The organism is Micromonospora sp. NPDC048905 (genome assembly GCF_040649655.1).
Classification (GTDB): Bacteria; Actinomycetota; Actinomycetes; order Mycobacteriales; family Micromonosporaceae; genus Micromonospora.
Genome location: NZ_JBEZFV010000004.1, coordinates 519,451 through 577,121 on the forward strand (window position 1 = coordinate 519,451; position 57,671 = coordinate 577,121).

The 57,671-nt window shown below is 69.0% G+C and carries 45 protein-coding genes and 1 pseudogene (2 of these 46 only partly in view); 22 read left to right on the plus strand and 24 right to left on the minus strand.

Annotated features, from left to right (window positions below):
- Together AB0C01_RS13795 and AB0C01_RS13800 are read left to right on the plus strand one after the other, a co-directional pair.
- Nucleotides 1-1,145, plus strand: partial view of an FtsX-like permease family protein gene (locus AB0C01_RS13795; protein ID WP_357571262.1) — the 3' end only. Its footprint begins 1,327 nt before the window's first position; only the last 1,145 of its 2,472 coding nucleotides appear in the window; the start codon falls outside the window, past its left edge; it ends in the stop codon at nt 1,143-1,145.
- Between the two features lie 275 nt (nt 1,146-1,420).
- Nucleotides 1,421-2,395, plus strand: a complete 975-nt coding sequence (locus AB0C01_RS13800) for an AEC family transporter (protein ID WP_357571263.1) — start codon at nt 1,421-1,423, stop codon at nt 2,393-2,395.
- 64 nt (nt 2,396-2,459) lie between these two features.
- On the opposite strand, the gene AB0C01_RS13805 is transcribed toward AB0C01_RS13800, so the two are convergent.
- Nucleotides 2,460-3,059: a GrpB family protein gene (locus AB0C01_RS13805; RefSeq protein WP_357252237.1), complete on the minus strand. Its 600-nt coding sequence runs from the start codon at nt 3,057-3,059 to the stop codon at nt 2,460-2,462.
- A gap of 54 nt (nt 3,060-3,113) precedes the next feature.
- On the minus strand, nt 3,114-3,722 hold the full coding sequence (locus AB0C01_RS13810; protein ID WP_357252240.1) for a TetR family transcriptional regulator C-terminal domain-containing protein: 609 nt from the start codon (nt 3,720-3,722) through the stop codon (nt 3,114-3,116).
- Between the two features lie 70 nt (nt 3,723-3,792).
- On the opposite strand from AB0C01_RS13810, the gene AB0C01_RS13815 reads away from it, so the two are divergent.
- The gene (locus AB0C01_RS13815; protein WP_357571264.1) at nt 3,793-4,779 is read left to right on the plus strand and encodes a hypothetical protein; all 987 of its coding nucleotides are present in this window, start codon (nt 3,793-3,795) and stop codon (nt 4,777-4,779) included.
- A gap of 65 nt (nt 4,780-4,844) precedes the next feature.
- Here AB0C01_RS13815 and AB0C01_RS13820 read toward each other — a convergent pair whose 3' ends face one another.
- Nucleotides 4,845-5,369, minus strand: coding sequence for a hypothetical protein (locus tag AB0C01_RS13820; RefSeq protein ID WP_357252245.1), 525 nt, complete (start codon nt 5,367-5,369; stop codon nt 4,845-4,847).
- Between the two features lie 106 nt (nt 5,370-5,475).
- On the minus strand, nt 5,476-6,075 hold the full coding sequence (locus tag AB0C01_RS13825; protein ID WP_357252248.1) for a TetR/AcrR family transcriptional regulator: 600 nt from the start codon (nt 6,073-6,075) through the stop codon (nt 5,476-5,478).
- Between the two features lie 93 nt (nt 6,076-6,168).
- On the opposite strand from AB0C01_RS13825, the gene AB0C01_RS13830 reads away from it, so the two are divergent.
- Nucleotides 6,169-7,614: a DHA2 family efflux MFS transporter permease subunit gene (locus AB0C01_RS13830; protein WP_357571265.1), complete on the plus strand. Its 1,446-nt coding sequence runs from the start codon at nt 6,169-6,171 to the stop codon at nt 7,612-7,614.
- A gap of 94 nt (nt 7,615-7,708) precedes the next feature.
- Here AB0C01_RS13830 and AB0C01_RS13835 read toward each other — a convergent pair whose 3' ends face one another.
- From AB0C01_RS13835 to AB0C01_RS13870, 8 genes are all read right to left on the minus strand, one after another.
- Nucleotides 7,709-8,956, minus strand: a complete 1,248-nt coding sequence (locus AB0C01_RS13835; RefSeq protein ID WP_357571266.1) for a hypothetical protein — start codon at nt 8,954-8,956, stop codon at nt 7,709-7,711.
- A 236-nt stretch (nt 8,957-9,192) separates the two neighbouring features.
- Nucleotides 9,193-9,486: an MMPL family transporter gene (locus tag AB0C01_RS13840; RefSeq protein ID WP_357252257.1), complete on the minus strand. Its 294-nt coding sequence runs from the start codon at nt 9,484-9,486 to the stop codon at nt 9,193-9,195.
- Nucleotides 9,441-9,833: an MMPL family transporter gene (locus AB0C01_RS13845; protein WP_357571267.1), complete on the minus strand. Its 393-nt coding sequence runs from the start codon at nt 9,831-9,833 to the stop codon at nt 9,441-9,443. The genes AB0C01_RS13840 and AB0C01_RS13845 overlap by 46 nt, the downstream gene beginning before the upstream one ends.
- Nucleotides 9,834-10,076: 243 nt before the next feature.
- Complete coding sequence (locus AB0C01_RS13850) at nt 10,077-10,598, minus strand: hypothetical protein (protein ID WP_357571268.1); 522 nt, start codon at nt 10,596-10,598, stop codon at nt 10,077-10,079.
- A complete protein-coding gene (locus tag AB0C01_RS13855) occupies nt 10,585-11,022 on the minus strand; it encodes a MarR family winged helix-turn-helix transcriptional regulator (RefSeq protein WP_357571269.1) in 438 nt (145 codons plus the stop codon). Before AB0C01_RS13855 ends, AB0C01_RS13850 begins: the two co-directional genes overlap by 14 nt.
- Before the next feature lie 41 nt (nt 11,023-11,063).
- The gene (locus tag AB0C01_RS13860) at nt 11,064-13,265 is read right to left on the minus strand and encodes a heavy metal translocating P-type ATPase (RefSeq protein WP_357571270.1); all 2,202 of its coding nucleotides are present in this window, start codon (nt 13,263-13,265) and stop codon (nt 11,064-11,066) included.
- 213 nt (nt 13,266-13,478) lie between these two features.
- Nucleotides 13,479-13,766: a hypothetical protein gene (locus AB0C01_RS13865; RefSeq protein WP_357252275.1), complete on the minus strand. Its 288-nt coding sequence runs from the start codon at nt 13,764-13,766 to the stop codon at nt 13,479-13,481.
- Nucleotides 13,767-14,028: 262 nt separating this feature from the next.
- Entirely contained in the window at nt 14,029-14,925 is an 897-nt protein-coding gene (locus tag AB0C01_RS13870; protein ID WP_357252278.1) for a LysR substrate-binding domain-containing protein, read from the minus strand.
- Nucleotides 14,926-14,995: 70 nt separating this feature from the next.
- Between AB0C01_RS13870 and AB0C01_RS13875 the strand changes: the two genes are divergently transcribed.
- The 3 genes from AB0C01_RS13875 (at nt 14,996) to AB0C01_RS13885 (ending at nt 19,754) form a co-directional block, all read left to right on the plus strand.
- Nucleotides 14,996-15,883 carry a dihydrodipicolinate synthase family protein gene (locus AB0C01_RS13875; protein ID WP_357571271.1) on the plus strand — a complete coding sequence of 296 codons (888 nt, stop codon included), beginning with the start codon at nt 14,996-14,998 and terminating at the stop codon, nt 15,881-15,883.
- 116 nt (nt 15,884-15,999) lie between these two features.
- Entirely contained in the window at nt 16,000-16,542 is a 543-nt protein-coding gene (locus AB0C01_RS13880; RefSeq protein WP_357571272.1) for a hypothetical protein, read from the plus strand.
- 233 nt (nt 16,543-16,775) lie between these two features.
- Nucleotides 16,776-19,754 carry an immunoglobulin-like domain-containing protein gene (locus AB0C01_RS13885; RefSeq protein WP_357571273.1) on the plus strand — a complete coding sequence of 993 codons (2,979 nt, stop codon included), beginning with the start codon at nt 16,776-16,778 and terminating at the stop codon, nt 19,752-19,754.
- Between the two features lie 65 nt (nt 19,755-19,819).
- Here AB0C01_RS13885 and AB0C01_RS13890 read toward each other — a convergent pair whose 3' ends face one another.
- The gene (locus AB0C01_RS13890) at nt 19,820-21,496 is read right to left on the minus strand and encodes a family 43 glycosylhydrolase (protein ID WP_357571274.1); all 1,677 of its coding nucleotides are present in this window, start codon (nt 21,494-21,496) and stop codon (nt 19,820-19,822) included.
- Nucleotides 21,497-22,084: 588 nt separating this feature from the next.
- Between AB0C01_RS13890 and AB0C01_RS13895 the strand changes: the two genes are divergently transcribed.
- The 8 genes from AB0C01_RS13895 to AB0C01_RS13930 all read left to right on the plus strand — a co-directional run bounded on the left by AB0C01_RS13895 (nt 22,085) and on the right by AB0C01_RS13930 (nt 37,259).
- Nucleotides 22,085-23,584: a protein kinase gene (locus AB0C01_RS13895; protein ID WP_357571275.1), complete on the plus strand. Its 1,500-nt coding sequence runs from the start codon at nt 22,085-22,087 to the stop codon at nt 23,582-23,584.
- A 397-nt stretch (nt 23,585-23,981) separates the two neighbouring features.
- A complete protein-coding gene (locus AB0C01_RS13900; protein ID WP_357571276.1) occupies nt 23,982-26,870 on the plus strand; it encodes a glycoside hydrolase N-terminal domain-containing protein in 2,889 nt (962 codons plus the stop codon).
- Nucleotides 26,871-27,240: 370 nt separating this feature from the next.
- Nucleotides 27,241-30,096, plus strand: coding sequence for a glycoside hydrolase N-terminal domain-containing protein (locus AB0C01_RS13905; RefSeq protein ID WP_357571277.1), 2,856 nt, complete (start codon nt 27,241-27,243; stop codon nt 30,094-30,096).
- Between the two features lie 227 nt (nt 30,097-30,323).
- Entirely contained in the window at nt 30,324-32,465 is a 2,142-nt protein-coding gene (locus tag AB0C01_RS13910; RefSeq protein WP_357252303.1) for a molybdopterin oxidoreductase family protein, read from the plus strand.
- Between the two features lie 15 nt (nt 32,466-32,480).
- On the plus strand, nt 32,481-32,828 hold the full coding sequence (locus tag AB0C01_RS13915; RefSeq protein ID WP_357571278.1) for a molybdopterin oxidoreductase: 348 nt from the start codon (nt 32,481-32,483) through the stop codon (nt 32,826-32,828).
- Nucleotides 32,828-35,485, plus strand: coding sequence for a nitrite reductase large subunit NirB (gene nirB / locus AB0C01_RS13920; protein ID WP_357571279.1), 2,658 nt, complete (start codon nt 32,828-32,830; stop codon nt 35,483-35,485). Before AB0C01_RS13915 ends, nirB begins: the two co-directional genes overlap by 1 nt.
- Nucleotides 35,485-35,814 carry a Rieske (2Fe-2S) protein gene (locus tag AB0C01_RS13925; RefSeq protein ID WP_357252315.1) on the plus strand — a complete coding sequence of 110 codons (330 nt, stop codon included), beginning with the start codon at nt 35,485-35,487 and terminating at the stop codon, nt 35,812-35,814. Before nirB ends, AB0C01_RS13925 begins: the two co-directional genes overlap by 1 nt.
- Before the next feature lie 53 nt (nt 35,815-35,867).
- The gene (locus AB0C01_RS13930) at nt 35,868-37,259 is read left to right on the plus strand and encodes a nitrate/nitrite transporter (protein WP_357252318.1); all 1,392 of its coding nucleotides are present in this window, start codon (nt 35,868-35,870) and stop codon (nt 37,257-37,259) included.
- 16 nt (nt 37,260-37,275) lie between these two features.
- On the opposite strand, the gene AB0C01_RS13935 is transcribed toward AB0C01_RS13930, so the two are convergent.
- Nucleotides 37,276-37,902, minus strand: a complete 627-nt coding sequence (locus tag AB0C01_RS13935) for a TetR/AcrR family transcriptional regulator (protein ID WP_357571280.1) — start codon at nt 37,900-37,902, stop codon at nt 37,276-37,278.
- A 211-nt stretch (nt 37,903-38,113) separates the two neighbouring features.
- Here AB0C01_RS13935 and AB0C01_RS13940 point away from each other — a divergent pair, with 211 nt between their 5' ends.
- The gene (locus AB0C01_RS13940) at nt 38,114-39,046 is read left to right on the plus strand and encodes an NADP-dependent oxidoreductase (protein WP_357252324.1); all 933 of its coding nucleotides are present in this window, start codon (nt 38,114-38,116) and stop codon (nt 39,044-39,046) included.
- Between the two features lie 102 nt (nt 39,047-39,148).
- Nucleotides 39,149-40,129, plus strand: coding sequence for an aldo/keto reductase (locus AB0C01_RS13945; protein ID WP_357571281.1), 981 nt, complete (start codon nt 39,149-39,151; stop codon nt 40,127-40,129).
- A gap of 57 nt (nt 40,130-40,186) precedes the next feature.
- On the opposite strand, the pseudogene AB0C01_RS13950 reads toward AB0C01_RS13945, so the two are convergent.
- The 3 genes and pseudogenes from AB0C01_RS13950 to AB0C01_RS13960 form a co-directional block, all read right to left on the minus strand.
- Nucleotides 40,187-40,240: pseudogene (locus AB0C01_RS13950) on the minus strand (hypothetical protein); the annotation flags it as partial.
- Nucleotides 40,241-40,377: 137 nt separating this feature from the next.
- The gene (locus tag AB0C01_RS13955) at nt 40,378-41,055 is read right to left on the minus strand and encodes a hypothetical protein (RefSeq protein WP_357571282.1); all 678 of its coding nucleotides are present in this window, start codon (nt 41,053-41,055) and stop codon (nt 40,378-40,380) included.
- Nucleotides 41,056-41,066: 11 nt separating this feature from the next.
- Nucleotides 41,067-41,399 carry a hypothetical protein gene (locus tag AB0C01_RS13960; protein WP_357571283.1) on the minus strand — a complete coding sequence of 111 codons (333 nt, stop codon included), beginning with the start codon at nt 41,397-41,399 and terminating at the stop codon, nt 41,067-41,069.
- A gap of 77 nt (nt 41,400-41,476) precedes the next feature.
- Between AB0C01_RS13960 and AB0C01_RS13965 the strand changes: the two genes are divergently transcribed.
- The gene (locus tag AB0C01_RS13965) at nt 41,477-42,655 is read left to right on the plus strand and encodes an epoxide hydrolase family protein (RefSeq protein ID WP_357252335.1); all 1,179 of its coding nucleotides are present in this window, start codon (nt 41,477-41,479) and stop codon (nt 42,653-42,655) included.
- 234 nt (nt 42,656-42,889) lie between these two features.
- Here the strand turns inward: AB0C01_RS13965 and AB0C01_RS13970 are convergent, their stop codons facing one another.
- Nucleotides 42,890-45,598, minus strand: a complete 2,709-nt coding sequence (locus tag AB0C01_RS13970) for an RICIN domain-containing protein (protein WP_357571284.1) — start codon at nt 45,596-45,598, stop codon at nt 42,890-42,892.
- 562 nt (nt 45,599-46,160) lie between these two features.
- Here AB0C01_RS13970 and AB0C01_RS13975 point away from each other — a divergent pair.
- On the plus strand, nt 46,161-47,291 hold the full coding sequence (locus AB0C01_RS13975) for a LacI family DNA-binding transcriptional regulator (RefSeq protein ID WP_357571285.1): 1,131 nt from the start codon (nt 46,161-46,163) through the stop codon (nt 47,289-47,291).
- A gap of 243 nt (nt 47,292-47,534) precedes the next feature.
- On the opposite strand, the gene AB0C01_RS13980 is transcribed toward AB0C01_RS13975, so the two are convergent.
- A complete protein-coding gene (locus AB0C01_RS13980; protein ID WP_357252344.1) occupies nt 47,535-47,948 on the minus strand; it encodes a DUF6220 domain-containing protein in 414 nt (137 codons plus the stop codon).
- Nucleotides 47,949-48,024: 76 nt separating this feature from the next.
- Here AB0C01_RS13980 and AB0C01_RS13985 point away from each other — a divergent pair, with 76 nt between their 5' ends.
- Together AB0C01_RS13985 and AB0C01_RS13990 are read left to right on the plus strand one after the other, a co-directional pair.
- Nucleotides 48,025-48,330 (plus strand): hypothetical protein, encoded by a 306-nt coding sequence (locus AB0C01_RS13985; protein WP_357571286.1) that lies wholly within the window; start codon nt 48,025-48,027, stop codon nt 48,328-48,330.
- 301 nt (nt 48,331-48,631) lie between these two features.
- A complete protein-coding gene (locus tag AB0C01_RS13990; protein WP_357571287.1) occupies nt 48,632-48,886 on the plus strand; it encodes a CGNR zinc finger domain-containing protein in 255 nt (84 codons plus the stop codon).
- Between the two features lie 99 nt (nt 48,887-48,985).
- On the opposite strand, the gene AB0C01_RS13995 is transcribed toward AB0C01_RS13990, so the two are convergent.
- From AB0C01_RS13995 to AB0C01_RS14010, 4 genes are all read right to left on the minus strand, one after another.
- Complete coding sequence (locus tag AB0C01_RS13995) at nt 48,986-50,212, minus strand: 3-deoxy-7-phosphoheptulonate synthase (protein WP_357571288.1); 1,227 nt, start codon at nt 50,210-50,212, stop codon at nt 48,986-48,988.
- A gap of 313 nt (nt 50,213-50,525) precedes the next feature.
- Nucleotides 50,526-51,164, minus strand: coding sequence for an isochorismatase family protein (locus AB0C01_RS14000; protein ID WP_357252353.1), 639 nt, complete (start codon nt 51,162-51,164; stop codon nt 50,526-50,528).
- 30 nt (nt 51,165-51,194) lie between these two features.
- On the minus strand, nt 51,195-51,980 hold the full coding sequence (locus AB0C01_RS14005) for a 2,3-dihydro-2,3-dihydroxybenzoate dehydrogenase (RefSeq protein WP_357571289.1): 786 nt from the start codon (nt 51,978-51,980) through the stop codon (nt 51,195-51,197).
- Complete coding sequence (locus AB0C01_RS14010; protein WP_357571290.1) at nt 51,980-53,254, minus strand: FAD-dependent monooxygenase; 1,275 nt, start codon at nt 53,252-53,254, stop codon at nt 51,980-51,982. The genes AB0C01_RS14005 and AB0C01_RS14010 overlap by 1 nt, the downstream gene beginning before the upstream one ends.
- Nucleotides 53,255-53,732: 478 nt before the next feature.
- On the opposite strand from AB0C01_RS14010, the gene AB0C01_RS14015 reads away from it, so the two are divergent.
- On the plus strand, nt 53,733-55,712 hold the full coding sequence (locus AB0C01_RS14015; protein WP_357252362.1) for an anthranilate synthase family protein: 1,980 nt from the start codon (nt 53,733-53,735) through the stop codon (nt 55,710-55,712).
- 153 nt (nt 55,713-55,865) lie between these two features.
- Here the strand turns inward: AB0C01_RS14015 and AB0C01_RS14020 are convergent, their stop codons facing one another.
- Nucleotides 55,866-57,671, minus strand: the 3' portion of a protein-coding gene (locus AB0C01_RS14020) for a multicopper oxidase domain-containing protein (protein ID WP_357571291.1). Its footprint extends 180 nt past the window's final position; only the last 1,806 of its 1,986 coding nucleotides appear in the window; its start codon lies beyond the right edge, outside the window; it ends in the stop codon at nt 55,866-55,868.

Below are 57,671 nucleotides of genomic sequence, written 5' to 3' on the forward strand. Positions count from 1 at the left end.
ACGCGGCACGCCTGCTCACCCCACTGTTGCCGCGGATGTGGCGGGTCAGCGGCTATCTGGCCGCAGCCAATCTGCGGGCCAACGCGCAGGGCATGGCGACCGTCCTGACCGCCCTCGTGCTGTCCGTGGGGTTCGGCGGCTCGGTCTGGTTCCTGCAGACCAACCTCGAACGGCAGACCACCACGCAGAGCAGCGCGGGAACGCTCGCCGAGCGGGTGCTTGTCGCTCCGGGTGGGCTGCCGGCGGACACGGCCCGGGAGATCCGCGAGTTGGCCGGGGTGCAGGCGGCCACCGGTGTACGCCGTACGCAGGTGCTGGTGCGGGCGCTCGGCGGAATCGAGCCGGTCAGCGCGCAGTCGGTCGACCCGGCGGACATCACGTCGACGATGGACCTCGCCGTGCGCGAGGGCAACCTCGCCGACCTGCGCGCTGGCACGGTCGCCCTGTCGGCGATGCAGGCGTCCTCGTCCGGCTGGGACGTCGGCGATCAGGCGGAACTCTGGCTGGGCGACGGGACCCCGGTCACGTTGGACGTCATCGCGATCTACGGCCGTGGCCTCGGTTTCGGCGACGTCACGCTGGCCGCCGAGACGGTCGCCGGGCACACGGCCGGGAATACCGACGACGAGGTCCTGGTCCGCGCCGGCCCGGAGGCCGACACCGCACTGGCCACGTGGTCGGCTGGGCGACCCGGCACCGAGGTTCTCGACGCCGCCACCCGTACGCACCTGCTCAGCAGTGATCTGGCGCTTGGCGCCTGGCTGAATCGGTTGCTGATCGCTGTGATGGTGGGGTACGCGGCGCTGGCGGCCGCCACCACGATGGTGCTGGCCGCACTGGCCCGTCGCCGCGAGTTGGCGTTGCTCCAACTGGTCGGGGTCACCCGCCGGCAGATTCGGGGGATGGTGCGGGCCGAACAGGCCGGGCTGCTCGGCACCGCGGTGCTGATCGGCGCGACGATCGCGGCGCTGACCCTGAGCGCGATCGTGAACGGACTGACCGGCAGCCCGATCCCGTACGTCCCGCCGCTCGGTTGGGTGGCGGTGCTCGGCGGCGCGACACTGCTGGCCTTGACGACCACTGTGTGGCCCGTCCGACGGCTGCTCGGGGCTCCTCCGATCGACAACATCGGTGTGCGGGAGTAGGCGTCGCGGCTCGAATATCGGCAACCGTGCCGCCTCCGCGTACATCGCTGAGGCGGCACGGTCGCCCCCGGCGTCCCAGCCCACCCGGAGCCTCGGCCACGGCTGGTGTTCACCGGGGAGCGGCACGACTACGACGAGGGCGTGGTTGTCGTCATGGCCGACCCCGAGGACCACGAGTTCCGCCTGGTTCAGTACCACCGCTGACAGTGGACGCGTTTTCGCTCGGTCCGGACGGGATGCGAGGCTGAACGCGTGGTCTCCGGATCGGCGTACACGTGGTCAACCCCGCTGCCCGGCTCGCCCGCCCGCCCGCCGGTGACGCCCGGATGAGCCTGGTGTCGGCGTTCGTACCGATCTGGATCCTCACCGCGGTCGGCTACGCGGCCTGTCGTTGGGGCCTGCTGGGCGAGGCGGCGGCGTCGGTGCTCGGCCGGTTCGTGTTCCATCTTGCGATGCCGTCCGCCCTGTTCCTGGCCCTGTCCCGAATGCCGCTGTCCGGGTTCGCCGGCCGCCCGCTGCTCGCCTTCGGGGTGAGCACGGCCGCGGTCGTCGGGTTCGGGTGGGTCGGCGCGAGCTGGCTGTTCGGTCGCCGGCCCGGCGAACGGCCGATCTGGGGCATGGCCGCCGGGTACGTGAACTCGGCGAACCTCGGCATCCCGATCGCCACGCAGGTGCTCGGCAACGTGTCGTTCCTGGCGGAGGTGGTGCTGCTACAGGTGCTGGTGGTGGCGCCCGTGATCCTGGTCGCCCTGGACCGGCACAGCGACCCGACCGGGCGGATACGGGTCGGACGTATCGCCTCCCTGCCGGTCCGCAACCCGGTGATCCTGGCGTCGCTGCTCGGTGTCGCGTGCTCGGCGACCGGCCTGCATCTGCCCTCGACGGTCGGCGCGTCACTCACCCTGCTGTCGGGTGCCGCGGTCCCGGCCGCCCTGGTCGCGCTCGGCGCGTCGATGCACCGCACGGCGCCGTCGCGGGCCGAGCCGGGCGAGCTGGGCGAGCTGGCCGTGATCACCGCGCTGAAGCTCGTCGCACAGCCGGTCATCGCGTACGCGGCCGGGCTGGCCCTGCACCTGTCGGCGCCGCAGTTGCTCGCCGTGGTGGTGTGCGCGGGCCTGCCGACCGCGCAGAACACGTTCATCTTCAGCCAGGAGTACGGCGTCGGCGAGGCGGTGGCCAACCGGGCGGTGGTGGTGACCACGACGCTGTCGCTGGCCACCCTGGCCGCGGCCGCCGCGCTACTCGGGTAGGTCCGTCAGCTACTCGCCGGCAATCCTGGTGAGTCACGCCGACCATGGCGCTGGCGGCCAGTCCTCAACGGTCGACGCCGCCCGGGGACCAACCGGTGGCGGCAGCCCATTCCTCCGCGACGGTCACGACGAGGTCGACCACCGGATCTTTGACGTCCGTGTAGACGTCCAGGTCCCCGACGGCGGCGGCCAGAGCGCCCTTGAACCGTGCGTACGCTGGCACTGCTGCCGGGTGCGCCCGGAACCAGTCCCGGAACAGCAGGGCGAGCCGCTCATTCGGTGAGCCTACGAGCCGACAGTGCAGGTTGACATCCCGCTCACCGGCGCTTTGCTTGTTCCAGTACCGCTTGGCCCACCTGTGTGGCGGATCGTCCCGACCGGCCGGTACGTGGTCTCGCTCGTATGGCCGTCGGCAGAATCCGAGGGCGGCCAGTGGTTCATCGAACGCGGCTACGGCGGCGTCGAGGTCAGCGACGCTGACCTGCAGGTCGATCACCGGCTTGGCCGCCATGCCGGGGATCGAGGTGCTGCCGATGTGATCCACCCGCCGCGCCACCGGTGCCAACACGGTCCGCAACTCGTGGACGAGCGCGGCTCCCTGTTGCGGCCAAGCTGGGTCGGGCGCGGCGATGAACATGGAGGCGTAAGAATCTGGGACGACCACGGGTGGCACGGTAGCGCAGCGGTCGGGGTCGAGCCGCTGCCCCCGTACGGCCGATCAGCGTTCAGCCGCGGCGGCTGGCGCGATCTGGTCGAGGTGTGCGCCGACGGTGGCACTGGCGGTTGCGTTCGAGGTCCGGCCGGGGCGCAGGAGGGCGTGCAGGATCACTCCGTCGACGAGGGCGTAGAGGCGTTCTGCCTCGACCTTCTGATCGAGCCCGGGGCGGAGTGCACCGGCGTCGGCCAGGCGCCGGATCATGGTGGTGAAGGCGTCGGTGAGGCGACTGTCGATCTCCTTGCGAAGGCCGGCCATTGTCGGTTCCACGACGGCGCGTGCCGTGAACGCGAGCCACACCTCGCACTCGCCACGCCGCGTCCGGTCCAGCGGCAGCATCTCGTCGATCATCGACCGGACCACCGCACGCTGGTCGCCCGTGGTGTCCACGGCTCGGATCCGCTCCTCGATCCGTTCTCCCACCAGCCGTAGGGCGAATCCGAGGAGTTCGGACTGGGTGGCGAAGTAGTGGCGCAACGAGCCCATGGACAGCCCGGCCTCGCGTGCCACATTTCGCACCGATGCCTGCTCCAGCCCGTCCCGCATCACGATTCGCCAGACCGCTTCGGCGAGCTCGGTCCGTCGGGTCTGCGCATCCACCAGCTTCGGCACCACTTTTTATAACACACTCGTGTTACCGTCTTGCTGCTAACACAACTGTGCTAGATAAGCGGGGGCTTCTGTGTCACATCGAGAGCGAGCCTGGCTCACGGCAGCGGTGGTCGGCTGGATCACACTCAACGGCGCGGTACTGCTCCTCGCGCCCGGCGACGCCCCCTTCGACTGGCCGGCTCAGCACGACCCGCCATCCGGGTCCGGCCAGGTGATCGCCGCTCAGGCCACCCTCGTCGAGTTGGTACTGCTCGCCGCCATCGCTTACGCGCTCACCCGAGGCCGAACCGCACCCGTGATCGCCGAGCGCGCACCGATGCTCCCGACCGCTCGCCGCGAAACAGGACTCGTCCTGACGTACGCCGTCCTCGCCCAACTCGGTGGCCTGCTCATCGGCCGAGGGCTCGGCTGGCACCCGATCGGCTTCCACCTGCCCGGTACGCTCGTCGGTGCCACCGATCCGGTCGGTCCCGCCGAGGCGATCGGGTGGGCCACGTACAACGTTGTGGTCTACGCGCTGGTGCCACTCCTGTGGTTCCGGCGGCGGTACACCGCCCACCAGATGTGTCTGCGCTCGGCGGATCGGCGTGGCGATGCCATCCTCATCCTCGCCGTGCTGGTCGTCGAATCGCTCGCGCAATGGGTGGTGCTCGGCCACGCGTTCGCCGGCCTGGCGCCGGGTCAGCTCGCCGTCGGAGTGCCACTGACCTTCCTGCTGTACTTCGCTGGCACGGTGCTGCCCACGGTCATCTTCGTGCAGGGCATCCTCGTCCCCCGCTACGCCCGTCTGACCGGCTCCACCACCGCGACCCTCGTTCTCGGCGGCCTGACGTACGCGGCCCTGCACGTGTTCGAGGGCTGGGGCAGGTTCGGGTCACCGCGCGAGGCCACGCTGACGATCCTGTTCGTACTCCTCATCTACACGCTGCCCGGCGCGTTCAAGACCTGGCTCACGGTACGGACCGGCAACGCCTGGGTGCACGCGTGGGCGTACCACGCCTTCGCGCCACACACGATGCACGACACCGGGCTGATAGTTCGGATCTTCCGCCTCTGACACGTACGGCTCTGCCACCGACCCGCTGCTGATGCCGGCCGACTGCATCTCGGCGCTTGTCACTGTTACGCGTTTTCGTGCTGGGGCGACGGCTCTGTTGCCGCGGCGTCGTTCAGGCCGAGCTCGGCGGGATAGCTGCCGAAGTGCTTCAGGTTGAACTTGCGGACCGCCGTGGCCCACGGATTGTGCGTGGCCAGGTGAACCAGGTGCTCGAAGTGGGACAGGTACGTCTCGCCGCGCTGGGCACGCTCGGCGAGGATGTAGGGCTCCAGGACACGCCAGGCCTGCCGGGAGCGGTAGCTGACCGTACCCACCAGGAGCCTCGGATCGACCGCCGCAAAAGCGAGCATCTGGCCCAGGCCGTTGTAGTAGAGGGACAGCCGGACCACATGGTGGCGTGCCTCGGCCGGCAGGTCACTGACACTGACACCGGGTGGCGGGTGGCGGAGGGTCAGCTCCTTGAGGACGAAGTCCTCAGCGTGGAGAAACTCGTCGCTGGATCGGTCTCGGGTCAGCAGTTCGATCGCGACGAGGGTCTGGTTGGCGGTCTGCGCCGAGCGCAGCTGGCGTACCGCGAATACGACGGTCACGACAACCGCGACCGCAGAGCCGCACGCCGCGACGACATCCGCCAGATCAGATATCACAGATCCCGAGGTTAGTAGATCGAGGCGAACGTCAATGGCTGCACCGCCATCACCGGCAGGCTCGCGTCGCCGCCTCCCCGTCGGGTGCGGATTCGCCGTCCGGATCGGGCTTGTAGATGGTGTCGGCGATCTCCGACATCCACGGTTCCGGCGCGACCGCGTCCGGCCCGATGACGCGGATCGACGCCATCACGGTGAGCAGCATCCCGGTGGCCAGGAACTCGCGAGTCTCCTCCGCGGTCGCCCCGGTCAGGTCTCGGACCAGCTGATAGATCCGGCCGAAGCGGACGCGTACGGCAGAGCCGATCGTCGGGTCGGAGCTGGCCGCGTACCCGTGCAGCAGGACGGCGAGCAGGTCATGCTCGGTCAGTAGCTCGTCGTAGGCGGTGGCCAAGGTCGGCAGGTCCTTCTGTCGTTCGGCCGCTCGATGGAACGCCTGCTCGATCCGGCCGGCGGCGTGTTCGACAGTGGCGATGAACAGGCGCTGCTTGGAGCCGAACAACCGGATCACGTACGGCTGCGAGACACCGGCCAGCCGCGCCACGTCATCGGTGCTGGTGCCGGCGTAACCGGCGGTGGCGAACGCCTTGACCGCCGCGGCCACCAGTTGTTCGCCGCGCTCGCTGGCGGTCAGCCGGGTCCTGGTCATCGGTACTCCTTCGAAGGGATGTTGACATGTTATCAGTCGATAGCTACTTTAACAGGAGCCTAGTTATCATTCGATAACAACAAGGAGCCCCTGATGCCCTGTGCAAACACCGTCACCGAGAGCGCCGCCGTGCTTCCTCCCGGCCCACCCGACCGGCCCGACGGCCCACCCCTGGCCGCCGTGCTCGCCGCCGTCGGCGTGCCGATGTTCATGGTCACCTTGGACAATCTCGTCGTGACGACGGCACTGCCGGTGATCAGGACGGAACTCGGCGCCTCCCTGACCGACCTGCAGTGGTTCGTCAACGCGTACACGCTTCCCTTCGCCGCGCTGCTGCTCACCGCCGCCGCGCTCGGCGACCGGATCGGCCGTCGCCGGCTCTTCCTCGCCGGCATCGGCCTGTTCACGCTGGCCTCCGCCGCCTGCGCCCTGGCCACCGAACCGTGGATGCTCACCGCCGCCCGGGCAGTCCAGGGAGCGGCCGGAGCGGCCGTGATGCCGCTGTCGCTCACCCTGCTCGCCGCGGCCGTCCCCGAGCGGCGTCGCAACGCCGCCATCGGAATCTGGGGCGGAATCAGCGGTCTCGGTATCGCTGTCGGCCCGCTGGTGGGCGGAGCGGTGGTCGAAGGGCTCGACTGGACGTGGATCTTCTGGCTCAACGTACCGATCGGACTGCTCGCCATCGGACTGGCCGCGACCACCCTGCGCGAATCACGTCGCCCGTCGTCCCGGCTGGACCCGGCCGGCCTGGCCCTCTCCACCGTCGGCGTGCTGGCCCTGGTCTGGGGAGTGGTGCACGGCGAGGAGCACGGGTGGATGTCGACCGGGGTGGTGGCGGCGCTGGTCGGAGGCGCCGCGCTGATCTGCGGCTTCCTCTGGTGGGAGCGGCGAACCTCGGCCCCGATGCTGCCGCTGCGGCTCTTCCGCTCCCGCACCTTCAGCCTCGTCACCGCAGTGGCGTTCACGTTCTCGGTCGGCGTCTTCGGCTCGGTGTTCCTGCTCGCCCAGTTCTTCCAGGTGGTGCAGAAACTGAGTCCCCTGGAGGCAGGGATACGCACGATGCCGTGGACCATGGCGCCGATGGTGGTTGCCCCGCTGGCCGGGCTCCTGGTGGGCAAGCTCGGCGTCCGCAACCTGATCATCGCCGGCCAGAGCACCCTCGCCATCGCGCTCGGCTGGCTCGCCCTGGTCGTTGCGGCCGACGTCGCCTACGGCGTGCTCGCCGCACCACTGGCGCTGGCCGGCATCGGGATGGGACTGACCTTCGCCCCGATCAGCACCGCGACCATGGCCAGTGTGCCGGAAGACGCCCGGGGCGCCGCCTCCGGCACCAACAACTCCGTCCGCGAACTCGGCGTAGCCGTCGGAGTCGCCGCGCTCGCCTCGGTCTTCGCCGCCAACGGCGGGTACGCCACCGGCACGACCTTCGTGGACGGCCTGACGCCGGCGGTCGCGACGGGCGCGGCCGTGGTCGCCCTCGGTGCCCTACTCGCCCTGGGGCTACCCCGAACCACCACCCCGGCGACAACAGAACACTGAACGGAGACCGCTGATGGACGACGCTGCGATCAACGTGCATGAGCGCCCCGGTGGGCCGTCCGGATTCCGACGGCCCACCGGGGGGTACGACGGGTCAGAGGCGGCCGGCCGGTTCCGGGCGCGCGTCTGGCTTGATCAACGCCGGGAGCTTGCGCTCGAATCGGTTGAAGAGATTCATCGACGGCAGGATGGGCTTGATGCCCGTGGCCTGCTGGGCGACCTGGGCGCCCCAGACCGAGGCCCGCAGGCGCTGGTTCGGGGTGCCGTGGTGACCGGGGTCGTCGAAGTAGCAGTCGCCGACCTCGTAGAACGTCTGTTGCGCCTGGTGGATCTGGACGCCGTTGAAGTTGAGCCCGCGCGGGTGGGTGACGAAGTAGGTGCCGAAGCCGTCGGCCATCAGTTCGGTACGGCGGGTCGCCTCGGCGCCGGTCAGCGGGCTGTCGAACAGGCCCTGTTCGAATTGAACGTGGTGGGCCATCTCGTGGGCGAGGATCGCGCGCGTGCCGGCTGTTCCCAGGCCGAGTGCGCCGATCGCGGTGAGCATGCCCTCGCCGAAGACGACCTTGTCCGGGACGTCCCGCAGCAGCGGGTCGGCCTCACCCTCGGCGGTGAAGGCGTAGGCGTTCAGGGTGAAGATCGGGTTGCGTCCTCCGTCGAGCGCGGGGACGGAGCCGATGATGGCCATGATCTCGGCGGCGGCGGCTGCCGCCTGCTCCTCGTCCAGTCCCCAGATGAAGGCGACCATCCGAGCTACCCGCGCGGGATCCTGCAGCATGTCGTTCTGCATGGCCATGAGCTTGACGTCGAACAGGTTGACGTCCCAGAACTGCTGTGCGTCCTTGAAGGTCCGCTTCAACGTGCTCTTGTGGCTGGCGGGCAGGCCGTAGTCCGCCTCGTTGTTGGGCTGGCCGTAGATGAGCGCGTCGTAGGCCGCGTAATCCAGGACGCCGAAGATGAGCAGGACCAGCAGGGTGTCCAGGTCGACGCCCTCGAGCAGGCCCTGTGTGTACGTGGTGAACTGGGTGTCCTGGCACTGGTAGAGCGACGGGTCGATCGCGCCCTCGACCAACTGCTGCGCGACGGACGGTCGCAGGCCCAGCCTCTCCCGCTTGTCGGCGAGCATGGCTTGCCAGTTGTCCGGTAGCAGCGCGGCGATGGCGGCGATGCGTGCCTGGGTCTCCGGGTCCGCGGCGGCGCGGGCGGTCGCGAAGTCGAACCGCGGCGGGGCGACGATGCCCCCGCCTGCGCTGGCGCTCGCGGGGGGCGCCGCGTGGACGGGCCCCGGGGTCAGTCCCAGGCCGAGGACGGTTGCCGCCAGCAGTGCGGGTATCCGTCGCCTCATGCACACTCCTCGTTGTCCGGCGAGCCTCAGGTGTTGAGGCCACGATCAACTATCGGTAGCGGCATTGAAACACATGGGTGTGCGGTTGCACACCCTCCGAGATCAGATCGCCCGGCGGGGCTGCCGAAGGCGACCGGGGCGGCCGAGGCGGCGACCTCGCCCACGGCGTGAGCGACGGTATCGGGGAAACGCGGTGGACGGGACGTTTCGCCCCGCCCACCGCGTGAGGCGATTGCTCAGTGCGCTGAGGTGGCCGCTGACTCCGAAGGGCTGGCCCCGGCCGGCGTTGCCGACGGGTCGGAGCGGGCGGCGTCGCCGTGCCCGGGCCACCAGGCGGCGTGGCCGCGGAGCGCGGTGATGCCGGGGACGAGGAGCAGGGACATGATGAACGCGGACAGCACGATTCCCACCGAGACCGCGAAGCCCATCTCGGTCAGGAACGACACCCCGGCGAACAGCATCGAGGTGAACGTGCCGGCGAGGATCAGACCGGCCGCGGCCACCGACGGTCCAGCGTGGTGGATCGCCAACGAGGCGGCGGTGCGGGGATCGTTGCCGGCTCGAACAGATAGAGGATGATCGGCAGGGAGAAGGACACTCCGGCCCGGTCGCCGATGCCCTGGAAGGCAAGGACGGTCGCCCCGAGCGTCGCCACGAAGCCGAGGCCGACTGCGATCATGAGGTAGACCGGGGCGACGATGCTGCGCAGGAGTAGCCCCAGGATCACGGCGATCAGCACCCCGGCCACCGGGAAGATCACCCACAGGTCGCGGTTGTTCGCGTCGCGGATGTCGGCGAAGACGGAGCTGACACCGCCGACCAGCGCGGTTGTTCCGGCGGGGGGCCTGGTCGTGGGCCACCTGCCGGAGGTCGTCACCGGCCAGGTCGAGGGCCGAAGTCGAGTACGGGCTGGTGTTCAGCAGCAGGTTGATCTGAGCGATCGCGCCGTCGGAGCTGACGGTGGCAGGGCTGCCGTCGGGACCGGGCATCGTCGACGCAGACGTCCGGAGCACTTACATCGCCAACGTCCACGTCACGAGGCGCATCGACGTGGACGCTTTCGAGCGCGTGGTCAGCGCGGCGTCTCGCTGACCGACAACCTCATCCAAGTAGACGGTGTTCAGCGGGTGGCGTGCTCACCATGGTCGCCAACTTGGGCGTCGAACCAGTGGTGCAGAGCGTTGCGGAGCTCGGTGTCACTGGTGGTGTAGGTGACGCGTCCCCCGCCGGGGGTGGTTTCGTAGTCGATGGTGATGCGTCCGTCGTGTGCACGGAGCGCTTGCAGGCCGGGCATCTCGTCGCCGTGGATCGCCGCCGGGTCGGTGAAGTCGCCGCGGCGGAAGCGGGAGGTCTCCTCGTGCAGGTGCTGCTGGATGAGGGCGACCTGACTGGCGTCCTGCGGGTCGTCGGCGGTCACGGTCTGGACGCCGCCACTACCGCTCTTGGTGAATTGGTGCGTGGTGCGTTCCAGGTCGAACGGCATGACTGATGCGCCCCGCTCGGCCACCTCGGCCTGCCGGCTGGACGTCACCGGTGTCGGCGTCGAGTCGTCGGCGCATCCGCTGCTCAGGGTGATGGCCGTGGCGGTGGCAGCGACCATGAGCAGCGTCCGGGTTCGAGAGTGGCGGTCAGGACGGTTCATCGGCGGCCTCCGCGAGGGTCTGCAGCGCGCGCACCACGGCGGCGTGTTGGTCGTCGGGTACGCGAGCGAGCAGAGCGGTGAGCCGGTGCCGGCGGGCGTCGGCCTGCCGAGCAGCAGCGGTGATTCCGGCCTCGGTGAGCAGCAGCACGACGCCGCGGCCGTCACTGTCGGCCGTCTCGCGGCGCACCCAACCCCGGTTGACCAGGTTGGTGACCAGGCGGCTGACTGTGCTTTTCTCCAGCCGCAGCCGGCGGGCCAGTTCCGTCTGACGGATGCCTGTCTCGCGGGCGATCTCCACCATGGCGTGCGCCTCGGAGACCGGCAGTGGCTGTCCGCATGGCGTTCGGTCGGGCTGATGGAGGCCGAAGTTGCGGATGAACCGCAACAGGGCGTCCTGCGCCGCATCTACCTCCTCACCCTGCATGGTTCGACGGTACAACCAAGTCGTTCGATGACACAACCACTTCAGCGATTGGATAGGGGACGCCCTCCGCGGTCCAGACCCGAATCGTCCGGGTGGCGTAACTGCACGCGGCGCAGGAGTTGGGCGTTGAGCGCGACCACGATCGTGGAGGCGGACATCAGCACCGCGGCGACCGCGGGACTCAGGCTCACACCGGCCCAGGCCAGAGCACCGGCGGCCAAGGGAAGGGCAACGACGTTGTAGCCGGCGGCCCAGGCCAGATTCTGGATCATCTTGCGGTACGAGGCGCGCGAGAGCCGGATGACTCCGGTGACCCCGCGCGGGTCGGAGGAGGCGAGCACGACACCTGCGGATTCGATCGCGACGTCGGTGCCGGCGCCGATGGCGATGCCGACGTCGGCGCGGGCGAGCGCAGGAGCGTCGTTCACGCCGTCACCGACCATCGCCACCCGCAGCCCCCGGCGTTGCAGCTCACCGACCGCCTCGTCCTTGTCGGCGGGCAGCACCTCGGCGAACACCTCGTCCTCACCGGGCCGGAACCCCAGGTCGGCAGCGACCGCCTCGGCCACCGGCCGCCCATCCCCGGTAATCATGACGATCTTGCGGATGCCCTGTTGGCGGAGGTCGGCGATGGCTTGGCGCGCCTCGGGGCGGATCTGGTCTTCCAGGGCGAGGGCGCCGATGACGGTTGCCCGTTCGCCATTGAGGCGCAGCAGGTGCAGGATCGCCGCTCCTCGTCGGGACCACTCGGCCCGGTGCTCATCGAGGTCAGCGGGTGCCGTGGCGTCGAGTTCGCGCAGCAGGGCGGGTCCCCCGACGGCGTAACCGACGCCGTCGACGTCGGCGCGTACCCCGCGACCGGTCAGCGACCGGAAATTGGTCGCGGTGCGTCGGGCGCCCTGTTGGGCGGCGGCGGTGACGATGGCCCGCGCGAGGGGGTGTTCACTGTCGGCCTCCACCGCCGCCGCGACGGCCAGCACGTCCGTCTCGCTGACGCCGCCAGTGGCGGCGACACCGGCGACGACGTGCGCGCCGCGGGTCAGGGTGCCGGTCTTGTCGAACAACACCGTGTCGATGGTGCGCATCCGTTCCAGGGCGAGGCGGTCCTTGACCAGGATGCCGCCCTTCGCCGCCACGGCGGTCGACAGGGCGACCACCAGCGGTATGGCCAGCCCCAGCGCGTGCGGGCAGGCGATCACCAACACCGTGACGGTACGCACGACGGCCTCGTCGAGGTTCCCGACCAGTGTCCAGATCAGCAGCGTCGCAGCGGCGGTGACGGTGGCGATGTAGAACAGCCAGGCCGCGAACCGGTCAGCGAGGACCTGCGCCCGGCCGCTGGACTGCTGGGCCTGCGCGACCAGGCGTTGGATGCCGGCCAGGGCGGTGTCCTCGCCGACGGCCTCGACGCGCACCCGGACGGCCGCGTCGGTGGCGACCGTGCCCGCCACCACCCGGTCGCCGCGTTCGCGGCCAACCGGCCGGGACTCACCGGTGATCATCGACTCGTCCAACTCCGCGCGACCGTCAGTGATGCGCCCGTCGGCCGGCACCCGCCCACCGGGGCGCACCAGGACAACGTCGCCGACGTCCAGGTCGCCGACCCGCACCCGTTCGGGCTGCCCGTCACCGCCGAGGCGTTCGGCGTCGTCGGGCAGCAGCGCGGCCAGGGCCGACAGGGCGCCCTGGGCCTGACCGATGGCCTTCATCTCCTGCCAGTGCCCGAGCAGCATGATCGTGACCAGCGCCGCCAGCTCCCACCAGAAGTCCAGATCGAACACGCCCAGCGCGGTCGCCCCCGAGGCCACGTAGGCGACGGTGATGGCCATTGCGATCAGCAGCATCATTCCCGGCGCCCGGTCACGGACCTCCCGCACCGCGCCCTGCAGGAACGGCCACCCGCCGTAGACGAACACCACGGTGCCCAGCCCCGGTCCCACCCAGTCGACGCCCGGCAAGTCCAGCCGGTAGCCGAACCAGTCCATCACCATGTGACTGGTGACCACGATCGGCACCGTCAGGACCAGGCTCAGCCAGAACTTGCGGCGGAACAGCTCGGGGTCGTGCCCGGCGTGCTTGTCATGCCCACCATGTCCGGCAGTACCGGCATGGTCGCCGTGGGCGCCGGGCTGAACAAGCTGCCCGCCCAGACCCTCTCGGCCGATTTGGTCATCACCCTGACCCCCGTGTCGTTCCACGGCCTCACCCGGGGTCCGCATCTGGTGGTGCTCATCGTGCGACATCCCGCATCGCCTCCTCACCCTCAAAATACCCCCGGGGGGTATGTCCGTCCAGGTGTGTCGATGTTCCGCACGTCACCCACCTGAACCCAACATTTGTCGGCGACGCGGGACGGGAGACCGCAGTTGGTCACTTCGCCACCAAAGGAGCACCGGCCGGCATCGCGTCGACACGGAAGCTGCCGCGACGGCGCGGCACGCCTCCGGTTCTCGCCCTCAGGGGCCGAGCCCGGCTACGGTGAGGAGCACCGATGACGCAGAGTCAACAGGGCCGCCCTGAGATCGTCGTCGGACTGGTGGCGACGCCGCCGGGCCCAAGAGCAGCGCGTAGTACAGCGCCCCAACGAGCAGCACCGCCGCCGCCGGGCGGCGGCAGGCATGCCGCAGCGGCTCCAGCAACCACCGGTATCGGCCACGGGCCACCCGACGGACCAGCACGCCAGAGGTCAGGTCCACGACCACCGCCGCCACCAACGCGGCTACCACGATCAACGCGGTACGCATCAGAGGCCGTTCACCGTAACCCCGATGCCAGATTCCCCCGGCTCACTGCCCAGTCCACGTGCCCAGCGTGCCACCCCGTCCAGTGGCAGGCGGCCAACATCGGCGAACAACCCCCGACCACAGCTGCGTCAGCCGCCCGACGGCCGCTCTCCGGTTGTCACCTTGACCGCAAGGCTCACTCCGGGGCCGCTGGAAGTCGACCGTGGACATCCGGCCGTAGAACGCGAGCCCCAGCCCATCCTCAGCGGTGACGATCCGCCGATTAAGCAGGCTCACCTGCGCCGAACAGTCCAGCGGAGGCGTGTAACGCGGCGACGACGGCCGCTACTGCCGGCATCTCGGCCGCGCCGCGGCGGTACCCGATCCGGGTGCGACGTCGAGTCGGTGCGGCGATCAGCCGTACTCCCGTCTCCGGCGCGAGCACCGCTAGTTCAGGTACCAGTGCGACCCCCTGCCCGGCCCGGACCAGGGCAAGCACAGCAGCGAAGTCGTCGATGTGGTGCCGTGCACGAGGCGTGAAGCCGGCGCCCCGGCACACCCGCAGAGCCACGTCGTGGCACAGCGTGCCCGGGCTGGCCAGGATCCACGAGGTGTCGTGGGCATCGGCGAGCGTGGTGACCCGCGCATCCGCCGCGACGGCGAGGTAGACGGCCTCGTGCAGCAGTGGCACCGATTCCAGCGACGGGTCCGTGCCGGCCGGCACGATGTCGTAGTCCTGCAGCAGGCCCACGTCGAGCCGGCGGTCACGGAGGGCGCCAGGCACCGCGACCGGGTCGAGTTCGCTGACCGACAGCTCCAGCCCTGGATGGTCGCGGCCGAGCGAGACCAGCGCCGCCGGCAGCACCGTGCGTACGGCGGAGGGATGGGCACCGATGCGGATCTGCCCGGCGGGTTCGGAGCGTACGGCGGCGACCGCGGCGCCGGCCTCCTCCAGCGCTGCGAGCACCGTCGCGGCATGACGCACGAGCACCCGGCCAGCGGCGGTGAACTCCACCCGGCGGCCGCTGCGCCTCAGCAGCGCGACACCCGCTTCGCGTTCCAGGACGGCCAACTGCTGGGACACCGCCGATGGTGTGTACGCGTGGACGGCGGCGACGGCGGCGATCGTGCCCAGCCGATCCAGGTCACTGAGAAGCCGCAACCGGCGTCCATCGAGCATCAGCTCACCTTACGCATCAGCCAAGGAATCGGAACTGGATCTTACGGGTGCCGTCGACCAGGCTGCATTCATGACGTTGAACGGCGTACACGTTCCCCTGATCACTCCCTTCGACGAGGCCGGGGCGGTGGACCTGGGCGTACTGGAAGAACTCGCGTACGAGGTGCTGTCCGCCGGCGCTGCCGGTCTGGTGGCCCTGGGCACCACCGCCGAAGCCATCACCTTGAACGCGAACGAACGTCACCAGGTGCTGGAGGTGTTGACCGGGGTGTGCGGGAGGCGAGCCGTCCCGCTACTGGTCGGTGCCAACACCGCCGAGGAACTGCAGGCGCTGGCCGCCCGCCGATCGGTGGTCGCCGCGCTGTGTCTGGTGCCGTCATTCGTGCGCCCCGGGGAGGACGGCGTCGTGGCACACTTCGACGCCCTCGCGGCGGCCAGCCCGGTGCCGCTCGTGGTCTACCACGTACCGCACCGCACCGGACAAGATTTGTCGACAGGTGCGGTACGGCGGTTGGCGGCGATCGACGCGGTGATCGGCATCAAGTACGCGCCAGGCGCCATCGACGGTGACGCGGTCGATCTGCTCACCGACCCACCCCAGGGGTTCAGTGTCCTGGCCGGCACGGACGAATTGCTGGCGCCGATGCTGGCACTCGGCGCACACGGTGCCATCCTCGCCTCGGCACACGTGGCCACCGCACAGTTCCTCGCGCTGGTCGCAGCCTTCCAGGCAGGGCAGGCGGATCAGGCACGGCCACTGGGACACCAGCTCAGGCGACTGTCCGCCGCCCTGTTCGCCGAGCCCAACCCCGCCGTGATCAAGGGAGTACTGCACGCGCAAGGCCGTATCCCGACCCCGGGAGTACGGCTGCCGCTGCTGCCAGCGGCCGCAGCCAGCATCGACACGGCGGTCCGACACCTGGGTGTCACGACTACGGGTCGGTACGCCATAGCCTGATTAGCGCGTGACGCCCAGGCAGTCCGCCCTGCTGACGGCTTCCGCTCATCGACACGAGCGGACGCCGGGTGCAGTGCAACACGGTGTTCGCGGTGCGGACCGGGTATTTTCCCGGCGTGACCGAGTACGCCGCTCTGCTGCACGCCTACGGCCCCGCCGTGGACACCCCAGGCCATCTGGCGGCGCTCGCTGGGGACGACCCGACGGCCCGCGCGACGGCGCTCAAGCATCTGTGGTCGGCGATCATTCATCAGGGAACGCCGTGGACCGCGACCCCGCCGGTCGCCCTGCACGTGGCCGCACTGCTCGCCGACCCGCGGGTGACCGATCCCGGCCTGCGTGCCGAATTGCTCAACTTCCTGGCCGCAGTGGCCGAGGCGGGCAGCAGCACGGACAGGGACCTGCCCGAGCCAGACTTCGACGTGGACGCCGCTCTGGCCCAGGCGCTTGCCGATGGCGACGAGGAGGGGATCTGGGAGGACGGGCGGCTGCAGGGTGCCCTGTACGTCCGGGCGGTGCTCGGCTGCCGGCAGATCGTGCCGGCGTTGCTGGCCACGGCCACCGCGGCGTTTTCCGATCCGTCCCCGCGGGTCCAGGCGGCGGCCGCGCGCACGATCGGTGCCTGCGGTGGGGTGGCGCCGCTCGCCCGGAGGAGCTGACCCGAGCGGCCGGGCCGGACGAGCGGGCGGCCCTGGCCCTCGGCGTCGCGCCTCGCCGCCATCCGCAGAGTCCTCACCCGGCGGGACGCGCCTGTGCGGGCCGACGGACGGACACGATTCTCGCGGGACCCGCTGAGGCGGCGACGCACTGCGTTGACCTGGCAGCACGCCGTAGTTAGCGTCAACAGTTCCGTCCACCTTAGAGAGATCCCACCCCGACCAAGGAGGATCAGTTGAGACTGCGACAGCGAAGGCCACGTCTCGGGCTGAGTCGCAAGGGTAGAGGTGTCGCGGTCCTGGCACTGGGTGCGCTTCTGTCGGTCTCGTTCGCGGCGACGCCCTCGCACGCCGCCGAGGAGCATCTCGACGAGGGTCTGGTACACCACTTCGCCCTCGACGAGACCAGTGGGACGACGTTGGTCAACTCGGGTAGCGCGGGCGCGGCGGCGAACGCCACGCTCGTGAATCCCGAGAAGGCGGCCCTGACCGGTGAAGGAGTCAGGTTCAACCCCGACTCCTACGAGGGCGCCCTCGACGGCGCATACGTGGCACTGCCGAACGACATCACCGCCGGCATGTCCAACCTCACCGTCGACTATGACGTGTGGGTCGACCCGGCAAACGTCGGCGAGCACCAGATGTGGGGTTTCGGCCGCAAGTCCGGCTCGTGCGACGTCGACACCGGCGCCGAGGGCTCCATCTTCGCGTCGAACACCCAGCGGTTCCGCGTCGCGGTGGGTCCGGCGAACCTCCAACAGAACCGGGTCCGCATGCTCGAGGGAGCGTGGACCCATGTCACCTACACCCAGTCACTGAACTCGAACGGAACGAGCTGGACCGGCCGGCTCTACCTCGATGGCGTGCTGCACGCGACGTCGACCGACCTGACCACGGCGCCGTCGGTGAACGCGGCGGGGACCAACTGCAACTTCCTGGGTCGCTCGCAGACGTCGGGCCACTACTCGTTCCGCGGAACGATCCGGGACTTCCGCGTGTACGACCGGGCGGTGCGTCTGGACGAGACACTCCTGCTGGCAGAGAAGACCGTCTCCGATGGGGTTCGCGCCGACGCCGCAGCCATCGACCTCGGCCTGACCAGTGCGGTCGTACGCGATGTCGTTCTGCCCAAGGTGGGCTCCGTGGCGGGCTCGACCATCACCTGGACCAGTTCGGACCCTTCGGTCGTCGAGGTCAACAGCCCGCCAGCCCTCGCCAGCGCACGCAAGGTTGCGGTGACCGGCAGGATCACCCGGCCCGCGCAGGGGCAGCCCGACGCGACAGCCACGCTCACGGCGACTGTCCGCAAGGGCGGCCAGGAGGTCACCACCCGGGAGATCCCCGTCGTGGTGAAGGCCGAGTTCGACGACGCGCAGGCGGTCGACCGGGACGCCTTCGACCTGACCCTGGCCGACACCGACGACGTACGCGGAAACCTCGACCTCGCCGCCAAGGGCGAGTTCGGATCCACGATCACCTGGAAATCGACCACCGGCCTCGTCACCCCGACGGGTGCGGTCAGCCGCCCGGCCTTCGGCCATGAGGATGTTGCCGCCACCCTGACGGCGACCATCACCAAGGGTTCGGCCTCGGAGAAGAAGTCGTTCCCGGTGACCATCACCGCCATGCCGCGAACCGAAGAGTACGAGCGGTACTTCATGGGGTACTTCAAGGGCGAGGGTATTGCCGACGGCGAGCAGATCATGTTCGCCACGTCCAACGGAAACACCGCCCTGGACTGGACAGGTCTGACCGGAGGTCGGCCGTCGCTGATCTCTCAACTGGGCGACCAGGGGCTACGTGACCCGCACATCGTCCGCTCACCCGACGGCGACACGTTCTACATGATCGCCACCGACCTGAACTGGTACGACCAGGGTGGATACGCCATCAACGACACCCAGTACATCGAGGTGTTCGAGTCGCACGATCTGGTGAACTGGACCCCTCAGCGGCACGTGAAGGTCGCGCCGGACAACGCGGGCAACGCCTTCGCACCAGAGTCGCTGTGGGTCGAGGAGATCGGCGCCTACGTCGTGTTCTGGGCGCAGTCGCTGTGGAGCGACCCGGTGAACCGCACCGGTCAGGGCAACGCGCAGATGTGGTACGCCACGACGCGGGACTTCCAGACGTTCTCCGCTCCCCAGGTCTGGCAGGATCCGGCCCCGCTGTCGCGGATCGACACGACCGCCATCCGGGTCGGTGACCACTACTACCGGGTGACCAAGAACGAGGCTGGCAACCAGGGCTCGGACATCTTCTCGGAGAAGCACACCGACTTCCTGGACAGCAACATCGACAACTGGACGTTGGTCGCGCCGGCTCTGGGACGCACGACGTGGGCCGCCAACCAGGGGTACGAGGGACCGGTCGTCTTCAAGGCGAACCCCGGTGACACCTCCTGCCCCGGCCAGTTCTACCTCTGGGGTGACCGGTACACGAACGGTGGGGGTTACCAGGCCGCGTGCCACGAGGACATCGAGGCTCCGACCTGGAACGCCAAGGCGATCACCATGACCAACGCGGGTGTCGTCCGTCCGCGTCACGGCACCGTGATCCCGCTGACCGTCCGCGAGTGGAACGATATCCGCGGAATCCCGAACAGCGACGTCACGACCACCACCGAGGTGGCAGTCGAGCCGTACGCGAGTGGCGCCCAGACGACCACGGCCACCGTGACGGTCACCGCAGCTGACGGATTCGAGACCGGCGGTCAGGTGCGGCTCAGCATCGGCTCGTGGTCGAAGCTCGCCCACCTGCATGGCGGCGCAGCCACGGTCACGCTGCCGACAGGTCTCCCGGCGGGTGCCCGGACGGTCAAGGCCGAGTACCTCGGCTTCGACTACCTGAAGGCGTCGGTGGGTACGGCATCGTTCGAGGTGCCCTCGGGCACGGCCGCCGTCAAGGTCCAGGCGAAGGCCAAGCCGGCGTCGGTTGTCCGCGGGGGCACGTTCAGATTGAACGTGACCGTTGGGCCGGCGGGCGGGCGCAGGCACCACGCTCCGACCCCGACCGGCGAGGTCACCGTCACCTTCGGCGGCACCGTGCACGTCGTGCCACTGGCGGATGGTAGGGCCGTCGTCGAACTGCCCACCGCCAAACTGCAGCCCGGGGCCTACCGGGTCCACGTTGCCTACTCCGGCAACCCGACCTACCGGCCCCACGCCGCCAATCACCAGACGTTGACGGTGCGGAAGCCACACCGGCACCCGTAGCACAGGGAGGAGCGGGCGAGATCCGTTGATCTCGCCCGCTCCTCCTGCACGGCCCAGCATTCGGACTATCGAGTGAGCATGCCCTTCTCGACGGCCAGGTTGTAGTTCTCCCCGAAGACGTTGAGTTCGTGGACGCCGACCTTGACGTTCTCGGTCGTACCCAGGACCTTCAGCCGGACTGCGTTCGTCAGCACCCGGTCGAAGGTGACGTAGTCAGCCGTGTACGCGGTGGAGTTCGTGCTTCTGTCGACCAGAGGCCGCCACGTGTTGGTGGGGATATCCTTGTACTCCAGCGTGTACCGCACCGCGTTGTCCTTGGTAAACGTGCGTCCGAGCTCCTTCCACTGGATCTGCGCGGCAGAGATGTGGAAGACGGTCCCGAAGCCCCTGATGTACGTGGGCGCGGCATCGCCGTCAGCCGGCTCCCACCACGTGGATAGGGAGCGGTCGCTTCCGTAGTACGGGTTGCGCCCGGGCGCATAGCTGCTCGCCCAGTACGCCTGGCTGTTGGTGGCCACATTGTAGAGTCCGGTGTCGTCCCTGCCCGAGATCTTCTTCCCCGGGGCCAGTTGCGGCGTGTTCGACAGCTCGCAATCGATCGCTCCCCGTTTCGGACCCGTGGGATTCACGTTGCAGATGTCCATCCCCAGTCGCCGCTCGAAGAACTCCTCGTACGCGATGACATAGGTGTAGAAGAACACCAGGTTGCCGGACTTGTCGAGTACGAAGCTGCCGTGCCCAGCGTTCGGATATACCGCACTCGGATGGTTGTTTCCGTAGCCGATCGGGTTCTGCTGGGTGACCTTGTACCCGGACAGTGGCTTCTTTGACGTCATCACACCGGTCGCGTACGTGGTGAACTCCGTGCCACCGGATGCGACCGAGAGGTAGTACGTGTCCCTCACCTTGAACAACTGCGAACCCTCCACGTACCCGTGCGTGTAGGTCGCCTTGTTGTCACCGATGTGCTGCCACTCCTGGCGCGGGTCAAAGGTCCAGAGCACGACCGGGTCGCTGATGAGCTGACGAGGATTGTTCGGGTCGAGTTCGACGCCCATGATCGGCGAGCCGATGTTGTACGTCAGGTACAGCCGACCGTCCGTGTCCGGGAAGAACTGCACGTCGCCAACGCTCAGGGTCTGGCCGCTCGGGCGCAGGAAACTCCCCATGCTGGTCCACGGCCCGGTGGGTGAGTCCGCTTGATAGACCGGCGTGTTGTTGCCGGCCATGTAGAACTTGTCGCCAAGCTGCACGACGGTTGGTGCGACCAGGCCCAGGTTCATCTGATGGGGCGTCCACGTAAGGTAGTCGGTGGTGGACCAGACGGTGCGGTTGTTGTTCGGTGCGTTCTGCATGGCACCAGATGCGTAGAGATAGATGGTCCCGTCGACGTTCAGCGCGGACCAGTCCGCCCCGGTCCGTGCGGAGTTCTCGGAAATCCTGGTGAACCCGGCGGTGGATCGGCTCGCGAGAGTCCGCCCGGACGCTGCCGTCCACGTCTCCAGGTTCAAGCTGGCCGGGATCTGCGAAGTGTCTGCGACATTCTCGTCCGTAGGCGGCATCGTTCCCACGATGTTGCGCACGGCCATCCCGGGCAAATTGATCGGGTTCACGTAGGTCTGAGCCATGTCGACGCCGGCCAGTGGCACCTTGGCGGACGGGGTTTGCGGTCCGACGCCGGGTGCCGCCGGCGGCACGGGTTTCTCCGCCGACGCCGGCACGATCGGCGTCAGTTGACCCACGCCCATTCCTACCGCAAGAGCAAGGCCAATAGCCGCCAACCCTCGACGTCGATTGCCGGCAGTCCTCTCGATAACCATTAGGTACCACCTTCCGTCTGGGCGTATTTAGCGCTAACAACGGGCGGTCCGATTTGCGAATAGCCGGCCTGACGTGGCTAATTGCTGGATGTGAGGCATCGCTCGACCGTGATCACGAAGGGTGGGAGAAGCTTTCCGACCAGTTGGGCTTCCAGCGCACACGCCCATCGATTCGGTCTCGTCCGGCGCGGATCAGCGGCCGGCGGCTGTTAGCGCTAACAACGTTTCGGTGATGTTAACGGTGCTATTTGGAGCGTGTCAAGTGCATCAATGCGCCGCGACTATGCTGATCATGGTGTCGGCTGTTGGTTGGTGCAGCCGGCGTGGTTGACGGATTCACCCGGAAGCGAGCGGCCACGGAGTCGGATCGCGTTGCTCCGGGAGGGCGGCACCTCCCGGCGCCCGGCGACATTCCTCAACGGATGGACCAAGCTTAGATCGTGACGGTTGGTGACCAGCGTCGGAGCGGGTCGCCATGCCACGACGAGTCCGCTCTGGCAAGCTGTCCCAGTGATCGCCGGTGATCTGTTGGACGACAGGTATCAGGTCGAGGGCCGTCTCGGCGCTGGTGGCATGTCAGTCGTCTGGCGGGCGTGGGATCGGGTCCTCGAACGCGCGGTGGCCGTCAAGGTTCTGGCCGGCGCGCAAGCTGCCGCCCACGGCGCACGACAACGCATCCATGCCGAGGCCAGGGCCGCAGCGGGCCTCTGGCACCCCCACGTGACGAGCGTGTACGACTTCGGCGAACACACCGATGCTGCCGGGCGTCAAGTGTCGTACGTGGTGATGGAACTGTTGCCCGGCCAGACCCTGTCTCAGCGACTTGCCGCCGGTCCCCTGCCGCCGGCCGCCGCGATGCGGACGTGCGCGCAGGTCGCCGAGGCGCTAGCCGCCGCGCATGACCGTAATCTGGTGCACCGGGACATCAAACCGTCCAACGTGATGCTGACGCCGGCCGGTGTGAAGGTGGTCGATTTCGGTCTGGCCGCCACCGTCGGTCGACCGGAGCTGGAGGCGGACGGGAAGCTGTTGGGCACCGCGGCCTACCTCGCGCCCGAACGACTCACCGGTGGCACCGTCCTGCCGGCCTCCGACGTGTACGCGCTCGGACTGTTGCTGTACCGAACGCTTACCAACGAGCTGCCCTGGTCAGCGGAGACCCCCACGCAGATGTTGGATGCGCACGTGTACGTCGATCCGGCACCACTGCCGGACATCGAGGGAGTGTCCCCCGAGGTTCATCGTCTCCTCGACCGTTGCCTCGCCAGGGATCCCGCTGATCGGCCGGACGCCAGGGAGGTGGCGACGGCCCTGCACGGTCTGAGCGACGACGCCGAGCGACACGTGGCACGATCAGCGCAGCAGGTACCCGTCCCGCTCGTACCGCTCGCGGCCACCGCCAGTTCCTCCACCGGCCGGCGTCGCCGCCTCCTCGGCTCGTTGTCGATCCCCGTTCTGCTGGTGACGGCAGGGACCATCTGGTTCTTCCTCCCCCAGTTTTCGGCTATCGATGGCAGGTCGGACAGGGCCTCCCCTCGACACGGTGTCACCCCGCCGGGCGCCGCCGATGCGCCTGCCACCGAGGCACCCACTCCCCGGCCGACGTCCGCGGAGCCCGCACCAACTTCACGACCAAGCCGAACGTTCAGCGCTCCGGCTGGGCCGGCTGCACCTGTCTTCGGAGCCGGCTCGTCGGCCAGTCCCGGCCCTACCGCGCCACCGAGCGGTGAGCAGATGACGGCGACGGCCACTGCCGCGCCGGCACCGGCGGCCGCGAAGCCAGGCAAACCCGTTCGGGCACTCGGTGGCGTGGTGACTGTGCTCTGCACCGGCGGCCAGGCTCGCGTTGCGAACGTCGCTCCCGCCGCCGGCTACCGCGTCACCGATTACGAATCGGGTCCGGCCAGGGAGATCCGCGTGGTGCTGCTGTCCACCGACAACAAGAGCGAGATCAAGGCGCGGTGCGACGCCGGTACGCCGTCGCCGAAGATCAAGGAGAGCCGCCAGTGAACGCACCCGATGGCGGGCCGACCGCAGCCGGTGCGTCGGCGGTAGTGCCGACGAGTCTTTCATCCTACCTTTGCTGCGGCTTTTGCCAGAATTGATGGAATTTCGAGCTTAGGCACAACATAGATGAGTTGAAATCCTTGACTCAGTGCCAGTGTTGCCGGTTAATCACATCTACATGTCGGCTGTGTTCACCCGCCCGGGTGGTCAACGACATCGGTCGGTCGTCGAATCGATTCGGTCACGGCCGGCACGCACGCCTTGACTCGAAGCCATGCCCATCTTCTTGCCGAATCGATTCGAACATGGAGAACCGTTGTCCGTAGCCCAGAACCGACGGGCTGCGGGCGCCGGACGACATGACGCCCAACCTTCAGCCTCGGCTCGAAAGGAACTCCTGATGACGGACCTGCCCGTGAGCCGTAGGCGCCTGCTCGCCACTGCCGCGCTGACCGCCGGCTCGGCGACCCTGATCCCGGCCGTGGGCGCCGGACGGGCCGCCGCCGCTGCACCCCAGGTCACCCTGCCCGAGCGTGGGATCTACGACGCGACCGCAGCGACAAACTGGACGGACGGGTTCCTCACCGGCAACGGTGAGTACGGCGCCGTCCTGTACGGAACGCCGACCCTCGAAAAGGTGATCTTCAATCATCATCGCTTCGTGCTGCCCAACGGCAGCCGGGGCGTGACCCCGCCAGTGATCTCCGGGCGACTGGCCGGCGTACGAGACAAGGCGCTGGCTGGTAACTACGCCGGAGCCAACACGGACTTCGCGGCCGGCTGGAGCCTGCGCTGGACCCAGACCTACCACCCCGGCTTCGAGTTGCAGATCAGCACGCCCGGCATGACCACCGCCAACGGGTACGCCCGCAGCACGGACTTCCGGACCGGGGAGGTCACCTCCACCTGGACCGACAGCAACGGCACCTGGACCCGCCGCGCCTTCGCCTCTCGGGCCGACAACGTCGTCGTACACGAACTGACCCCGGCATCCGGCCGCTCGATCGACGCGACCCTGAGCGTCAACACCTCCCTCGCCGGTGTCCCCGGCTCGGTCCGTTTCACCACCCTGGCCAGCGTCATCGACGGTTCGGGTTACCTGAACCTGCGGGGCACCTACCCGTCCGGGCAGGGCGCGTTCGGCTTCGAGGGCGTCACCCGGGTCGTCGCCACCGGTGGCACGGTAGCCGCGATCGGGTCGAGGATCGTCGTCACCGCGGCAACCAGGCTCCTCCTGCTGACCAAACTCGACAGGTACGAGTCACCCACGGCCTGGGACAGCAAGCCGTTGCACGCGGCGCTGGCCGCGGTGCGCGCCGACTATGCCGAGCTGCGGCCCCGGCACGTCACCCTGCACTCGGCGATGTACGACCGCTCCCGCCTGGACCTGAACGTCTCTGCCGCCGACCGGCAGCTGTCGACCACCGAGCTGATCGCCCGGCAGAACGCCAACCGCAACATCATCGATGTGGCCCTGCTGGAACGGCTCTACGACAGCGGCCGCTACCTGTTCATCAGCTCCAGTGGCGTACTGCCGCCGCGGTTGACCGGAATCTGGGCCGGCACCTGGAATGGCGCCTGGGCCGACGATTTCACCACCGATGCCAACATCAACCTCCAGGTCGCCGGCGGCAACATTCTCGACCTCACCGATGCCATGCAGGGCTACTTCAACCTGATCCTCGGCCAGCTCGCGCACTGGCGCACCAACGCTCGCAACCTGTACGGCGCCCGCGGCTTCCTGGCCCCATCACGAACCGACGGCGAGTACGGATACATGCTGCACTTCGACCCCGGCTTCCCCGGCCAGTGCTGGACCGGTGGCGCCGACTGGTTGCTCTACCCTCTGCTGGAGTATTACCAGGTCACCGGGGATCGGACGTTCCTGGCTGAGAAGCTGGGACCGGCGCTGATGGAGCTGGCGCTGTTCTACGAGGACTTCCTGACCCGCACCGACTCGGCCGGCCGTGTGGTGTTCGTGCCGTCGTTCTCGATGGAGAACTCGCCGGCCAGCACGAACGTCCTGCTGGCGATCAACGCCACCGGCGACATCCAGGCCGGCAGACACGCCCTGCGGGCGGCTGTCGAGGCTGCCAACGCGCTCGGTGTCGAACAGGGCGCCGGCCAAGGCGTCGCACGCTGGACGGCCCTGCTGGCGAAGCTCCCGCCCTACACCATCAACGGCAGCGGCGCCCTCGCCGAATGGTCCTGGCCGGGCCTCACGGATCGCTACAACCATCGGCACGTCCACCACCTGTACGGCGCGTGGCCCCTGCACGAGATCAATCCCGAGGAGGCGCCCGGGCTGGTCACCGCCGCGCTCAGGGCCCTGGCGCTGCGCGGTGACGAGAACACCTCTGCGCACGGCAGTCTGCATCGAGCCCTCGCCTCCGCTCGACTCAAGGACGGTGCCGGCGTCTACAGCAACCTCCGGAAGATCATCGGCAACAACATGCTCTTCCGGTCGCTGATGACAGCACACAACCCGAATCTGGAGACCTACAACGCCGATGCGGCCAACACCCTGCCGGCCGTGCTCAGCGAAGCGCTTGTGTACACCAGGCCCGGCGTCATCGAGCTGCTGCCCGCCGTGCCCGGTCAGCTCGCCAGGGGCACCATCACCGGGGTCCGCGGCCGCAACCAGGTCCGCATTCACAGCCTCTCCTGGGATCTTCCCGGTCGCTCGGTAACCGTGGTACTCACCTCGACGATCACCCAGGCGATCACCCTCCTCAGCCGGCGCGGGATGGCATCCATCACCACGTCCGCGACGGTCACCCCCTCGCCGCTCGGTCCGCAGGCCCGGGTGATCTCGTTGACGGCCGGGCAACAGATACAGGTTGTCGTAGGTCTGCCAGCCGCCGCCGGCGGCGTCGTTCGACTGGTCAACCGGCGCAGCGCAAAGGTGCTGGACGTCAACGGCGGCTCCACCGCGGACGGGGCAACTGTCATCCAGTGGCCGTGGACCGGCGCGGCCAACCAGCAGTGGCGGCTGCTGCCCAACAGCGATGGCTCATTCCGGCTGGCCGGTGTCAAGAGTGGGAAGGTCCTGGACAGTCCAGGTGGCTCGGGCCAGGGCGCGGCACTCGTTCAGTGGGCCGACAACGGCGGGCGTAACCAGTGGTGGAATCTCGTCCCTGCGACGACCAGCGGATATTACCGGTTCGTCAACGTGAGCAATGGCTGGTGCGTCGGGGTCGAAGGCGGCTCCACCGCAGACGGCGCCAGGGCGGTCCAGCAACCGGTCAGCAGCGAGATCAGCCAGGAATGGCAGATCCTTGATGCCTGAGGCGGAAGGTGCCGGGTCGGCCGCGGGTCCGGCCGGCCCAGAGGGTACGTCTGACCTTTAGGCGATCGCCCGCAGTCGATCGCCTCCTGCGCGTCGACTGCGCAGGAGGCACGGCGCGAACGGTGTGGACTGAGCTTATGAGCCTCTGCCCGGTCGGGACGACAGCATCGCATTGTGGTCCCACGGCAACGCATTGACCACCTTTTATCTCTGTTGTTAACATGTGACGTCTGACGATTGGTGAACGCCGTAACACCCTAGAAAACTCAGGCGACGTCCTCGTCAACGTTCCGCTTTCCCTGCCCTGCGATCGTCAAGGCCGGGGCAGCTGGGGCCGCCGTGCGTCGCTCGGCTGCACGAAGGAGACAAGATGTCTGAAGTGACACGACGGAAACTTCTCGGCGCCGGGGCGGCGGGAGCTGGTGTCATGCTGCTGCCGGGTTGGACCGCAGTCGCTCGGGCGGGGTCGACCGCACCCTCACAGGTGCTGGCAGCCAACGACATGGCGTTGTGGTACGACGAGCCGGCGGGTACGGATTGGTTACGGGCTCTGCCGATTGGCAACGGCCGGTTGGGCGCGATGGTGTTCGGGAATGTCGACACCGAGCGGCTGCAGCTCAACGAGGACACCGTGTGGGCCGGTGGCCCGTATGACTCCGCCAACACCCGCGGTGCGGCCAACCTGGCGGAGATTCGGCGGCGGGTCTTCGCCGATCAGTGGACGCAGGCGCAGGATCTGATCAACCAGACCATGCTGGGCAGTCCGGTCGGGCAGTTGGCCTACCAGCCGGTCGGCGACCTGCGGCTGGCTTTTGGCAGTGCCAGCGGGGCGTCGCAGTACCAGCGGACCCTCGATCTGACCACGGCCACCACCACTACCAGCTACGTGCTCAACGGGGTGCGGTTTCAGCGTGAGGTGTTCGCCAGCGCACCGGACCAGGTGATCGTGATCCGGTTGACCGCCGACCGGGCAAACGCGATCACGTTCACCGCCACGTTCGGCAGCCCGCAACGGACGACCGTGTCCAGCCCGGACTCCGCCACGATCGGCCTCGACGGTGTTTCCGGCAACATGGAGGGCATCACCGGGCAGGTCCGGTTCCTTGCTCTGGCCAATGCCGCCGTGAGCGGCGGTACGGTCAGCAGCTCCGGTGGCACGCTGCGGGTCTCCGGCGCGACAAGCGTCACCCTGTTGGTGTCGATCGGGTCCAGCTACGTCAACTACCGGACCGTCAACGGCGACTACCAGGGCATCGCGCGGCGGCACCTCGCCGCGGCGCGCACCATCGGCTTCGACCAGTTGCGCGGCCGCCATGTGGCCGACTACCAGGCGCTGTTCAACCGGGTGTCGATCGATCTGGGACGCACGACGGCGGCCGACCAGACCACCGACGTACGGATCGCGCAGCACGCGAGCGTCAACGATCCGCAGTTCTCCGCGCTGCTGTTCCAGTACGGTCGCTACCTGCTGATCTCCTCCTCACGGCCGGGCAGCCAGCCGGCGAACCTGCAGGGGATCTGGAATGACCAGATGGCTCCCTCCTGGGATTCGAAGTTCACGATCAACGCGAACCTGCCGATGAACTACTGGCCGGCCGACACCACCAACCTGGCCGAGTGTTACCTGCCGGTCTTCGACATGATCAAAGATCTGACGGTGACCGGCGCCCGCACCGCTCAGGCGCAGTACGGCGCGGGGGGTTGGGTCACCCACCACAACACCGACGCGTGGCGCGGCTCGTCGGTGGTCGACGAAGCCCTGTGGGGAATGTGGCAAACCGGCGGCGCCTGGCTGGCCACCATGATCTGGGATCACTACCAGTTCACCGGAGACGTCGAGTTCCTGCGCGCCAACTACCCGGCCCTGAAGGGCGCCGCCCAGTTCTTCCTCGACACGCTGGTCAGCCACCCGACGCTCGGCTACCTCGTCACCAATCCGTCGAACTCGCCCGAGCTGCGGCATCACACGAACGCCAGCGTGTGCGCGGGGCCGACGATGGACAACCAGATCCTGCGTGACCTGTTCAACGGCGTCGCACGGGCCGCCGAAATCCTCAACGTGGATGCCACCTACCGCGCCCAGGTACTGACCGCCCGGGACCGGCTGCCGCCGACGCGGGTCGGGTCCCGCGGCAACATCCAGGAATGGCTCGCCGACTGGGTGGAGACCGAGCGGACTCACCGGCACGTCTCCCACCTGTACGGGCTGCACCCCAGCAACCAGATCACCAAACGCGGCACACCCCAACTGCACCAGGCCGCACGACAGACCCTGGAACTGCGCGGCGACGACGGCACCGGCTGGTCACTCGCCTGGAAGATCAACTATTGGGCCCGGCTGGAAGAGGGCACCCGCGCCCACAAGCTCCTCCGCGACCTCGTACGCACCGACCGGCTCGCACCGAACATGTTCGACCTGCACCCGCCGTTCCAGATCGACGGCAACTTCGGCGCTACCGCCGGCATCGCCGAAATGCTGCTACAGAGCCACGCCGGCGAACTACACCTCCTGCCCGCCCTACCATCCGCATGGCCAACCGGGCAGGTCACCGGGCTCCGCGGCCGCGGCGGATACACCGTCGGCGCCGCCTGGAGCAGCAGCCGAATCGAGCTGGTCGTCACTCCCGACCGCGCCGGACCCGTCCGCGTTCGCAACCGGATCTTCGCCGGCACCTTCGAACTGCGCGACGAGACGAGCGGCAGCGCCGTCCAGCCGACGCGGATCGAGGCCGATCTGGTGGAGTTCACCGGCCAGGCCGGCCACACCTACCGCGCGTCCGGAGTCAACTCGGGGCCGGTCGAAACTGGTGCGTACTACCGGCTCGTGGCCCAGCACAGCGGTAAGGCGGCCGACATCAACGGTGCGTCCACCGCCGCCGGCGGGTTGCTGATCCAGTGGCAGAGCTCCAGCGGACAGAACCAGCAGTTCGAGTTTCTGCCGGCAGACGCGGGCCACTTCCGGATCAGAGTGCGGCACAGCGGCCTGTTCCTGCAGGTCGCCAGCAACAGCACCGGCGCCGACATCACCCAGCAACCCGACGCGCCCACCGCCGCCAACCAGCAATGGCGGGTCGACGACCAGGGCGGCGGGGTGGTCAGACTCATCAACCGGCAGAGCGGTCTGGCAATGGACGTTTGGCAGGCTTCGACCGCCGACGGTGCCCGCATCTCTCAGTGGACACCCGGCACCGGCGCCAACCAGCGATTCAAACTCCAACGAATCTAGCGGCTGTCTCACAGCTACAGATCGCGCAAGGGCAGGTTGGTCCACTGCGCGTCGATGTGTCGGGTGTGTTGTCAGCGCCGCCTCAATCGCGGCGCTGACACTCACTCGGCGAGTGATCGTGGTGGCGGTCATGGCGCGGCGGTGCCGACCGGGTGTGGTGCCCGAGGGTCGCAGAGCGTTACGACCCCGGTATGGATCGGAAACAGTGCCGGGCAAGCATCGGACGCGTGAGCACATCGCCCATAGTCGATACGCACTGCCCCTACTGCGCCATGCAGTGCGGGATATCCCTGACGATCGGCGACGGGCCGCCTCGGCTGGCGCCCACCGAATTCCCGGTCAACAGGGGCGGTCTGTGCGCCAAGGGATGGACGGCTGCCGACCTTCTCGACCACGGTGACCGGCTGCTGAGCCCGCTCGTCCGTAAGGATCCCGCCGACCGCACCAGCCCGTTGCGACCGGCAGGCTGGGACGAAGCCCTGGACCGCATCGTCGACGCCATCCGGGCCAGCCAGGACCGGTACGGCCCGGACAGCGTCGGGGCCTTCGGTGGCGGCGGGCTGACCAACGAGAAGGCGTACGCGCTGGGCAAGTTCGTGCGGGTGGCGCTGCGGTCGGCGTCGATCGACTACAACGGCCGGTTCTGCATGTCGTCCGCGGCGACCGCCTCGAACCGCTCCCTCGGGATCGACCGTGGCCTGCCGTTCCCCCTGGCCGACATCGCCCAGGCGCAGGCCGTGCTGCTGGTCGGCGCGAATCCGGCGGACGCGCTGCCGCCGTCCATGCAGTACTTCGACGCCGGACGGGCCGCTGGTGCGCGGCACATCGTCGTCGACCCCCGCCGCACGACCACCGCGGGGGGCGCTCACCTCCACCTGCAGCCACTGCCGGGCACGGACCTCGCACTGGCGAACGGGCTGCTGCACATCGCGATCCGCGAGGGCCTGGTCGACGAGACGTACGTGCGCGACCGCACGAGCGGCTTCGACGCGGTCCGGGCCACCGTGGCGGCGTACTGGCCGGACCGGGTGGAGCGGATGACCGGCGTGCCGGAACGGGACCTGCGGGAGACGGTACGGCTGCTGGCGACCGCGACGTCGGCGATGGTGCTCACCGCTCGCGGCGCCGAGCAGCACAGCAACGGCACGGACACCGCGCAGGCGTACCTCAATCTGGCCCTCGCCCTGGGCCTTCCCGGTCGGCCCTTCTCCGGCTACGGCACGATCACCGGGCAGGGCAACGGGCAGGGTGGCCGCGAGCATGGGCAGAAAGCCGATCAACTGCCCGGCTACCGGCGCCTGGACGACCCCGCGGCGCGCGCACACGTCGCGGCCGTCTGGGGCATCGACCCGGACGAGCTGCCCCGGCCGGGCCGGTCGGCTTGGGAAATGCTCGACCGGCTCGGGACCGACGACGGAGTACGTGTGCTGCTCGTGCTCGCCAGCAACATCGCCGTGTCGGCCCCGCACGCCAACCGGGTGATGGACCGGCTGCGGGCGCTGGACCTGCTCGTCGTCTCCGACATCTTCCTCTCCGAGACCGCAGCCGTGGCCGACGTGGTGCTGCCCACGGCTCAGTGGGCGGAGGAGGAGGGCACGATGACGAATCTGGAGGGGCGCGTCATCCGCCGCAAACAGGCCCTGTCGCCGCCGCCGCAGGTCCGCACCGACCTGCGGATGCTCGCCGACCTCGCCGGCCGGCTCGGGCGCGGCCGCTACTTCGACGACGATCCGCGCCGCGTCTTCGACGAGTTGCGCCGGGCTAGCGCCGGCGGCACAGCCGACTACGCCGGGATCACGTACGAGCGTATCGAGGCGGAGCAGGGGGTCTTCTGGCCGTGCCCGAGCGAGGACCATCCCGGGACACCACGGCTGTTCACCGACCGGTTCCCGACCGCCGACGGGCGGGCGAGGTTCTTCCGGGTGGAGCACCGCGATCCGGCGGAAATGCCCGACGCCGACTATCCGTACGTGCTGACCACCGGCCGCAACATGCAGCAGTACCAGAGCGGCAACCAGACCCGCCGGGTCGGTGCCCTGACCATGGCGCTGCCGGACGCCCGGGCCGAGCTGCACCCGGACCTCGCCCGGCGGCACGGCATCGCCGACAACGACGTGGTGGAACTGCGCAGCCGACGCGGGCGGGCGCTCTTCCGGGCGCGCCTCACCAACGGCATCCGCCGGGACACCATTTTCGCACCGTTCCACTGGGCCGGCAGCTCCGCCGTGAACGCGCTGACCGACCCGGCGCTGGACCGCCATTCGCGGATGCCGGCCTTCAAGGCCTGCGCGGTGTCGATCGCGCGCGCGGGCGGCCCCGACGACACCGACCTGTTGACCAACCCACCGCCCAATCCAGCATCTCTTTGAGCAAGGAGCCTCGCTGTGCACACCACTCCCCGTTTCCTGCAAGGCGTCTACAGCTTCGAGGGCAAGGGTCTCGACCGGCCCGGCCTGGTCGACAGTTCGCTCAGCTACGTGGTGCCGGGCGGCGTCGTCGCCCAGCCGGTCTACTTCCGGGGCGGCAATGCCAGTGATGAGTTGATCTGTGTCCTGCTCGTGCGCGACGGCCAGCCGATGCGGTACTTTCCGATCGGCGCGAAGTCCGACGTCCACGTGCCGCTGCGGGTGGTCGAGGACCTCGACTCCGGCACCGGTCTCGAGGTGCACGTGGCGGCGCCCGCCGGGGTGTCCGGCACCGTGATCGTCGACCTGGGGCTGGTCGAGGTCTGATGGACGCCGTCGACAAGCGCCGGCGCCTCGTCGTGGTGGGCAACGGGATGGCCGGCGCCCGCACGGTCGAGGAGATCCTCGAACGCGGCGGGGGCGACCAGTTCGCCATCACGATGTTCGGCGAGGAGCCATACGGCAACTACAACCGCATCCTGCTCTCCAACGTGCTCTCCGGGGTCGACGACGAGGCGGGCATCTTCCTCAACGACATGTCGTGGTACGCGGAGAACGGCATCACCCTGCACACCGGCACCCGGGTCACCCGCATCGACCGCTTCGCGCGACGGATCTACGCGGACGACGGCACCGAGACGCCGTACGACAAGCTGATCATCGCCACCGGCAGCCGGGCGTTCGTCCCGCCGATTCCCGGCCTCCACCGCCCCGGGCGCGGCTACCACCAGGGAGTGTTCGCGTTTCGCACCATCGACGACACCCGCAACATGATCCGGTACGCCCGAGAGCACGAGCGCGCGGTGGTGATCGGGGGCGGCCTGCTCGGTCTGGAGGCCGCCCGTGGCCTGCAGAACCACCTGGCCCACGTGACCCTGGTGCACGCCGCCGGCCATCTGATGAACGCTCAGCTGGACGCGCAGGCGGGCGCGATCCTGCGGCGCAGCATCGAGCGGCTCGGCATTGAGGTCGTCCTCGGCGCGCACACCACCGAGGTGCTCGGCAAGCACGCCGTGACGGGGGTCAAGCTCAAGGACGGTCGGACCATCGCCTGCGACGTCGTCGTCGTGGCCGCCGGCATCCGGGCGAACGCCGAGATGGCCGCGACCAGCGGGCTGCCGGTGGAGCGGGGCATCGTCGTCGACGACCAGATGCGCGTGCAGGACGAGGTCGACATCTACTCGGTCGGCGAGTGCGTCCAGCACCGCGGCGAGACGTACGGCCTGGTGGCTCCGCTGTGGGAGCAGGCGCGAGTGCTCGCCGACCACCTCACCGGGACGAACCCGAACGCGGCGTACCACGGCTCTCGGCTGGCCACGAAGCTCAAGGTGGCGGGCGTGGACGTCGCCTCGATGGGCCTGAAGGAGGCGGAACGCGACGACGACGAGACGGTCGTCTTCGCCGAGCCGCGCAAGGGCGTCTACAAGAGCATCATCATCCGCGACGACCGGCTTGTCGGCGCGACTCTCCTCGGCGACGTGCGGAAGGTCGCGTTCCTCATGCAGGCCTTCGACCGTGGGCTGGCCCTGCCGAAGGAGCGGGTCGAGATGTTGTTCGACCTCGGCACGCCGTCGGCCGACGTGAGTGCCGCGGAGCTCGGCGACGACGTGCAGGTGTGCAACTGCAACGGCGTCACCAAGCGGGCGCTGGTCGGCACCGTGCAGGGCGGCGTGAAGACGCTCACCGGTGTCATGGACGCCACCCGTGCCGGCAAGGGCTGCGGATCATGCAAGGGCCTGGTCGCCCAGATCGTCGAGTGGGCCGCTGACGGCAAGGTGGAGGACGACCCGGCCGCGAGCTGGTACGTCCCCGGTGTGCCGATGCCCAAGGCGGAGCTGATGGCGGTGATCCGCGAACACGGCCTGAAATCCGTCTCCGCCGTGTTCGCCACCCTCGTGCCCGGCCGCGAGGAGGACGCGAAGAGCAAGATGGGCCTGGCCTCGCTGCTGCGGATGATGTGGGGCGACGAGTACGTCGACGAACGCGACGCCCGCTTCATCAACGATCGGGTGCACGCCAACATCCAGCGAGACGGCACCTTCTCGGTCGTCCCCCAGATCAAGGGCGGCGTGACCACACCGGCACAGCTCAAGCGGATCGCTGAGGTGGCCGAGAAGTACTCCGTACCACTGGTGAAGATCACCGGCGGGCAGCGCATCGATCTGCTCGGCATCCGCAAGGAAGACCTGCCCAAGGTGTGGGCGGACCTCGACATGCCGTCCGGGTACGCGTACGGCAAGAGCTTCCGTACGGTCAAGACCTGCGTCGGCTCCGACTTCTGCCGCTTCGGTGTCGGCGACTCCACCGCTCTCGGCATCGCGATCGAGGACCGGTTCAAGGCCATCGAGGGCCCCGGCAAGATGAAGCTGGCCGTCACCGGCTGCCCCCGTAACTGCGCAGAGGCGTACGTGAAGGATCTTGGTGTGGTCGCCATCGACGGCGGCAGGTGGGAGATCTACGTCGGCGGGGCCGCCGGCGCCCACGTCCGCAAGGGAGACCTCCTGGCCGTCGTCGACTCGCCCGACGAGGTCATCACGCTGACCGGCCGGTTCCTGCAGTACTACCGAGAGAGCGCGAACTGGCTGGAACGCACGTACGCGTGGGTGCCCCGGCTGGGCATCGACCACATCCGGGCGGTGGTCGTCGACGACAGCGACGGCATCGCGGCGCGGCTCGACGCGGCCATGGCTGCCTCCGTGGCCGCGTACCGGGACCCGTGGCTGGAACGGCGCGACCCGGTCACTCCGGGGCAGTTCCGCACCTCCCTGCCGTTGGCGGTCCTGCCTCAGGTGCCGGTCCGCGAGCCCGTACCGGTCCCGGTCCCGGGGCCGGTGGTCCCGTCGATCGGCTCCGCGGTGCCGGGGGGTGACTCGGCCGGCGTGCCGGGGGGCGACTCGGCCGGCAACGGACACGGTGGCAACGGCCACCAGGGGCGCGGCGACAACGGGAACGGCGCCGGTCCGGCATCCGCGAGGCGGTCGTGATGGCCAGGCTCGTCGCCGTCGAACACCGGCTCGGGCCGGTCGACGAGATCCCCCTCGGGGAGGGGCGTGCCTACGCCGTGGGTGACGACATGATCGCCATCTTCCGGCTGCGTGATGGCAGCCTGCGCGCGGTGTCGGCGGTCTGCCCGCACGCCGGCGGGCCGCTCGCGGACGGCCTGGTGGACATGAGGGTCGTCGTCTGCCCCCTGCACCAGAACACCTTCGAGTTGGCGACCGGCCGTTCGACCACCGGACAGCCCCCACTCACCGTGTACCCGGTCCGCGCCGACGCCGACGGACGCCTGGTGGTGGGTCTGCCGCCGGCCTGAGGAGCGAACCAAGCACGGTGTCGAGCGGACCGAGGACTCACCTGGGAGGAACCATGACCACGGCCGTTCCCGGCAGTATCGAGCAGGACCGGCGCAGCCTGACCCTTCGCGGACACTGGATCGACGACTGGCGGCCCGAGGACCCCATCTTCTGGGAACGCCAGGGATCCCGCATTGCCCGGCGCAACCTGATCTTCTCCATCTTCTCCGAACACATCGGCTTCTCCATCTGGACGATGTGGTCGGTGCTGGTGCTGTTCCTCGGGCCGCAGTACGGCATCGATCCGGCCGGGAAATTCCTGCTCACCGCCGTGCCCGCACTGGTCGGCTCGGTGCTGCGGATCCCGTACACCCTTGCCGTGGCCCGGTTCGGCGGCCGCAACTGGACGATCATCAGTGCGTCGCTGCTGCTGGTCCCGAGCCTGCTCGGTGCCTTCCTGATCCGGCCCGGCGTCTCGTACGCGACGATGATGCTCATCGCCGCGCTGGCCGGCGTCGGCGGCGGGAACTTCGCCTCCTCGATGGCGAACATCAACGCGTACTACCCCGACCGGCTCAAGGGCTGGGCGCTCGGCATCAACGCCGGCGGCGGCAACCTCGGCGTCGCCGCGGTCCAGCTCGTCGGCCTGTTCGTGCTGGCAGTCCTGGGGACGGCCAGTCCCGGCATCGTCGCCGGCATCTACCTGCCGGCGATCGTGCTGGCCGCACTCGGTTCCGCGATGTTCATGGACAACCTCAGCCAGGCCCGCAACGAGAAACGGGCCATGCGTGACGTCACCCGCGAACCGCACACCTGGATCATGTCCCTGCTCTACATCGGCACGTTCGGGTCGTTCATCGGCTTCGGGTTCGCCTTCGGCCAGGTCCTTCAGGTGCAGTTCGCCGACACCTTCAACACCCCGGTGAAGGCCGCGTACCTGACGTTCCTCGGACCGCTGCTCGGCTCGCTCATCCGTCCCGTGGGCGGTGCCCTGGCCGACCGGCTCGGCGGGGCCCGGGTCACCTTCGCGAACTTCGTGGCGATGGCGGCCGGCGCGTCGACCGTCCTGCTCGCCTCCCAGCAACGTTCGCTGCCGTTGTACCTGCTCGGCTTCATCGCGCTGTTCGTGTTCAGCGGCATCGGCAACGGCTCGACGTACAAGATGATCCCGGCGATCTTCCGGGCCAGGTGCGGCGTACGGGTGACCGCGGGCGGCGCGGCCGACCCGCACGACCGGGCGGCGGAGCACGAGGCTCGGCGCCTCTCCGGCGCGCTCATCGGCGTCGCCGGTGCCATCGGCGCGTTCGGCGGAGTCCTCGTCAATCTTGCCTTCCGGCAGTCGTTCCTGACCTACCAGAGCGCGGATGCGGCCTACGTCGCCTTCATCGCCTTCTACGCGGTCTGCTTCGTCCTCACCTGGTACGTGTACCTGCGCCCGTCACCCGGGAGGCTTGAGGGCGTCTGACAGCCGGCGGAGACGCTCAGAGGTTGAGGCGCAGCAGGTCGTCGAGACCGCTCTTGAGCACGTCGGTGCCGAGGCCGCGCTCGCGCAGCTGGTAGCTGATCAGGGTGGCCGAGACCGGCGCGAGCAGCGCGGCCGCGACGTAGTGCGGGTCGACGTCGGGGCGCGCCTCGCCGAGCAAACCGGCAAGGTGGGTGTGGTAGATCATGTACGGCCCGCTGCGGTATCGCGCCACCGGTGAGCTGGCCTCGGTGACCAGCAGCATTTCCAGCTGCGCCTCCACCCGGTCCACCAGTGCATGCAGGAAGGCATGGATCCGCTCGGCCGCCGGCGCGCCGGGGCCCAGCGGCGGCGGGCCCTGCAGGAAAGCGGCCTGGAAGGTGGCCTCCTCCTCGTCGAGCAACGCGAAGATCAGTCCGGCGCGGTCGCCGAAGCGGCGGTAGGCGGTGCCGGTGCCCACTCCCGCGGCCCGCGCCACCTCGTCGAGGGCCAGCGCCTTGACGCCCTCGGTGGCGACGATGCGCGCGGCGGCGTCGAGCATCTTACGGCGGTTGCGGGCGGCGTCGGCGCGTTCGATTCCCGGTTGTCCCGCGACCGGCAGTGTCGCGGGGACCGGCGTCGCTGCCGTCTCCGGCTCTCCAACCACCCGACAGTCCTCTCTCCCGCGGCCACGCCTCCGGCAGCCGGTGCGCCCGTCCGCCCATTCTGCCGTGACCTGCGCGCTGTCGCGGCAGTGTAAGCAGTTCTTCGCAGGTCGAGGCCAGCGGTGCGGCGACGTTGCAATCGGAAACCTTTCCGGATAGCCTTCCCGATTAAGTGGAACACCTTCCATTTAGACCGCAGAAAGGCCCGTCACCATGAAGGCACTCGTCGCACCTTCGTACGGTCCGATCGACCAGCTCACCATCGCTGAGCTGGCCAAGCCGGCACCCGGGCCGGGACAGATCCTGATCAAGCTGCGAGCGGCAGCGCTCAACCCGCTCGACGTCAAACTCGCCACCGGAGTGATGCGCGAGATGATGCCGGTGTCGCATCCGTTCGTGCTGGGTCTGGACGCGGCCGGCACCGTAGAAGCGGTCGGTGAGGGCGTCACCCGATTCACCCCCGGTGACGAGGTGGTGGCGTTCACCCACCCGGTCGCCGGCGCGGTCGCGGAGTACACGTTGGCCCTCGACGGCCCCGAGGTGGTGGCCCGGCCGGAGACGCTGGACCCGGTGGACGCCGCTGCTCTGCCGGTGGCCGCGATGACCGCGGCCGCCATTGTCGAGCAGGCCGGGCTGAACAGCGGCGACTCACTACTGGTGGTCGGTGCGACCGGGGGTGTCGGCTCGTTCGTGGTGCAGCTCGCCGCCCAGGCCGGCGTCCGCGTGGTGGCGACCGCGCCGCCGTCGGACGCGGACTACGTGCGTGGCCTCGGTGCCGCGGTGACCGTCGACTACACCTCCGGCGACACGACCGAGGAGGCGCTGCGCCACGTTCCCGGCGGCGTCGACGTCGCCGTCGATCTGATCAATGCCGGTCCCGCACTGGCCGGAACCGCAGCCGCTGTCAAGCGCGGTGGGCTGCTCATCTCTCCGGCCGGTGGTCCGCCGGTCTTCGACCGTGAGGTGCGCGCCTCGTACGCCCACATCGAGGCCACCAACGGCCTGCTGCAACGGATCGTCGAGGCGACCGCATCGGGTCGGCTGCGGGCCGAGGTGAGCGCCCGGTTCCCGTTTGCCGAGGCGCAGCGCGCGGTCGCCGAGTTCGCCGGCAAGCACACCCGCGGCAAGGTCGTCATCACCTTCTGACCGTTGCCACCACGGCGCCCGAGCGGCAAGGAGACCCACGGTGTACGACACATCCCGAGGGCAGTAGTCCGTCGTCATCTCCTCACCTGGAAGGAATCGCGGATGCATCACCGCGTGCTCGGCCAGAACCTGACCACCTCCGCTCTCGGCCTCGGCTGCATGGGCATGAGCGAGTTCTACGGTGACCGCGACGACAATGAGTCGGTCGCCACGATCCACCGGGCGCTGGAGCTCGGCGTCACCCTGCTCGACACCGCCGACATGTACGGCCCGTTCGCCAACGAGGAGCTGGTCGGCAAGGCCGTCGCCGGCCGCCGCGAGCACGCGGTGATCGCCACGAAGTTCGGCGTGGAACGCCGCCCCGAGGATGGCCATTTCGGCATCAACGGTCGCCCTGACTACGTGCGCCGGGCCTGCGACGCGTCGCTGCGCCGGCTCGGAGTGGACCACATCGACCTGTACTACCAACACCGCGTCGATCCGCAGGTGCCCATTGAGGAGACCTGGGGCGCGCTGGCCGAGCTCGTCGCGAGCGGCAAGGTGCGCCACCTCGGCATTTCCGAGGCCCCGGCGGACCTGGTGCGCCGGGCTCACGCTGTGCACCCGGTGACCGCCGGACAGTATGAATACTCGCTGTTCAGCAGGGAGCCGGAGACCGAACTGCTGCCCACCCTGCGCGAGCTGGGCATCGGGCTGGTGGCGTACTGCCCGCTCGGGCGAGGGCTGCTGACCGGCGCGATCAGCGACCTCACCCAACTGGAGGCCGACGACTACCGGCGCGGTACGCCCCGTTTCCAGGGCGACAACCTGCGCCACAACATGGAACTGGTAGCGCGGGTGCGCGAACTGGCCACCGCCAGGGACGTCACCGCCGCCCAGCTGGCACTCGCTTGGGTGCTCAGCCGCAGCCCCGACGTGGTGCCGATTCCGGGCACCAAGCGACGTCGCTACCTGACAGAGAATGTCCAGGCACTCGACGTCGAGCTGACGGAGGCCGAGCTGAACGCGATGGACGCGGCCCTGCCGCCCGGCGCCGCGGCCGGCGGCCGCTACCCGGAGCAGCCGCCGCTGGCGCGACGCTGAATCGGATCGGCCGGGCACTGTGCCCGGCCCTCCGGGCCGTGGACAGCCGATCATCGGCTTGCCGAAGACCGGCATGAGCTGTTTCGACACCGCACGGGTGAGCGGCCACAGCCGGCTCCCGGCCGCCGCGGGATGTGCACTTACTCGGACCGGACGAGACCGGCTCCACCGGCGACGAGGGTCTTCACGCTCCGGGAGTTAAGGGCTCGCCGCGCGGCATCGCGCGCCGGTCGGACGGTGGCTAGGTCCTACGGGTGGCGCAGCCGCGAGGTGAGGAGCTCGTCCAGTTCGGAGCCGAAGTCCTTCGCGCCGACGAGACCCTCGTAGACCAGGGCGACCTGTCCCGGCCGCAGGTCCGGGGTCAGACAGTAACTCAACAATCCGCCGTCCGAGCTGATCTGCAACAACCGGGTCGACTCGATGTCGGCCTCCCAGCCGTCGATGCCCTCCGGCCAGTCGCTGAGGTCGGCCAGCGTTTCCATGTGCCGGGGGCGTACCGGCCCGTACGACAGCCGGTCGCCCGAGACGAAGCCGGCGTGCACCTCGCGCAGAAAGACCCGCAGCGGCTCGGGGAAGCTATCCCAGAACGGTGGCGGTTCACCGAAGCTACGCGGGTCGTAGCCGACCCAGCCGACGGACCCGCCGTCGTCCGCCCGTCCGACGTAGACCAGCACCGGGCAGTCATCGGTAGTAGCAGCCTGGACGTCGACGAAACGCGTGCGCAGCGCCTCGGCGAACCGGGGCAACAGATCGAGCAGACCCCGGTTCCACAACGCCGCTGCACTGCGGCATCGGTTCGCCGGATCGGTGGAGCGCGCGATCGGCCACCACTGCGCAGGAATCCGGGACAGTTCGGCCGAATCCGGGCCGACGAAAGCCAGGGACCAATTCTCCAAGCCGACCCTGACCTCGACCGGATCCGTCACGTCACTCCCCGTCAACCCTGACTCTTCAGCAGCCGGTCGATGATAGCTCGCAACTGCTCGCTGACCTGGTCGGCGAGGGAGACCTGCTCGTCTCTCCACTTCGGATCGGCCATCGCCATATCGGCCACGCGGCGAGATTGCGGTGACTTGTTGACGCTGTCCGACAGCCACTGAAGCCCGGCATATTGACGATCCGTTCCGGCGAGACGATGTGGTCGGGCGAGGCCTTGGAGTCGCCGTCGGCGTTCGTCCCAATGACCTTCGACCGGGGGTACGCCGGGTCTGGCGCACCGACGACCGGTCTCCACCACCAGAAGCTTGTCGACGTACGCGGAGGTTGTCATGATCCGTCCATGACAACAACTCATGGCACGGATGGCGGTGCCGTCACCGTCCGTAGCGCGGCGAGGCGGTGCGGCTCATGATTCCCTCGTCGCAGGACCCGACGAGTGTCGAGCCGTTCCGGGTGCACGCCAGCCCTGAGGAGTTGGAGGACCTTCGCGCGCGTCTGCGCGCGACGCGCTGGCCGGACGCGCCGGAGGACGCTGGGTGGTCGCTGGGCACAGACATCACCTATCTGCGCGAACTCGTCGACTACTGGGCGGAGGAGTTCGACTGGCCGGCGCAGGAGACCGCTCTCGCGCGCCTGCCGCGCTTTCGCACGCGGATCCGGGACATGGGCGTCTCGTTCATTCGTGCGCGTGCCGTCGCGCCAATTGGGCCGGTGCTGCCGCTGGTCCTCTGCCACGGATGGCCGGACTCGTCGTGGCGCTACGAGAAGGTGGTGCCCCTGCTCACCGACCCCGGGGCGCACGGCGCGGACCCGGCCGACGCCTTCGACGTGGTCGTGCCGGACATGCCGGGCTTCGGGCACTCGGACCGTCCTGCGGGAGGACCCCTCGACTCGATCGCGGTCGCCGACCTGTGGGCCGAGCTGATGACCGCGCTCGGTCACGCGAGTTTCGGTGCCGTGGGAGGGGACATCGGCAGCTCAGTGAGCCGCTATCTCGCCCTGAACCATCCCGAGCGAGTCGTTGCCGTGCATCGCATGGAGGCCAGCCTCCCGGTTCTCACCGCCGTTGACCTCGCCCCGGAGGAGCGGGCCTGGCTCGACGCCGCCGCCGCGTGGAAGGCAAGCGAAGGCGCGTACGCCGCGATGCACCGCACCAAGCCGCAGACCGCCGCTGTGGGGCTGACCGACTCACCCGCCGGACTGGCCGCCTGGATCGTCGAGAAGCTGCGGTCGTGGAGCGACTGTCACGGCGATATCGAGCGGAGCTTCACCAGGGACGAGATCCTCACCCTGCTCACGCGCTACTGGCTGACCGGAACGATCGGCTCGTCGATGCGCATGTACGTCGCCAACGCCGCGATCCCGCCGGAACAACACGCCCGCAGGGTCGACGTACCGTCCGGCTTCGCGCTCTTCCCCGGCGACACGCTCCACCCGCCGCGGGCCTGGCTCGAGCGCACGGCCAACGTCGTGCGCATCACCGAGCTCGACCGGGGTGGCCACTTCGCGCCCTTCGAGGAGCCCGAGCTGTACGCGCAGGAGCTGCGCGAATTTTTCCGGCCCTACCGTTCGGTCGGCCGGACCTGACCAGGCCCGCGTGGGCTACCACCGACCGTCCGTGCACTCAGCCGCGACGCCCGGGCCTGGCTCACGTACAGGTAGCGAGCGGACCGGGCCCGCGTCTGTTCGGATCGGTAGCTCGTGTCCCACAGTGATTGGATCGCGGCCGACTCGGGGGCACAAACCGTGCCCCCGAGTCGGCGCGACAGTCGGCGGCCCGTTCTACCGGCGGCCGAACTTGACACTCACCTCTGCTACTGGTCAGGCGGGCACGAACTGCCACTGCTGGTTGGTCCCGCCGTTGGCGGTCCACTGCACGACCTGCGCCCCGTCGCTGGTCGAGGCACCGGAGACGTCGGCTGCCAGTCCGCTGCCGCGGGCGACGATGGTGTAGTAGCCGTTACCGGTGGGCCGCAGGTACCACGACTGGTTGGTGCCGCCGTTGGCCGACCACTGCTGTAGTTGTAGGCCGGCCGTGGTGCTGCCGGCGTTGACGTCGAGCATCTTTCCGGAGGCGGTGTAGCGCAGGGTGTAGGCGTCCTGGGTGGTGCTGATCGTCCAGGTGGGGGTGCCGCTCTGCTGGACGGCCTTGGCGCCGTCGGCGGTGGAGTTCCCGGCGATGGCGAGGGGTTTGCCGCTGTTGCGGTTGACGATGCGGTAGGTGCCGGGAGTGGGTCCGGTTCCGCCGCTTCCGCCGAGGGTGAAGTACTCGACCGAGTCGGTGAAGGTGGTGCTGCCGGCCTTCGTGGTCGACAGCTGTAGGTACACGCGGCTGCCGGTGGCGGGGGCGGTGAAGGACACCGGTTGGGTCACCCGCGTGCCGAGTGGGATGGTCAGGTTGGTGTTGCCGGACGCGACGACCGCGCCGGTCGGGCTGTCGAGCCGGGCGGTCCAGGCCAAGGTCACCGAGGTGTTGGTGAGGTCGTCGTTGAACACGGTGATGTTGCGGGTCACCGTGGCGCCGCGGGCGTAGCTGGGCACCGCCTGCGGCAGCGGGAAGGTGCCGTTCGCATCCGAATTGCCGGAGGCGGACCAGTACGGGAGGTCGATCGCGGCCACCGGGTTGAACGCCGCCTGCACCCGCTGGATCTGCGGGTTGCTCCACGGGTCAGGCAGATTGTCCACGCCGTAGATCGGGTGACCGCCCTCCTCCGGGGTGAAGTCGGTGGACCGCACGCCGGGCACCACGCTGGCCCAGGCGGACAGCAGGGTGTACGGACGCAGGTCGGTGGCGCCCTTGCCGCGCTTGGCAGCAGTCGCGGTGGCGAACCACTCGAAGCCCTGCTTGTTGTTGCAGGCCGGCCAGATGAACTCGCCCTCGCCGTCGGGCCGCCCGTTGACGGTGACCAGGCCCTCCCCGTACCTGCCGAAGCCATCGACGTAGTGCGGGATCACCGCGAAGTTGGCGTACGTCATCCCGGGATACAGGCTGACATTGTTGCCGACGCCCACCTCGACAATGATCGGCCGGGTGCCGTCGGCGCCGTTCATCGCCGCGTACAGGTCCTTCTCGAACTGTTCGGAATCCTGGCCGCTCTGGTTCGGCTCGTTGTTCTGACTCCAGCGGATGATCGCGGGGTGATTGCGGTCGCGCAGGACCAGCGCACGGGCGTGGTTGATCATGTTGTCGCGCCCGACGGAGTTCTGCCACTCCTGCGAGGATTGGGAGCCGCGAATCGCGACCTCGTCGATGATCATCAGGCCCATCTCGTCGGCGACATCCAACATGTACGGGCTTCCGGGCTCCTGGTGGATGCGCACCACGTTGTAGTTCAGCCGCTGGTAGTTGTCCACCGCCTGCGGCCAGCCGCCGTTGCCGGACGACGGGGGCAGGAAGCCGGGCAGGGTGTGGTACGCGTCGCCCTTGCCGCCGTTGTTGATCCGGTCATAGTCGGCACCCTGGAGGTTGTCGCCGCGGAAGTTCACGCGCACGCCGTTGAGGTAGTAGTAGTCACCGTTCTGGGTGGCCTCCCGGAACCCGAACCGGTACTCGGCGTCGCTCGTCCGGCCGTCGTCGGTGACGGCATGCACCGCCAGCCCGTGCAGCTGCGCCCGGTACCCGGACCGGTACGGCACGTTGGGCCACCAGTACGAGGTGCTGTCGAGGTTCCACGCGACCGGCCCGACGGTCACGGTCGCGGTCGAGCGGGCCGCCACGGTGACCGTACGGCTGGGCAGTGCCGGGTAGCTGAAAGCCGTTCCGTTGCTGGACGACAGCGACCCGGTCAACGTCACCGACCGGGAACTGCCCGACGTGTTCCGCACCGTCACGTCGTAGGTCAGCGTCTTGTTCGCCACCGACGTACGCACGAATGTGTCGCTGACGTACACCGCCGGGTACACCCGCAGGAACGCGGACCCGAAGATTCCCTGCGGGACAGCCTCGGACCACGTGGCGGCGTCGGGCACCAGGTACCGGCCGTTGGATGCCTTCAACGCGCCGCGGCCCTTCACGTTCACCGTGATCGTGTGGGTGGTGCCGGGCGCCGCGTATGCGCTGATGTCGAAGTTCGACGGGGTGAACGCCGTCGTCTGGGTCGCCACCACGCGGCCGTCGACCGACAGTGTCGCCTGGTGGTTGACGGCGCCGAACTCGATCCAGGTCGACTGCGGCTGCCCCGAGTCCGGCACGGTGATGCTGCGCGAGTACACCGCCTCGTTCACGGTGGTGAAGCCCTGCTTGTACCAGCCGCCACCGGGTACCGCGATCGTGGTCGCCCCCCGACCCGCGGGCGTGAAGTTCCACGTCCCGGCCAGGTCGACCGAGGTGAGCGCGGCGTTGCCGGCCGCCACACCGTCAAGTCCGGCGGCCGCGACACTCTGCGTCGCGACCGGCGCGGCCAGGGCCGACCCGGGGGTCGCCAGGGTCAGACCACCCAGCGTCAGAGGCAGGGCGAGGGCCACCGTCGCGGCCAGCCCTCTGGCCAACGCCGACAATCGGCCACCCCAGTGGACGTTCGTACGATGCACGGTTACCTCCTGTGACTCACCCGACAGCTCCGCAACACCGGTTCAGAGCACAGCCTCAGGGCCGAGACTCGAATCGATTCGACAAATCTGCCGGCGTCGCCGACCACCCGGGAAGGGTGGCTGCGGCCCAGATACATAGGTATGTATTTAATGGGCGTATCGCGCGTGAAGTCAAGGTTTCAAGGCGGTTACTTCCTGCTCCTGGCGCCTCACGAGCTTCGAGTGGCCGCCGATAATACGACCCTTCCGGAGTGCTGGGCATCGCGCTCAGGCACTCCGTGTCGCCGGCCCACCGACGCGGCACCGATCGAATAGCGAACCGATTCGCCCCTGCGGTCCCGGCTGCGTGACGCGCTGAAGACGTGGACAGCACTGTGGTCCTCGGTGAAGTCGGCGGGCGGCCCGGCCTGACTTGTTCGCTTCGAAAATGGAGTTAGGGTGCTGGTAAGTAACGCGCTTCGCCCACGTTACGAGCGGGTTGCGGGCTCGTGACGGCGAGTGTCTGACTGCGTAGACATGACTGCGCAATCATACAGGACGATGGCTGGCGATGGGAGGTGCCGTGACGCGACTGGCGAGGCCGGGTGGAAGCCCTCCGACGCCGCGCAGCGTGGACGTCGCGCGGCTGGCCGGCGTCTCCCAGAAGACGGTGTCCAGGGTCCTCAACGACGAGCCGTATGTCTCGGCCGACGTGCGCCGGCGGGTCCTGGACGCCGCCGAGGAACTCGGCTACCGGCGCAACCAGGCGGCCCGGGCGTTGGCCTCCGGGCGGACCCGGTCGATCGGCGTGGTGACGCTCGGCAGCGCCTTGTACGGGCCGGCGTCGTGGCTCATGGGCATCGAGCGGGCGGTTCGGGAGGTGGGCTACACGCTGCGGGTGGTCACCACGATCGAGGGCGACCCGGGCGGCATCGCGAGCGCCCTGGCGTCGCTGCTGGACCAGGGCGTGGACGGCGTCATCATCTCCGAGCCGATCGACGAGGGCGTCGGCCTCATCAGCGTCGACGTGCCGGTCCTGGTTCTCGGCGCGCCGCCCACCTTCACCGCGCCGCAGGTGGTGACCGCCAGGGTCGGCGCGGGCCGGCTCGCGCGGGCCGCGACCGAGCACCTGCTGGAGCTGGGGCACGCGACCGTCCATCACCTGGCCGGCCCGCAGCGGTGGTATTCGGCACGGGATCGTCTCGCCGGCTGGCGCGAGGCGCTGCGAGCCCACGGCGCGGACGAGCCGCCTGTCGTCGAGGGCGACTGGTCGGCCGCGTCCGGCTACGCGGCGGGCCGGGAACTGGCCGGCGACGGCACCGTGACCGCGGTGTTCGCCGCGAACGACGACATGGCGATCGGGCTCATCCGCGCGCAGCTCGAGGCCGGGCGCCGGGTGCCCGAGGACATCAGCGTCGTCGGGTTCGACGACATCCCGGTCGCCGCCTACGTCACTCCCCCGCTCACCACCATGCGGCAGCCGTTCGACGAGGTCACGCGGCAGGGCCTCGCGCTGCTGGTGCAGGCCATCGAGAAGCCGGACGTCGAGCTTCCACCGGCAGCCGACCAACCGGTCGAGCTCGTCGTCCGCGCCTCGACGGCGCCACCACCGCCCCGGCCGATCCCGGGACGTGGCCGCCGAGCGATCCCCCATGCCCACGGTGGCCCGCACGGTCAGCCCGCCGACAGCGGAGTCTCATCCACCCAGCCCTGATCAGCGTCGATCCGTCCACCTACGGCGGCACGTCACCCGAGACCCGCACCGGCCCACCACCAGCCCTCGCCCGGCCAGCACCGCCATCGGCACCGCCCTCGCCGCCGTCAGCACCAGCGCTGCGGCGAGCAGCACAAGTGCGGGCCTGGCGCGCCGCAGCGCCGCGGTCACGCCTGCGGCCCAACCACGCGACGGCGCCCAGCAGCGTGCAGGCGTGGTCCGGGACAATCAACGCGGCTGTGGTTATGACGCCGTTCGGCTGAGCTCGGCGCGCCGCCACGCGATCTGGAGCGACCGCTGCGCGACCCAGACGGTCACGCCGAAGATCGCCAGCGCGTTCATCCCGTGCAGGCCGAAGACGATGTGCCCCGCCTCAGCCTCCCCAAAGGACTTGGCGAGCGCCCGGATCATCCCCTGGACGAGCGTCAGCCCGGCGATCAGCGCCACCATGCCGATGAGCCGTCCGGGCATCCGGGCGAGCGCGGCGACGACCAGGCACACCACAGCGAACACGAAGATCGCGATCCCGAGCACGCGGTGGGGCATGAAGGCCTCCTCGTCGGACACGTGCATGAACGCGCCGCTGGCGGCTAGGTAGAACACCGCGACCTCGGCGAGTAGCAGCACCGACGTCAGGCCCGCGAGGAGCTTTTTCATGTCGCTGAGCGTAAGCCGATTGCGTCATCGGCGCAGGCCCGTCGGGTCTGATCATGATAAAGGAGGAGGTTCCCCTTTGGACCGGACACCCAAGGCCCTGTCTCATCGGCGGTCGACGCCATTCATTGATCGCGACGATGTGGAGGCTGGCCTGGTAGCGGACGACGAACTTGTCGTACCGGGTCGCGAACGCGCGGTGGCGTTTCAGGCGGTTGATGTGGCACTCCGCAGCGTGGCGCTGCTTGCAGTTCTCGGAGTCGAGGTCGGTGGTCTGCCGCCCTTCGACCTCTTCTTCGCCGGTTCGCGGCCCGGTCGCCTGAGCTTCAACCACTTTGATGGAGCGGTGGTTACCTGCTGCCGATTGGTGCAGGGGTGGTGGTAGGTGGCTCGGTCAGGCTGGCCTGTTGGCGGTGCCAGGCGGTCTCGTATTCGTCGGGGCTGAGGTCGCCCAGTTCCTTTTGGATGCGACGGGTGTTGTACCAGCCGCAATGGCAACAGAGGACGCCCGTACCAACCAATGGCCGTCGAGCCTGGGAATCGAGATCGGCGCCTTGTTGAAGGTCGCGGCCGCTGTTGACCTCTGTATCAACGTTGAGGGCTGGACTGGTTCTCGGCGTGGGCGCAGCGGCCGCGGTCGTCGACGAGAATGATCGGCCGTAGATCGCCGGCGGGCTGAGCCTTGATTGGTCGCAGGTCGAGAGCCTTGCGCGAGGCGCAGGATCATCACGACGTGGCGTTGGTCGAGCAGGCACAGCGAGCCGCCGCTGTGGCCGTGGTGGAGTCGGACCAGGACGGACTCGCCCGCTGGACACTGCCCGGCCGTCGAACGCGGATGGCCCCTCCTCGACCGGTGGGGCCGGCGTCGCTCGTGCAACACGGCGAGTTGCGGTAACCGGGCCGAGGTACGGGCCGATGCCGCCCGCCAGCAGCCGGGCTGACCAACCGTCACTCCACACCAGGCTACGGTCGCGGCGTTCCGCTCGCGGCGAAGGACCGGTGCGTACGGGTTCTTTCCAGGGATGCGGGTACCGGCCCGGTCAGCAACGACCCATCGCCGTTCCCTTGGCCCATGCCTCGATGAGTTCGGTGGCCTGGCCGGGGTTGAGCCGCGGATCGCACAGTGAGGTGTAGTGACGCTGCAGTTGGTCCTCGTTCTCTACGGATCCACCGATACATTCGGTCACATCGTCCGCCGCGACCTCGATGTGGAGACCGGCGGCGTGCTGCCCGTTCTGCCCTATGATGTCACGAAAGCGCAGCGCCTCGGTGATCACGTCGGTGAGGTGGCGTGTCTTCAGGCCGTTCGAGGCTTTCACGGTGTTGCCGTGCATGGGGTCGCTCAACCAGACCACCGGGTGTCCCGCGTTCACCACACGGCGGACTATGGATGGCAGGGCCTCCTGGATCCGGTCCCGACCCATCCGGGGTATCAGGACGAGGCGGCCCGGCTCGCGCCGCGGGTCGAGCGCCTCGCACACCTGCAGGACATCATCGGGGTCGGCGTCCGGTCCGATCTTGCATCCCACCGGATTGACGACGGAGGAGAGCATGGCGACATGGGCCGCGGCCGGCTCGCGGGTCCGCTCACCCACCCAGGGCAGGTGGGTCGAGCCCAGGTACAGGTCGTCGGTGTCCGGGGCGCTGCGGACCAGCCGGGACTCGTAGTCGACCACCAGCGCCTCGTGGCTCGACCACGGGCCCTCCGCCGTCGCCGTACGTCCGTTTCCCTGACGGTAGTTCCGCATCACCCGCTGTACCGCGTCGCTGGCCTCGTAGGCCCAGACCATGCGCCGCGGGTCGGCTCTGCGGGTCCTCGACCCGGCGATGTCCGAATTGATCATGTGCCCTCGAAAGGAGGGGATGCGCAACGCGTCGTGCCACTCCATGGCCTGCGATCGGGGCTTGGCGAACTGTCCGGCCATCCGGCCGACACGGATGACACTCTGACCGGTGAGCTCACCGAGCCTGTCCCCCAGCCGGTCGATGATTTCGAGTTTGCCTGAGGTGTGCCGGGGCGTGCACTCGTAGAAGCTCTCGGCGCAGTCGCCGACCTGCAGCAGAAGAGTGCCGGTGGGGGCCAGTGTCGACAGCGACTCCCGCAGCTGCCAAATCTCCTCGGTCGTCACCAGGGGTGGCGATGAGGAAAGCGAATGACAGACCTCGTGGTACGCGGGGTGGTCCTGCCAGTCCGGTTGTTGAGCCGCCGGCATGCCCTGCCACGGACCGAGTGGGGCGAAGTCCGCCGTAGAGCTGGGTTGCTGCATCTGTCCTCCACACAAGAGATCAGCGAGACGGGCCTGCGGGAGCCGCGGCAGGCCGCGAGCCGATCGCCAGACGAGCCCGGCGACGGCCCGGTCGCGCCGGCGCTAACCTCCCGGTCGAGGGGTGTGCGCGGATAGCGTGGCCCAGCCGCCGGTGTGTGCGCATCACGTCTTTGCGTTGCCAAGAGCGGCATTGAATGGGCTGGGGATCCACATCTGGGAGAGCGGGTATGGCGCGTTCGCGTCATCGAGTCGCCTGGTGACCACACCCACGGCGAGGATCCACAACACCACCGACAACCCCGCGAACCGGGCGCTAGCTCTCCAGCGCGGCCAGCACGTGCGCCGTGGTCAGCGGTACCGCGCAACGATCCGCCGCGTACCGAAGCGCCATGAGATGGTCGTCGAGCGACAGGTCGGCCAACGCATCCGACACGAGGAACGGCTGGATGTCGCGGCTGAACGCGTCGCTGGCGGTAATGAGGCACCCCATGTGCGCGTAGACGCCACAGACGATGATCTGATCCCGGCCCGACCCCCGCAGTCGCTCCTCCAGGTCGCTGCGGAAGAACGCGCTGTAGCGCCACTTGGTCAGCACCGTGTCGCCCGGCTCCGGGGCGACGTCGTCGGCGATGCCACGATCGGCCTCCGCGCTGCTCATGCCGGGACCCCAGAGGTCGTGCAGCAGCCCGCGGTCGCGACGGCTCATCCCACCCGGCTGTGCCGTGTACAGCACCGGCACCCGGGCCGCGCGGGCCGCCGCGAGCAGCTTCATGACATTGGCGAGCAGGTCGGTGAGCGGGGACTGCCCGGCTGGGAACGGGCGTAGGAAGTAGCGCTGCATGTCGTGCACCAGCACGGCGGCCCGGTCCGGATCCGGGCGCCAGGGCATCGCCGCACTCGGCAGATCGCTGTCACCGGGCATGGGGTACGCCGCGATCGGGGTCATGACCATGGTTCGTCTCCTATTCGGCATCCGACGACGTCACACGTGCAGGGCCGCGCCGCCGTCCACGTACAGGTCGTGCATCGTGACGTGACCGGCCTGGTCCGACACGAGATACGCGACCGCTTCGGCCACGTCCCGCGGCTGGGCCAGCTTTCGAAGCGGAATACCGACGCGGTACGCGGCCGGCGAGCCCTCGACCACCTGCCGCGGATCACCGGCCTCGCCGAGCATCGCGCGCAGCATGGGTGTGTCGGTCGAGCCCGGCGAGACGACGTTGCACCGGATGCCGTAGTCGGAGAGTTCCAGCCCCAGACATCGGGTGAACTGGGCCGACGCGGCCTTCGAGGCGGCGTACGCGGCCATCTCCGTGCGCGGCACGCCGGCGGCGTTGGATGCGATCGTCACGATCGCACCCCGTCGGCGGCCGATCATTCGGCGGGCCACCGCCCGGGACAGGTGGAACACCCCGCCCGCGTTGATCGAGAAGGTCTCGCTCCACTGCTGGTCCGACAGCTCGACCACCCGGCCGGTGTGCAGGACGCCGGCCGCGTTGACCAGGACGCCGATGGGCCCGAGCTCGTCCTCGACGCGCCCCACGAGCGCATCCACGGCCTCGCTGTCGCGCACGTCGACGAGGTAGCCGCGGACCGAATCACCCTCCGCCTCGATCTTGGTCAAAACGGTGTCGAGCGCCTCGGCGTTGCGGTCGACGGCCGCGACGTGCGCCCCCGCGCCTGCCAGGAGGCCCGCCACGGCGGCACCGATGCCCTGCGCCGCCCCGGTGACCAGTGCGACCGTCGACTCGATTCCGGTCAGTTCCATCATGCGCTCCCGCTGGTCGTAGTTGCCTGCTCGGCGTCGTACCCGAAGAGCCATTCATGCCGGTCCAGACCGGATGCGGTCTGGGCGGAGGTGTCGCGGCGATGCCGCGCTTGCCCGTTGACGAGGTGGAATGTCTCCGCGTTGGCACGGGACTGTTGCTGGATCCGCGTCGTCCGGGGAAGGCGGATACCTTCGTAGCGGCGCAAGGCCGCGCTCAGGTCGCCCGGGCGCGCGTCGGCCAGACACGCCGCGAGCACCACGGCATCCTCGATCGCCTGGTTCGCGCCCTGCGCCTGGATCGGTGCCATCGGATGCGCGGCGTCGCCGATGACGGCCACCCGTCCCGAACTGAGCCGCTCGATGCTCTCCCGATCGTGCAGCGCCGACCTGGTGATTGTCTCCGCCGCGTCGATCACCCGTGTCACGTCCGGATGCCAGCCCGCGTACGCCGCGGCGAGCGGGGCGACGTCGCCCCGCGCCGACCACGACTCCTCTCGCCTGTCCGAGGCGGACATGGTCGCCTCGAAGCTCACCTGCCGACCCGACGACACCGGGTAGCACACGAGGTGTTGGTCCGGTCCGAGCCACGACTGCACCCGGATCTCGGTGAGCAGAAAGCGCACCCGCTCGACCGGCACCAGTCCCCGGTAGAGCGTCTGCCCGGAGGGGCGCGGCCGAGCGGCCACGATCTGCTCACGTGCGATCGAATGAATGCCGTCGGCCCCCACGACCAGGTCCGCCGTGACCGTCGGACCGTCGGACAGGTGCAGCCGCGCCTCGTCGGCGCTCTGCGTCACGGCGGCGAGGCGGGCGCCGAGGTGCACCCGGTCAGGCGGCACGACGGAGAGCAGGCTGGTAAGCAGGTCCGCGCGGCGCATGGTGTAGTAAGGCGCGCCGAAGCGGCTGCGGCACAGACTGCCCAGCGGGGTGCGTTGCAGCCGCCTGCCGTCGTCCCAGCGGCGCATCTCGATCGCCTGCGGCACGACCGCAACGCCGCGCAGGCGATCGCGCAGGCCGAGCTGATGCAGCAACCGGGTGGCATTGGGCGCCACCTGCACTCCCGCACCCACCTCGGTCAGGTGCTCCGCCTGCTCGTAGACGTGGCAGTCGATCCCGGCCCGGCGAAGGGCGGCGGCCAGGGCAAGGCCGGCGATTCCGGCCCCGGCCACAGCCACCCGCATCTGAGGCATGTCGTTCCCGTCAGTAGTAGAGGAGCGCTTGTCCCAGTCCTCGTCGTGCCTGAACAGGCTGCACGGCTTGACCACCTCAGGCATGCTCGTCAGCGCCTCACGTGGGATCAGGGTCCCTGGCGTCTGGGTCGTCCACCGCTACTGATCCAGCTCCCGGGACGGACCCGCAGTACCGACGTCGGCCGCCAGCCCCAGCAGGTCACCGGCCCTCCGGCCGCCCGCCCAGACGACCGCGGACGACCCACGCCAGGGCGCCGCGGCGATACGCGGGCGGCATGACGAACGCGCTCGAGAGTCCGCGCAGAAGCACCGCCGCTTTTTTGGACCAGCACATTCACAGCCATGTTCACCGCCCTCGTTGAGCCGGCAATGTCGTCGACAGTAATGGCGATGCATTTGCCCGACCACTACCCGCTCGAGTAGTGGTGCCGCATTCATCTGTTCACGCCATACCGGCCGCACGTTACCGGGAATACGGGATCGTGGCGTCACGTCATGTGCTACGCCTTTCGCCGCCGCAGTATCGAGAGGGGTGATCTGATCTCATGCGAAGGGGAGCAATATGGACGGGACGCATTCGAGCATGGCCGGACCCCCGGATGTTCTGGCCGGCCTCGGCGAGGACGGGCGCGCCTTCGCCCTGCTGTATCGGCCCGACCCGGCCAAGGACGCGCGCGTGGAGGTCCTGACCGGCGACGTCCACGACGTGGGCAGCCTCGCCGAGCTGCCCCTACCCGGCGACCCGGCGAGTGGCGCCCGGCACGACCTGCTTGTGGCGGTCCCGTACCGGCAGGTCACCGAACGCGGGTTCGACTGCCACGACGACCATGCGCCCCTGCTTGCCATGCGGATCCACGAGCAAGCCGAACTCAGCCTCGATCAGGCCCTGGCCGGCCTGCCCGAGCAGAAGGTACGCGTGTCCGACGCCGGATTCGACGCCAGCGACGAGGACTACGCGGCGATCGTCAAGCGCGTGGTGGGTGATGAGATCGGACAGGGCGCCGGATCCAACTTCGTCATCAGGCGATCCTTCGCCGCGCGGCTGGACGACTGTTCGGCCCGCACGGAGCTGGCGATCTTTCGGCGGCTGCTGACCGGGGAGCTGGGTTCGTACTGGACGTTCCTGTTCCACACCGGCGCGGGGACATTCATCGGCGCATCACCGGAGCGGCACGTCAGCATGGCAGACGGCACCATCTCGATGAACCCCATCAGCGGGACCTACCGGCACCCCTCGACCGGGCCGGACATTTCCGGTTTACTGCAGTTTCTGAATGACCCGAAAGAGGCCAACGAACTGTATATGGTCGTCGACGAAGAACTGAAGATGATGGCGCGTATGTGCACCTCCGGCGGTCGGGTGCACGGCCCGTTTCTCAAAGAGATGGCACGTCTCACTCACTCTGAGTATATCTTGACCGGTCAGAGCGACCTCGACGTACGCGACGTGCTGCGGGAGACCCTGCTCGCGCCGACCGTCACCGGCAGTCCGCTCGAGAACGCCTTCCGGGTCATCACCCGACATGAGACGACCGGGCGCGGATACTACGGCGGCGTTCTCGCACTGATTGGCCGTGACGCGATGGGCAGCCGCACGCTCGACTCAGCGATCATGATCCGCACCGCCGAGGTCGGCAACAACGGCAAGCTGCGCCTGGGCGTCGGCGCCACCCTGGTCCGTGACTCCAAGCCCGAGTCCGAGATCGCCGAGACGCAGGCCAAGGCCGCGGGCATGCTCGAAGCGCTCGGCCTCACGCTCGACGGCGACGGCGCCGCGGGCGAGCCCGCTGTCACGGGGGCGCACCCGTCGCCGTCCACCCATCCCCGGGTCCGGCTGGCGTTGCAGAGCCGCAACTCCACGCTGTCGCGATTCTGGCTCGACGGGGCACACCGGACGAGCCCGGAACCGGAGTTGGACGGTCGGCGCGTCCTGGTCGTCGACAACGAGGACACCTTCATGGGAATGCTCGGCCATCAGCTGCGATCCCTCGGCCTCCGGACCACGATCACCCGATACGACAGTCCGCTGCAACTGGAGGGCTACGACCTCGTCATCGTCGGTCCCGGCCCCGGCGACCCCAGCGACATGACAGACCCGCGCATGAACACGCTCCGCACGCTCACCCGTGAACTGCTCGCCGGCGCGGTCCCGTTCCTGTCCATCTGCCTGGGCCACCAGGTCCTCGCCGCCGAGCTGGGCTTCGACCTCGTACGGCGCACGGTGCCCAACCAGGGCGTCCAGATGCGCGTTGACCTGTTTGGCCGGTCCGAACTCGTGGGCTTCTACAACACCTACACCGCCCGTTCCGCACACGGCGTCATCTCACGAGGGCAGGGCAAGACCGTGCAGGTGAGCCGAACCCCGGAGACGGGCGAGGTGCACGCCCTGCGCGGCCCGGGATTCCGATCCGTGCAGTTCCATCTCGAATCCATCCTCACCCAGCACGGCCCGCAGATCCTCAGCGACCTACTCGTCTCGCTACTCAAGGAAGCGCAGAGCGCCGCCGCCGCTGATACACGTGTCGGCGCGCGTCAGCACTAGGCGGTCATGCGGTGCCCCGGCCGGTCCGGCAACGCCGGGCGATGCGTCCGGCAGCCACCGCACAGGGGGCAGCTCGCCCTCGTCACTGAAGGTGTCAGGCTGCCCTCGGTGTCGGTCACGCGAGGACAGCCCGCCAACCCTCGGGCCGGCACGTCAGTGAGCGTGGCCGCCGCCTGCGAAGGGAGTACTCACACCGTCGTAGACGAGCCGCAGCATCATGCCCTGCTCCTGATGCGGCAGGTTGTGGCAGTGGTTCATCCACACACCCGGGTTGTTGGCGCGGAACGCCACCTCCCAGACCTCTCCCGGCCGCACATCGAAGGTGTCCACCCAGAGTGGGCTCCCGGAGGAACGCTCCCCGTCCCTGGAGAGAACCAGCACGGAATGGCCGTGCAGGTGCCAAGGGTGAGTCTCGAGGCTCCGGTTGACCACCGTGAAGCGGACGACGTCCCCCTCGGCGACGACCTGGTCGGGGACCGAAGGATGCCCGCGACCGTCGACGGTCTGGGCGAAGGCCGGGCGGCCGTCGACCATGGCCAGAGAGCGGTCCAGGACGAGCGTGAAATGCCGATCGGCGTTGTCGGTGTCGAACGGTACGACCGCGGGCTCGCCGTAGTGCAGCAAGTCGAGCTCGGGCCAGTCGGAGGTCTCCGGCCGGGCCGGATCGTTCCCGGCGTAGCCGGTCGGGCGCAGCAGCAAGCCCTTGGCGTGGCCGTTGTCGACCACGAGTGCCACCGGCGTCTCCGGCATGGTCAGGACCGCGTCGTACCGCCCACCGGCGGGTATGCGGAGCCCGACCTCACGCACCTCGCCCGGCCGGTTGAGATCGCGGCCGTCAACTGCCACCACCCGGAACGGCGTGTCGGTCAGCGCGAACCAGTGCGGATCCGAGTCGGTGTTGATCATTCGCAGTCGCACCAGCGCGCCCGGACGGGCGGTGTGGACGGTGCGATCGGCCTGGTCCCCGATAACCGCGACGTCGTCGAAGGTGTGCACGGGCAGCGTCAGGTCCAGCTCTTCCGCCGGCTGCCTCTCTCGCGGACTCACAACGAGGGTCCCGTACAGCCCCTTGCGCACTCCGGGGTGCGATACCTGGTGCGTGTGATACCAGTACGTTCCCACCTGATCGGCCTGGAACCGGTAGACGAACTCGCCGCCCGGTTTCACCGCGTGCTGTGTGGCGCCCGGCGCACCGTCCTCGCCGCACGGCACGTCGTACCCGTGCCAATGCACGGTGACACCGTCGTCGATGTCGGTGTTGCGAAGCGTCACCTCGATGAGATCACCTTCGGTCGCGGTGATCGCCGTGCCGGGCAGCCGGCCATCGTAGGTCCACGCGTGGACCTCACCTCCCGACGCGAGGCTCACGTTGGCGGTCCTGGCGGTGAGTGTGTGCTGCCGGGTGGCGCCGCCCGGCATCGGGACGCGGGGCCCTCGCAGATCAGCCACCGAGACCGTCGCGGTGGACCCGGAGGCAGGTGCTGGGCCTCCCCCGGTGACCACGGCCTCGGGATCCCGGAACAGCAGACCGACACCGGTGGCCCCTGATCCGACCGCGACCGCCCCGCCGGCCACGCCGAGGAACCTGCGGCGGGAGAGCTCCGTGGGACGTCGCGATCCCGGCACTTGGCCGCTGTCCGGGGAACTGGCGTCGGTCTGCTCTCCGGTCGGTGTCGTGATCACCCGCATGGTCAGGAGTGCGCCCGCGCAGACCAACGAGACGGCGATCAGCGCGGTGCTCCAGGTGAGGGGAAAGCCCGCGAAGAACGTCACCATCAGGCCGGCCAGCGCGGCGTATCCCGCCGTGAACAGCGCGACGAGGCCGCCGGCGGGCAGGCCCTCGCCGGGGGTCCGGCGCGCCGTACGCAACCAGGGTCCGGTGAGAAGCACGGCGGCCAGTCCCGCGACGCCCAGCATGGGAAGGCTCAGCAGCACCTTCTCCTGCACGAACCACCAGCC

What these genes read in the sequence shown, in the direction of transcription:
- AB0C01_RS13875 (WP_357571271.1), top strand. Translation starts at nt 14,996, where the DNA reads ATGACGTTGAACGGCGTACACGTTCCCCTGATCACTCCCTTCGACGAG.
- AB0C01_RS13960 (WP_357571283.1), bottom strand. Translation starts at nt 41,399, where the DNA reads ATGACAACCTCCGCGTACGTCGACAAGCTTCTGGTGGTGGAGACCGGT.
- AB0C01_RS13825 (WP_357252248.1), bottom strand. Translation starts at nt 6,075, where the DNA reads ATGACCAGGACCCGGCTGACCGCCAGCGAGCGCGGCGAACAACTGGTG.
- AB0C01_RS13925 (WP_357252315.1), top strand. Translation starts at nt 35,485, where the DNA reads ATGGCCAGGCTCGTCGCCGTCGAACACCGGCTCGGGCCGGTCGACGAG.
- AB0C01_RS13870 (WP_357252278.1), bottom strand. Translation starts at nt 14,925, where the DNA reads ATGCTCGATGGACGCCGGTTGCGGCTTCTCAGTGACCTGGATCGGCTG.
- AB0C01_RS13850 (WP_357571268.1), bottom strand. Translation starts at nt 10,598, where the DNA reads ATGAACCGTCCTGACCGCCACTCTCGAACCCGGACGCTGCTCATGGTC.
- AB0C01_RS13930 (WP_357252318.1), top strand. Translation starts at nt 35,868, where the DNA reads ATGACCACGGCCGTTCCCGGCAGTATCGAGCAGGACCGGCGCAGCCTG.
- AB0C01_RS14005 (WP_357571289.1), bottom strand. Translation starts at nt 51,980, where the DNA reads ATGGAACTGACCGGAATCGAGTCGACGGTCGCACTGGTCACCGGGGCG.
- AB0C01_RS13965 (WP_357252335.1), top strand. Translation starts at nt 41,477, where the DNA reads ATGATTCCCTCGTCGCAGGACCCGACGAGTGTCGAGCCGTTCCGGGTG.
- nirB (WP_357571279.1), top strand. Translation starts at nt 32,828, where the DNA reads ATGGACGCCGTCGACAAGCGCCGGCGCCTCGTCGTGGTGGGCAACGGG.
- AB0C01_RS13995 (WP_357571288.1), bottom strand. Translation starts at nt 50,212, where the DNA reads ATGCAGCAACCCAGCTCTACGGCGGACTTCGCCCCACTCGGTCCGTGG.
- AB0C01_RS13860 (WP_357571270.1), bottom strand. Translation starts at nt 13,265, where the DNA reads ATGTCGCACGATGAGCACCACCAGATGCGGACCCCGGGTGAGGCCGTG.
- AB0C01_RS14010 (WP_357571290.1), bottom strand. Translation starts at nt 53,254, where the DNA reads ATGCCTGAGGTGGTCAAGCCGTGCAGCCTGTTCAGGCACGACGAGGAC.
- AB0C01_RS13905 (WP_357571277.1), top strand. Translation starts at nt 27,241, where the DNA reads ATGTCTGAAGTGACACGACGGAAACTTCTCGGCGCCGGGGCGGCGGGA.
- AB0C01_RS13900 (WP_357571276.1), top strand. Translation starts at nt 23,982, where the DNA reads ATGACGGACCTGCCCGTGAGCCGTAGGCGCCTGCTCGCCACTGCCGCG.
- AB0C01_RS13835 (WP_357571266.1), bottom strand. Translation starts at nt 8,956, where the DNA reads ATGAGGCGACGGATACCCGCACTGCTGGCGGCAACCGTCCTCGGCCTG.
- AB0C01_RS14015 (WP_357252362.1), top strand. Translation starts at nt 53,733, where the DNA reads ATGGACGGGACGCATTCGAGCATGGCCGGACCCCCGGATGTTCTGGCC.
- AB0C01_RS13980 (WP_357252344.1), bottom strand. Translation starts at nt 47,948, where the DNA reads ATGAAAAAGCTCCTCGCGGGCCTGACGTCGGTGCTGCTACTCGCCGAG.
- AB0C01_RS13830 (WP_357571265.1), top strand. Translation starts at nt 6,169, where the DNA reads ATGCCCTGTGCAAACACCGTCACCGAGAGCGCCGCCGTGCTTCCTCCC.
- AB0C01_RS13865 (WP_357252275.1), bottom strand. Translation starts at nt 13,766, where the DNA reads ATGCGTACCGCGTTGATCGTGGTAGCCGCGTTGGTGGCGGCGGTGGTC.
- AB0C01_RS13940 (WP_357252324.1), top strand. Translation starts at nt 38,114, where the DNA reads ATGAAGGCACTCGTCGCACCTTCGTACGGTCCGATCGACCAGCTCACC.
- AB0C01_RS14000 (WP_357252353.1), bottom strand. Translation starts at nt 51,164, where the DNA reads ATGGTCATGACCCCGATCGCGGCGTACCCCATGCCCGGTGACAGCGAT.
- AB0C01_RS13855 (WP_357571269.1), bottom strand. Translation starts at nt 11,022, where the DNA reads ATGCAGGGTGAGGAGGTAGATGCGGCGCAGGACGCCCTGTTGCGGTTC.
- AB0C01_RS13945 (WP_357571281.1), top strand. Translation starts at nt 39,149, where the DNA reads ATGCATCACCGCGTGCTCGGCCAGAACCTGACCACCTCCGCTCTCGGC.